53 protein-coding genes, 2 tRNA genes and 3 rRNA genes (2 of these 58 running past the window's edge) are annotated in these 54,943 nt (G+C 62.4%); 24 read left to right on the top strand and 34 right to left on the bottom strand.

Annotated features, from left to right (window positions below; translation table 11 throughout):
- Nucleotides 1-102, bottom strand: partial view of a hypothetical protein gene (locus BPHYT_RS23855; RefSeq protein WP_012426682.1) — the beginning only. The gene continues 228 nt to the left of window position 1, outside the view; the window shows 102 of its 330 coding nt (coding positions 1-102); its start codon is at nt 100-102; the stop codon falls past the left edge of the window.
- 387 nt (nt 103-489) lie between these two features.
- On the opposite strand from BPHYT_RS23855, the gene BPHYT_RS23850 reads away from it, so the two are divergent.
- Nucleotides 490-1,653, top strand: coding sequence for a metallophosphoesterase (locus BPHYT_RS23850; RefSeq protein WP_012426681.1), 1,164 nt, complete (start codon nt 490-492; stop codon nt 1,651-1,653).
- A gap of 40 nt (nt 1,654-1,693) precedes the next feature.
- Here the strand turns inward: BPHYT_RS23850 and BPHYT_RS23845 are convergent, their stop codons facing one another.
- The gene (locus BPHYT_RS23845; protein ID WP_012426680.1) at nt 1,694-2,218 is read right to left on the bottom strand and encodes a hypothetical protein; all 525 of its coding nucleotides are present in this window, start codon (nt 2,216-2,218) and stop codon (nt 1,694-1,696) included.
- A gap of 7 nt (nt 2,219-2,225) precedes the next feature.
- Nucleotides 2,226-2,396: a hypothetical protein gene (locus BPHYT_RS38770; protein WP_167315768.1), complete on the bottom strand. Its 171-nt coding sequence runs from the start codon at nt 2,394-2,396 to the stop codon at nt 2,226-2,228.
- 494 nt (nt 2,397-2,890) lie between these two features.
- On the opposite strand from BPHYT_RS38770, the gene BPHYT_RS23840 reads away from it, so the two are divergent.
- Together BPHYT_RS23840 and BPHYT_RS23835 are read left to right on the top strand one after the other, a co-directional pair.
- Nucleotides 2,891-3,598, top strand: a complete 708-nt coding sequence (locus BPHYT_RS23840; RefSeq protein ID WP_012426679.1) for an MgtC/SapB family protein — start codon at nt 2,891-2,893, stop codon at nt 3,596-3,598.
- Between the two features lie 161 nt (nt 3,599-3,759).
- On the top strand, nt 3,760-4,014 hold the full coding sequence (locus BPHYT_RS23835) for a GlsB/YeaQ/YmgE family stress response membrane protein (RefSeq protein WP_007176844.1): 255 nt from the start codon (nt 3,760-3,762) through the stop codon (nt 4,012-4,014).
- Nucleotides 4,015-4,087: 73 nt separating this feature from the next.
- Here BPHYT_RS23835 and BPHYT_RS23830 read toward each other — a convergent pair whose 3' ends face one another.
- The 3 genes from BPHYT_RS23830 to BPHYT_RS23820 form a co-directional block, all read right to left on the bottom strand.
- Nucleotides 4,088-5,602 (bottom strand): acetyl-CoA hydrolase/transferase family protein, encoded by a 1,515-nt coding sequence (locus BPHYT_RS23830; protein WP_041759569.1) that lies wholly within the window; start codon nt 5,600-5,602, stop codon nt 4,088-4,090.
- A 190-nt stretch (nt 5,603-5,792) separates the two neighbouring features.
- A complete protein-coding gene (locus tag BPHYT_RS23825) occupies nt 5,793-6,008 on the bottom strand; it encodes a hypothetical protein (RefSeq protein WP_012426677.1) in 216 nt (71 codons plus the stop codon).
- Between the two features lie 170 nt (nt 6,009-6,178).
- On the bottom strand, nt 6,179-8,347 hold the full coding sequence (locus tag BPHYT_RS23820) for an FUSC family protein (protein WP_012426676.1): 2,169 nt from the start codon (nt 8,345-8,347) through the stop codon (nt 6,179-6,181).
- A 202-nt stretch (nt 8,348-8,549) separates the two neighbouring features.
- On the opposite strand from BPHYT_RS23820, the gene BPHYT_RS23815 reads away from it, so the two are divergent.
- Nucleotides 8,550-9,545, top strand: a complete 996-nt coding sequence (locus tag BPHYT_RS23815) for a LysR family transcriptional regulator (protein ID WP_012426675.1) — start codon at nt 8,550-8,552, stop codon at nt 9,543-9,545.
- A gap of 226 nt (nt 9,546-9,771) precedes the next feature.
- Here the strand turns inward: BPHYT_RS23815 and rrf are convergent.
- The 14 genes from rrf to BPHYT_RS23740 form a co-directional block, all read right to left on the bottom strand.
- Nucleotides 9,772-9,885, bottom strand: a 5S ribosomal RNA gene (rrf, locus tag BPHYT_RS23810).
- A gap of 204 nt (nt 9,886-10,089) precedes the next feature.
- Nucleotides 10,090-12,969 (bottom strand): 23S ribosomal RNA (locus BPHYT_RS23805).
- A gap of 321 nt (nt 12,970-13,290) precedes the next feature.
- A tRNA-Ala gene (locus BPHYT_RS23800) sits at nt 13,291-13,366 on the bottom strand.
- 68 nt (nt 13,367-13,434) lie between these two features.
- Nucleotides 13,435-13,511, bottom strand: a tRNA-Ile gene (locus BPHYT_RS23795).
- A gap of 79 nt (nt 13,512-13,590) precedes the next feature.
- A 16S ribosomal RNA gene (locus BPHYT_RS23790) occupies nt 13,591-15,123 on the bottom strand.
- Together the 16S, 23S and 5S rRNA genes with 2 tRNA genes alongside form the textbook arrangement of a ribosomal RNA operon.
- A 601-nt stretch (nt 15,124-15,724) precedes the next feature.
- Nucleotides 15,725-16,285, bottom strand: coding sequence for a phosphonate degradation HD-domain oxygenase (locus BPHYT_RS23785; RefSeq protein WP_012426674.1), 561 nt, complete (start codon nt 16,283-16,285; stop codon nt 15,725-15,727).
- Between the two features lie 4 nt (nt 16,286-16,289).
- Nucleotides 16,290-17,741, bottom strand: coding sequence for a phosphonoacetaldehyde dehydrogenase (gene phnY / locus BPHYT_RS23780; protein WP_012426673.1), 1,452 nt, complete (start codon nt 17,739-17,741; stop codon nt 16,290-16,292).
- Nucleotides 17,738-19,027 carry a phosphonoacetate hydrolase gene (phnA, locus tag BPHYT_RS23775; RefSeq protein ID WP_012426672.1) on the bottom strand — a complete coding sequence of 430 codons (1,290 nt, stop codon included), beginning with the start codon at nt 19,025-19,027 and terminating at the stop codon, nt 17,738-17,740. Before phnA ends, phnY begins: the two co-directional genes overlap by 4 nt.
- A 56-nt stretch (nt 19,028-19,083) precedes the next feature.
- Nucleotides 19,084-19,818 (bottom strand): phosphonate utilization associated transcriptional regulator, encoded by a 735-nt coding sequence (locus BPHYT_RS23770; protein ID WP_012426671.1) that lies wholly within the window; start codon nt 19,816-19,818, stop codon nt 19,084-19,086.
- 82 nt (nt 19,819-19,900) lie between these two features.
- Nucleotides 19,901-20,764, bottom strand: coding sequence for a 2-aminoethylphosphonate ABC transport system, membrane component PhnV (gene phnV / locus BPHYT_RS23765; protein ID WP_012426670.1), 864 nt, complete (start codon nt 20,762-20,764; stop codon nt 19,901-19,903).
- The gene (locus BPHYT_RS23760) at nt 20,754-21,710 is read right to left on the bottom strand and encodes a 2-aminoethylphosphonate ABC transporter permease subunit (protein ID WP_012426669.1); all 957 of its coding nucleotides are present in this window, start codon (nt 21,708-21,710) and stop codon (nt 20,754-20,756) included. Before BPHYT_RS23760 ends, phnV begins: the two co-directional genes overlap by 11 nt.
- On the bottom strand, nt 21,688-22,788 hold the full coding sequence (gene phnT / locus BPHYT_RS23755; protein ID WP_012426668.1) for a 2-aminoethylphosphonate ABC transport system ATP-binding subunit PhnT: 1,101 nt from the start codon (nt 22,786-22,788) through the stop codon (nt 21,688-21,690). The genes BPHYT_RS23760 and phnT overlap by 23 nt, the downstream gene beginning before the upstream one ends.
- A 125-nt stretch (nt 22,789-22,913) precedes the next feature.
- Nucleotides 22,914-24,002, bottom strand: coding sequence for a 2-aminoethylphosphonate ABC transporter substrate-binding protein (gene phnS, locus BPHYT_RS23750; protein WP_012426667.1), 1,089 nt, complete (start codon nt 24,000-24,002; stop codon nt 22,914-22,916).
- Nucleotides 24,003-24,718: 716 nt separating this feature from the next.
- A complete protein-coding gene (locus BPHYT_RS23740) occupies nt 24,719-25,474 on the bottom strand; it encodes a DeoR/GlpR family DNA-binding transcription regulator (protein ID WP_012426666.1) in 756 nt (251 codons plus the stop codon).
- Between the two features lie 185 nt (nt 25,475-25,659).
- On the opposite strand from BPHYT_RS23740, the gene BPHYT_RS23735 reads away from it, so the two are divergent.
- Both BPHYT_RS23735 and BPHYT_RS23730 read left to right on the top strand, forming a co-directional pair.
- Entirely contained in the window at nt 25,660-27,219 is a 1,560-nt protein-coding gene (locus tag BPHYT_RS23735) for an ABC1 kinase family protein (protein WP_012426665.1), read from the top strand.
- 133 nt (nt 27,220-27,352) lie between these two features.
- The gene (locus BPHYT_RS23730; RefSeq protein WP_012426664.1) at nt 27,353-28,225 is read left to right on the top strand and encodes a DMT family transporter; all 873 of its coding nucleotides are present in this window, start codon (nt 27,353-27,355) and stop codon (nt 28,223-28,225) included.
- A gap of 261 nt (nt 28,226-28,486) precedes the next feature.
- Here BPHYT_RS23730 and BPHYT_RS23725 read toward each other — a convergent pair whose 3' ends face one another.
- Nucleotides 28,487-29,557, bottom strand: a complete 1,071-nt coding sequence (locus BPHYT_RS23725; RefSeq protein WP_012426663.1) for a L,D-transpeptidase — start codon at nt 29,555-29,557, stop codon at nt 28,487-28,489.
- A 245-nt stretch (nt 29,558-29,802) separates the two neighbouring features.
- Between BPHYT_RS23725 and nadE the strand changes: the two genes are divergently transcribed.
- Nucleotides 29,803-30,663, top strand: a complete 861-nt coding sequence (gene nadE / locus BPHYT_RS23720; protein WP_012426662.1) for an ammonia-dependent NAD(+) synthetase — start codon at nt 29,803-29,805, stop codon at nt 30,661-30,663.
- 91 nt (nt 30,664-30,754) lie between these two features.
- Here the strand turns inward: nadE and BPHYT_RS23715 are convergent, their stop codons facing one another.
- The 6 genes from BPHYT_RS23715 to BPHYT_RS23695 all read right to left on the bottom strand — a co-directional run bounded on the left by BPHYT_RS23715 (nt 30,755) and on the right by BPHYT_RS23695 (nt 36,135).
- Complete coding sequence (locus BPHYT_RS23715) at nt 30,755-31,021, bottom strand: RNA-binding protein (RefSeq protein ID WP_012426661.1); 267 nt, start codon at nt 31,019-31,021, stop codon at nt 30,755-30,757.
- A 5-nt stretch (nt 31,022-31,026) separates the two neighbouring features.
- Nucleotides 31,027-31,185, bottom strand: coding sequence for a hypothetical protein (locus BPHYT_RS38765; protein ID WP_012426660.1), 159 nt, complete (start codon nt 31,183-31,185; stop codon nt 31,027-31,029).
- Nucleotides 31,186-31,464: 279 nt separating this feature from the next.
- A complete protein-coding gene (locus tag BPHYT_RS23710; RefSeq protein WP_012426659.1) occupies nt 31,465-31,815 on the bottom strand; it encodes a hypothetical protein in 351 nt (116 codons plus the stop codon).
- 113 nt (nt 31,816-31,928) lie between these two features.
- Complete coding sequence (locus tag BPHYT_RS23705; protein WP_012426658.1) at nt 31,929-32,582, bottom strand: hypothetical protein; 654 nt, start codon at nt 32,580-32,582, stop codon at nt 31,929-31,931.
- A gap of 261 nt (nt 32,583-32,843) precedes the next feature.
- Nucleotides 32,844-34,505 carry a S10 family peptidase gene (locus BPHYT_RS23700; RefSeq protein WP_012426657.1) on the bottom strand — a complete coding sequence of 554 codons (1,662 nt, stop codon included), beginning with the start codon at nt 34,503-34,505 and terminating at the stop codon, nt 32,844-32,846.
- Between the two features lie 70 nt (nt 34,506-34,575).
- The gene (locus BPHYT_RS23695; RefSeq protein WP_012426656.1) at nt 34,576-36,135 is read right to left on the bottom strand and encodes a S53 family peptidase; all 1,560 of its coding nucleotides are present in this window, start codon (nt 36,133-36,135) and stop codon (nt 34,576-34,578) included.
- Nucleotides 36,136-36,437: 302 nt separating this feature from the next.
- Between BPHYT_RS23695 and BPHYT_RS23690 the strand changes: the two genes are divergently transcribed.
- Nucleotides 36,438-36,947: a DUF1993 domain-containing protein gene (locus tag BPHYT_RS23690; protein WP_012426655.1), complete on the top strand. Its 510-nt coding sequence runs from the start codon at nt 36,438-36,440 to the stop codon at nt 36,945-36,947.
- A gap of 96 nt (nt 36,948-37,043) precedes the next feature.
- Here the strand turns inward: BPHYT_RS23690 and BPHYT_RS23685 are convergent, their stop codons facing one another.
- Nucleotides 37,044-37,364, bottom strand: a complete 321-nt coding sequence (locus BPHYT_RS23685; protein ID WP_012426654.1) for a YnfA family protein — start codon at nt 37,362-37,364, stop codon at nt 37,044-37,046.
- 139 nt (nt 37,365-37,503) lie between these two features.
- Between BPHYT_RS23685 and BPHYT_RS23680 the strand changes: the two genes are divergently transcribed.
- Nucleotides 37,504-37,677 (top strand): DUF1289 domain-containing protein, encoded by a 174-nt coding sequence (locus BPHYT_RS23680; RefSeq protein ID WP_012426653.1) that lies wholly within the window; start codon nt 37,504-37,506, stop codon nt 37,675-37,677.
- A gap of 71 nt (nt 37,678-37,748) precedes the next feature.
- Here the strand turns inward: BPHYT_RS23680 and BPHYT_RS23675 are convergent, their stop codons facing one another.
- On the bottom strand, nt 37,749-38,402 hold the full coding sequence (locus BPHYT_RS23675) for a LysE family translocator (protein WP_012426652.1): 654 nt from the start codon (nt 38,400-38,402) through the stop codon (nt 37,749-37,751).
- Between the two features lie 153 nt (nt 38,403-38,555).
- Between BPHYT_RS23675 and BPHYT_RS23670 the strand changes: the two genes are divergently transcribed.
- The 4 genes from BPHYT_RS23670 (at nt 38,556) to BPHYT_RS23660 (ending at nt 42,154) form a co-directional block, all read left to right on the top strand.
- On the top strand, nt 38,556-39,023 hold the full coding sequence (locus tag BPHYT_RS23670; protein WP_012426651.1) for an Lrp/AsnC family transcriptional regulator: 468 nt from the start codon (nt 38,556-38,558) through the stop codon (nt 39,021-39,023).
- 64 nt (nt 39,024-39,087) lie between these two features.
- Nucleotides 39,088-39,321, top strand: coding sequence for a hypothetical protein (locus tag BPHYT_RS23665; RefSeq protein WP_012426650.1), 234 nt, complete (start codon nt 39,088-39,090; stop codon nt 39,319-39,321).
- 898 nt (nt 39,322-40,219) lie between these two features.
- Nucleotides 40,220-40,375, top strand: coding sequence for a hypothetical protein (locus BPHYT_RS38760; RefSeq protein WP_167315767.1), 156 nt, complete (start codon nt 40,220-40,222; stop codon nt 40,373-40,375).
- Nucleotides 40,376-40,495: 120 nt separating this feature from the next.
- Nucleotides 40,496-42,154, top strand: a complete 1,659-nt coding sequence (locus BPHYT_RS23660; RefSeq protein WP_012426648.1) for an NRAMP family divalent metal transporter — start codon at nt 40,496-40,498, stop codon at nt 42,152-42,154.
- Between the two features lie 60 nt (nt 42,155-42,214).
- On the opposite strand, the gene BPHYT_RS23655 is transcribed toward BPHYT_RS23660, so the two are convergent.
- Together BPHYT_RS23655 and BPHYT_RS23650 are read right to left on the bottom strand one after the other, a co-directional pair.
- Entirely contained in the window at nt 42,215-42,691 is a 477-nt protein-coding gene (locus tag BPHYT_RS23655) for an OsmC family protein (protein WP_012426647.1), read from the bottom strand.
- Between the two features lie 90 nt (nt 42,692-42,781).
- Nucleotides 42,782-43,120, bottom strand: coding sequence for a hypothetical protein (locus tag BPHYT_RS23650; protein WP_012426646.1), 339 nt, complete (start codon nt 43,118-43,120; stop codon nt 42,782-42,784).
- Between the two features lie 160 nt (nt 43,121-43,280).
- Between BPHYT_RS23650 and BPHYT_RS23645 the strand changes: the two genes are divergently transcribed.
- The 3 genes from BPHYT_RS23645 (at nt 43,281) to BPHYT_RS23635 (ending at nt 46,830) form a co-directional block, all read left to right on the top strand.
- Nucleotides 43,281-43,925 (top strand): HD domain-containing protein, encoded by a 645-nt coding sequence (locus tag BPHYT_RS23645; protein WP_012426645.1) that lies wholly within the window; start codon nt 43,281-43,283, stop codon nt 43,923-43,925.
- Between the two features lie 113 nt (nt 43,926-44,038).
- Complete coding sequence (locus BPHYT_RS23640) at nt 44,039-44,737, top strand: glycine zipper 2TM domain-containing protein (protein ID WP_012426644.1); 699 nt, start codon at nt 44,039-44,041, stop codon at nt 44,735-44,737.
- An 86-nt stretch (nt 44,738-44,823) separates the two neighbouring features.
- Nucleotides 44,824-46,830 (top strand): bifunctional DedA family/phosphatase PAP2 family protein, encoded by a 2,007-nt coding sequence (locus BPHYT_RS23635; RefSeq protein ID WP_012426643.1) that lies wholly within the window; start codon nt 44,824-44,826, stop codon nt 46,828-46,830.
- Between the two features lie 177 nt (nt 46,831-47,007).
- On the opposite strand, the gene BPHYT_RS23630 is transcribed toward BPHYT_RS23635, so the two are convergent.
- Nucleotides 47,008-47,289: a GCG_CRPN prefix-to-repeats domain-containing protein gene (locus BPHYT_RS23630; RefSeq protein WP_012426642.1), complete on the bottom strand. Its 282-nt coding sequence runs from the start codon at nt 47,287-47,289 to the stop codon at nt 47,008-47,010.
- A 285-nt stretch (nt 47,290-47,574) separates the two neighbouring features.
- On the opposite strand from BPHYT_RS23630, the gene BPHYT_RS23625 reads away from it, so the two are divergent.
- From BPHYT_RS23625 to BPHYT_RS23610, 5 genes are all read left to right on the top strand, one after another.
- Nucleotides 47,575-48,129 (top strand): hypothetical protein, encoded by a 555-nt coding sequence (locus BPHYT_RS23625; RefSeq protein WP_012426641.1) that lies wholly within the window; start codon nt 47,575-47,577, stop codon nt 48,127-48,129.
- Between the two features lie 157 nt (nt 48,130-48,286).
- Entirely contained in the window at nt 48,287-48,430 is a 144-nt protein-coding gene (locus BPHYT_RS38755; protein ID WP_012426640.1) for a hypothetical protein, read from the top strand.
- Between the two features lie 50 nt (nt 48,431-48,480).
- A complete protein-coding gene (locus BPHYT_RS23620) occupies nt 48,481-48,672 on the top strand; it encodes a hypothetical protein (protein ID WP_012426639.1) in 192 nt (63 codons plus the stop codon).
- 67 nt (nt 48,673-48,739) lie between these two features.
- Nucleotides 48,740-49,423, top strand: a complete 684-nt coding sequence (locus tag BPHYT_RS23615; RefSeq protein WP_012426638.1) for a response regulator transcription factor — start codon at nt 48,740-48,742, stop codon at nt 49,421-49,423.
- The gene (locus BPHYT_RS23610; protein WP_012426637.1) at nt 49,420-50,415 is read left to right on the top strand and encodes an alpha/beta fold hydrolase; all 996 of its coding nucleotides are present in this window, start codon (nt 49,420-49,422) and stop codon (nt 50,413-50,415) included. Before BPHYT_RS23615 ends, BPHYT_RS23610 begins: the two co-directional genes overlap by 4 nt.
- A gap of 45 nt (nt 50,416-50,460) precedes the next feature.
- On the opposite strand, the gene BPHYT_RS23605 is transcribed toward BPHYT_RS23610, so the two are convergent.
- Nucleotides 50,461-50,742, bottom strand: coding sequence for a hypothetical protein (locus BPHYT_RS23605; protein ID WP_012426636.1), 282 nt, complete (start codon nt 50,740-50,742; stop codon nt 50,461-50,463).
- Nucleotides 50,743-50,815: 73 nt separating this feature from the next.
- On the bottom strand, nt 50,816-51,094 hold the full coding sequence (locus tag BPHYT_RS23600) for a hypothetical protein (protein WP_012426635.1): 279 nt from the start codon (nt 51,092-51,094) through the stop codon (nt 50,816-50,818).
- A 250-nt stretch (nt 51,095-51,344) separates the two neighbouring features.
- On the opposite strand from BPHYT_RS23600, the gene BPHYT_RS23595 reads away from it, so the two are divergent.
- The 3 genes from BPHYT_RS23595 to BPHYT_RS23585 form a co-directional block, all read left to right on the top strand.
- Nucleotides 51,345-51,530 carry a DUF3563 family protein gene (locus tag BPHYT_RS23595; RefSeq protein ID WP_012426634.1) on the top strand — a complete coding sequence of 62 codons (186 nt, stop codon included), beginning with the start codon at nt 51,345-51,347 and terminating at the stop codon, nt 51,528-51,530.
- A gap of 395 nt (nt 51,531-51,925) precedes the next feature.
- Complete coding sequence (locus BPHYT_RS23590; protein ID WP_012426633.1) at nt 51,926-53,152, top strand: hypothetical protein; 1,227 nt, start codon at nt 51,926-51,928, stop codon at nt 53,150-53,152.
- A gap of 18 nt (nt 53,153-53,170) precedes the next feature.
- Nucleotides 53,171-54,943, top strand: partial view of an ATP-binding response regulator gene (locus BPHYT_RS23585; protein ID WP_012426632.1) — the 5' portion only. Its footprint extends 786 nt past the window's final position; the window shows 1,773 of its 2,559 coding nt (coding positions 1-1,773); it begins with the start codon at nt 53,171-53,173; its stop codon lies off the right edge, out of view.

Here is a 54,943-nt window from a genome sequence, read left to right as displayed (position 1 = left end):
GGAAATGACCACGAGCGGCAGCATGACATGGCTACCCTCGTAGCCGACGTGATGCGCATGGTGCGCGTGGCGGAGCGGGTTGCCTGATCTGAGCAGCTTCATATGCGCCTCCTGCATCGCCTTCTGCCGGCGACAGAATGAACCGCTAGCGGACTACGGGGCCCTTGCCGTGACCCTTGCCCTGACTGCGATACAAGCCGGTTCTATTTGAGAATAGTCCACGCTCGAACACAATTCAAAGCCCATTTAATTCAACCATATCGGTAACCTGGACGGCTACCTGCAGCCACGTGGGATGCTGCAGTGCAGTACCGTGCGGGCGCCGTTTAGCTTTCGACGGTTCGCTGTAGCGACCTCAATTTGGCGCGGCCGGCAGCCGGTTGCACATCTCGGTAGAATGGTTCGGCTCGTTCGCCCTAGCAATCCGCAGTCGGCGAGCCGCCGCCGCTCCTCCGTCTGTGCCGGCCCCTTCCCGCCCTGATCCTCTCTATGCGCCGCTCATCGTTTCTCGTTCGCTTCATCCTGATTGGCATTCTCCTGCATATCTACGTGGGCTTGCGTCTGATTCCAGACATGCCGATCGATATGACTGGCCGCTGGCTCTGTGCGTTGTGGCTCGTGCTGTCGATCTTTCTGATTCCGCTCGGCATGCTGGCGCGCACGATCAAACAGCAACCGCTCGGCGACCGGCTCGCATGGGTCGGCCTGCTGGCGATGGGCTTCTTCTCGTCGTTGCTGGTCCTGACTTTCGCGCGCGACCTCATGCTCGCTTCGCTTCTCACCGTCGATGCAATCTGGCCGAACACCATCGCCATCCCGCACTGGCGAACCGGCTCCGCTGCGGCAGTGCCGCTGCTCGCGCTGCTCTCCACGCTCGTCGGCCTGTTCAACGCTCGCCGCCGCGCGAAGGTGGTGACGATCGAAGTGCCGATCGACGATTTGCCCGCCGCGCTCGACGGCTTCACGATCGTGCAGATCAGCGATATTCACGTCGGTCCGACCATCAAACGACGCTATGTCGATGCAATCGTCGACGCGGTGAATCGCCTCAAGCCGGATCTGATCGCTGTTACCGGCGATGTCGTGGACGGCAGCGTGCCGCAGTTGACCAACCATACGCAGCCGCTGTCGCGGTTGAGCGCGCGCCACGGCGCTTTTCTCGTGACCGGCAATCACGAGTATTACGCCGGCGCCAACGCCTGGATCGACGAATTCCGGCGTCTGGGCTTGAACGTCCTGCTGAACGAGCACGTGATCGTCGATCACGACGGCGCGCGCGCCGTGATCGCCGGCGTGACCGATTATTCAGCCGGCCATCACGACCCGGCGCACCGCAGCGATCCAGTCGCGGCGCTGGCCGGCGCACCCGGCGACGTACTGATCAAAGTGCTGCTCGCCCACCAGCCACGCTCAGCCGAAGCCGCGGCAGCAGCCGGCTTCACGCTGCAGTTGTCTGGTCACACGCATGGCGGCCAGTTCTTCCCGTGGAATTTCTTCGTGCGCCTTCAGCAACCTTTCACCGCCGGCCTCGCGCGGCTGAACGGACTCTGGGTGTACACGAGCCGTGGCACAGGCTACTGGGGGCCGCCAAAGCGTCTGGGCGCACCTTCCGAAATCACCCGCTTGCGCCTCGTACCCGGCGAGCCCGATTAAGGCCCAAAAAGACCTGATGAACGCTTGATGAGGCCGCCCGTTACTGCATGGGCGCCACGGCCACGCTGACTTGCGGTGCGAACGCCACCACCACTTGCATGCCCGGCGTCAGCCCAGTGACCTTGGCGGGATCGCGGCTCTGGATATGAAAGACGGAACCATTCGGGCCTTTGAGCGCCATGATGCCGGACGCATGGTCGACGGACTCGACAAGGGCGTTCACATTCTGCGCCGTGTTCGACTGGGCTATCTGAGCCGCTGCCGCTTGACCGTTCGCCCCCTGCGTGACACTGATTACCGCACTGCGCATCATGCGGATGTGAACCTTGCCGCCTTGCTTGATCTGCGCGAGATTGCGCGTGTCGGTCATGGTGAACGACGCCTCACCGCCTTGTGCGTCGAGCACAGTCAACGAGTGGTTGGCCTGATCGACCGACTTCACGACACCGTCTGCCTGCAACGTGCTGCTGCCTTCAAACGGCGCCGGCAAACTTGCGGCAGACGACACGAGCGGAGCGGCAGCGATCAATGCGCCAGCGACGATGCCAAGAGCTTTAACTTTCATACATTCCTCAATTCGGATTAACGGCGGAAACGACGACGTCGTGCGGATCGCGGCGCAACACCGCTGAACGTTGCATTCGCACAACCGCAAGAAATAAAAACTTGAATTTGGGCGCCAGGGCCGCGCGACGTGTTTCGGATGATGCTGACAGTTTGTTTTCCGGGATGAACGTCGTCAATATTCGGAGTCCGTATTTATGTGGGAATAGCGCCGCCATGCGCGCGGAAACTTCCCCAAAAACGGTGTGCAATTCATTCGTCGCCTTGCCCGATCGCGACTTGACTTAACTTTGCAGAGCCGCCTAAAATCCGCCCAGTTCATTTACCCGGAATCACGATCTTGGACAGTAGCAGTAGTACCCGTCGAGCTTCGATTCGCCCGATCGCCTGATCGGCAAGATTTCCGCGCCAGTCCTGGTCTGTCGCCGTCTTGCCTTCGGGCGAGCGGTGCACGTCGTTGACACCCAGTTTTCACCAGCGAAATTGCCGGTAATGTTGCAGTGAAGCGCCGCGCGGCTCCATGCCGTGCCGACCTTGCTCGCCTGTCGGCCTCGTGAGCCTTTCGTTAGCTCGGCGCCTCGCGTGAACGCGCCCGCGCTCCATCGAGACAGACGTGCCGCTGTCACGCGTACGGTTCACACTGTGCGAATTCGCGTCTCAACCTTGCTTACCGATGACCATTGAATTCGTCTGGCGGCTTCTCGCCGCCTTCGCTTGCGGCGTCGCGATCGGCCTCGAACGGCAGATGCGTCAGCGCAATGCAGGTTTGCGCACCATCACGCTGGTCGCGAGCGGCGCATGCCTGTTCGTCACGCTCGGCGTACTGACCGGCAACGGCACAGCGGGCATCACCCAGATCGCGGCGTACGTCGTCTCCGGCGTCGGCTTTCTCGGCGGCGGCGTGATCATGCGCGACAAGGGTTCCATTCAGGGGATCAACACTGCGGCGACCTTGTGGTGCTCGGCCGCCGTGGGCGTGTTGTGCGGCGCGGGCCATTACGGGCCGGCGCTCGCCGGAACCCTGGTCGTGCTATTGACCAACACCGTGCTGCGCGAAGTCAGCCGTACGATCAACGCGACGCCGGTATCGAACGCCGACCTGGTCCGCGAATACGTGTTGACAATCGTCTGCCGGGAAGCCGACGAGATTCACATTCGTACCGCCGTCTCCAACTCCATGTATTCGACGCCGCTGTCGTTTCAAAGCCTGACTAGCGAGGACGTCGAAAACGACCCAGGACGCATTCGTGTTACGGCGACGTTGAAGATGCATCCCAAGGATCAGTCGAAGCTCGAACAGATGGCCAGCCGCATCAGCATGGAAAAGAGCGTCTCCAGCGTCAGTTGGACAGCCAGAGAAGCGGAGCCTACGCCGGAGTAAGCGTGACGTGCAAGTTCCCTTTCTGCACGCGCATCGTCTACACTTGATCTGCAATAGATTTAGACAATGTTAATTCCGCGTCCTGAATATGGACTGTCCCATAACCATCGACTAAGCTCTGTCACCGTGAATTTTTCACACTCAACTAGGGAGTCTCGATTATGGAACACGGCATCATTGCATGGCTCATCATCGGCGCGATCGCTGGCTGGCTGGCAGGCGTGCTCGTCAAGGGCGGCGGCTTCGGCCTGATCGTCGACATCATCGTCGGGATTGTCGGCGCGTTCATCGGCGGCTGGCTCGCCGGCGTGCTGCACATTTCGCTGGGCGGCGGCTGGATCGGCTCGATCATCACGGCGGTGATCGGCGCGGTCATTCTATTGTTTCTTATCCGCCTCATCCGACGAGGCACCTGAGCGCAGCATCTGATGTCTTACGGCGTCAGGGGCGAACGCCGCCTGACGCCGGCTTGAACTGACCGCCCCGCGTTTAAAGCATTGTCTCCTCAGCCGGCAACATCGAGCCGGTGTCGCGCAGCCGTGTATGCCAGGCGAAAGCCTGATCCAACTGATGCGGCGTTTGCCCGCAGCCCTTCAATGCTTGCGCGTAGTAGTCGCGCAACAGATCGCGATACAGCGGGTGCGCGCAGTTGTCGATGATCAACTTTGCGCGTTCACGCGGCGCGAGACCGCGCAAGTCGGCGAGTCCTTGCTCCGTCACGACCACGTCCACGTCGTGTTCGTTGTGATCGCAATGCGGCACCATCGGCACAATGCTGGAAATGCGGCCGCCCTTCGCCATCGACTTGGTCGCGAAGATCGCGCACGACGCGTTGCGCGCGAAATCGCCCGAGCCGCCGATGCCGTTCATCATGTGCGTGCCGCCCACGTGCGTCGAGTTCACGTTGCCGTAGATGTCGAATTCGAGCGCGGTATTCAACGCAATCAGACCGAGCCGGCGAATCACTTCAGGATGGTTGCTGACTTCTTGCGGACGCAGCACGAGTCGATCGCGATACCGTTCGAGTTCGCCGAACACCTGCGCCTGGCGCGCTGCCGACAACGTGATCGACGCGCCGGAGGCGAACGTCACCTTGCCGGCATCCATCAGGTCGAAGGTCGAATCCTGCAGCACTTCTGAATAAATTTCGAAGGCGTCGAACGGCGAATCGACGAAACCGGCCAGCACGGCATTGGCAATCGTGCCGATACCCGCCTGCAACGGCGGCAAGCGCTTCGGCATGCGACCGCGTGATACTTCGTGCTCGAAAAACTCGATCAGATGACCCGCGATCGCTTCGGTCTCGGCATCCGCGGGCAGCACCGTGGATGAACTGTCCGCCATATCGGTGATGACGATCGCTGCAATTTTCTCGCGCGGAATTTCGATAGCCTGCGTGCCGACCCGGTCTTGCGGACGGACGATCGGCAGCGGCTCGCGATTCGGCCTGCGGCCCGGAATCCAGATGTCATGCAGACCTTCGAGCGCGAGCGGCTGCGCAAGATTGATTTCGACGATGACCTTCTCGGCGAGAATCGCAAAGCTTGCCGAGTTGCCCACCGACGTGGTCGGCACGATGCCGCCGGTCTCGGTGATCGCGGTGGCTTCGATAATGGCGACGTCGAGCTTGCCGAGCTGGTTCGCGCGCAGCATCTCGACCGTTTCGGACAGGTGCTGATCGACGAACATGACTTCGCCGCGATTGATCGCGTCGCGCAGCGTCTTGTCCACCTGAAACGGCAAGCGGCGAGCCAGCACGTGCGCCTCGGTGAGCGCGCGGTCCACGTCGTGACCCAGCGATGCACCGGTCATCAACGTGATGCGCAGCGGCTTGCCTTCCTGACGCGCACGCTCGGCAAGCGCAACGGGGACCGCTTTGGCGTCGCCCGCGCGCGTGAAGCCGCTGGCGCCGACACACATGCCGTCCTTAATCAGAAGCGCCGCCTCGGCGGCTGAAGTGATTTTTGCGCGCAGTTCGGCGCAGCGAATCCGGTCTTGGTACATGAAACTGAGTCTCTCCATAGTCACCAGTCCAGACTACCGGTGCGCACGTCTGCGGTGCTTCGCTCAGTAGCCGGATTGTCGCACCCGCCGCGGCGTCATGAGGGGACGGCATCGCGGCCGGGTGATTCGTCGCGCGTGGAACGTTCGCGACAAGTCTTGCACGTACTTCAAATATGACTCGCGTTGCTGCTTAGCTGCCGAAGTAAATGTTGCAGAAGCTCACAGGTCCGACGCACTCTTCAGCTTTGCTTGCCGGTGTAGTGGTGCGGCTTTGCGGTTCGGCACTCTTCGCGCGCGACGTATTCGCCTGGGCGACCTGTTGTTCCGGGGCGGCCGGCGCCGTTTGTGCATGAGCGACGACAGCGGACAAAGAGCAGGCAATCAGGGCAATCTTCAACACATTCATTTCGTTCTCCAGGACTTACGGTGCTGCCCCGTAGGAAACCCTTTTGGGGACCGCGTGGCAGTGATAAAACTATATGTCTGCCTGCTCCGCGGATAAATGGGGCGGTCCGGAAGTGATCCTTCCATTCCGTAGAAGGATCGATGCACAGAGACCATCGTCGCGCGCATGGGTCAATGCGGATTGAACGGCGCGTCCTTGTCGAGCAACGCCGTGCGGATGAAGTGCAGGCAACTCAGGATTCGCTGCAGGTCGTGACGCTTGTCGCGATCGGGATGAACCATTTGCAGCATGTTTTGCGCAAGCCACGTGGCCGCGCGCACGGATACCAGCGCTTGCTCGAGAGCACGCGAATCGGGCCGCTCGAAAAGCCGCGCGAGGTCGTCGCGCGCAAGCTCGACGGCGCCGGTCCAGCGCGGATGGAGCGCGTGCGCGTAGCCGGCGCGCGCCGTTTCGTTGCGCAGGTCGATCACGGCGTGGCCCACTTCGAGGGTCGCGAGTGTCCAGCGCAGCGCTTCGCGACGGCGCCGGGAACGTCGCGTCAACAGCATGCGCAACTGTGAAGTCAGGTCGTGCGTGCTCGACTGAAAGCGCTGATTGAGACCCGGCAGTTCGTCCTTGCACGCGAGTACGACTTGCGCGCGCAAATCACCCATGATTTTCCCGATGAGCCAAGGCATGTCGGCAGGGAAAACCACCGCGAAAACGAGCGCTGCCAACAGCATCGACGCGGTCAGCGCCATGCCGTTGTTGATCAGCAGATCCGGCGCGTAAGTGACGACGTTGTCGGGTCCGGCGAGCAGGCAGAAGAACACTGAGAAACCGATCCCATATCCCGCCGCCAGCTTGCGCGTTGCGATGAATGCGCCGAGCGCGAGCACCGGCGCCAGCGTCGTGCACAGCAACGGAAAGCCGTCGATGTTCGGATACACATAGCACGTGAACAGGTAGCCGGTCATGGTTGCCAGCACGGCGCCGACGGCCATCTGCACAGCCATCTTCGACGGGTTCGGCGCGGTCGACGTCAGCGCGCACGCCAGCGCCGCGCCGATTACCGCGAGGCCGCCGCTCGGCCAGTCGGTCATGATCCAGAACCAGCCCGCGATTGCCATGACCACAGCCGAGCGGATAAACGTCAGCGCAACGACAAAGGTGTTGGTTTTGCTGACGTAGCGGCTTTTCGTCCGCGGCTGGCTGTCGTTACGCTTGCGCTGCGTCACGGATGCGTAGGTCAGCGAGTAGCGGATCCATTCGTCGACGAACCGGTACAGCAGTTCCGCCGCCGTATCGAAGTCCGCCAGCGATTCGACGGGCGCGGCTTCCAGCGGCCGTCTCGTTTCACGCACACGCCGTGGCAAGCTCGCCTGGAAATGCTGCAAACGGGCGGCCGTGCGCGATGCATCCACCGGGGCGTCGAGCTGAGGCGCCATGAGCGCGGCCAGTTCGTCGAAATACGGTTTGATCGCCGCGACGATCGGCGCCGAGCCGTTCACGCGCAGTCGCTTGAGAAGTTGATGCAGCGCATGCAGACGCGCACAGGCATCCATGAACTCACCGTTCAGACGGCCGAGATGCTGATTGCGTGAACGCATGGCCGGGTCTTCGAAGGCGGCGAAAGTGCGGGTCGCCTCGAAACCGACGATCTCGTCGACGAGACCCGCGAAGCGCCGCTCAAACTGGCCCCGCTTGATGCCGTGAGTCAACACATCGGCAGCGAACGCAGTAAAATTTCCATACCGAATTTGTAGCGCGCGCCGCAGTGCGAGGCTGGACCGCTGCGGCACGATCAGCGCGCTCACCGCGCTCGAAGATACGATGCCGACCGCGACTTCCGCCGCGCGCGTGAGCGCCGCGAGAAAGAGGTCGTGAGGCGCCGTCACATTCGGGATGCCGATCAGCGCAGCGGTATAACCCGCGAGCACAAAGCCGTACCATCTGAAATGCCGATACCGGACCGCTGCCGCAATGCAGGCGCTCACCCAGCCGATCATACCGAGCATGTACAACTCGGGCTGCTGGACGAACAGCGCGCCGAGCACCAGCGCGGCGAGCGTGCCCACCGCGGTCCCGAGGATCCGATAGAAACTTTTCGCCAGCACCATGCCGCTGAACGGCTGCATCAGTACGAACACCGTGGTCATTGCGATGCGCGGCTGCGGCAAATCCAGCAGCATCGCAATGCCCAGCGCCAGCAAGCCCGCCGTGACGGTTTTCAGCAGATGCAGCCAGATCAGACCCTCGCTGGCCGTCCAGTCCCGGACGGCCGGGCTCAGCATTCGCAAGACGACGTCCCACCGTCGGCGGGAATCTGCCGTCGGTTCGATCGCATGTTCGCGTTTCATCTGAAAGCTGGGCGCCCCGGTTGGTCGCTTGAGAAAGCACCGGCGAACAAGACTGCTCACACCGGCACGCAAGCCGCCGATTGTAGGAGCATGCTATGCGCGCATTAACAGGACAGGGGCGGAACGACTCTTCCAGAACGAACAACAATGCGCACCCGGGACAGGCGGACAATACGGCCTCAGCCGTGAAATAGAAGGATCGATGGATACGTTACAAAATATGCGAGTGTTCGTGCGCGTGGTCGAAGCCGGTAGTTTTACCGCCGCCGCGCAGTCGCTCAACTCAACGACCGGCGCGATGTCACGTGCGGTCTCGGAACTCGAAGCTCATTTGCGGACGCGGTTGCTCAACCGTTCGACGCGACGACTTGCGCTCACCACGGCGGGCGAGCGTTATCTGACACGATGTAAGCAGATACTGGCAGATGTTGCCACGGCGGAAGAAGAAGCCAGTTGTGCGCACGAACGCCCGAGCGGCGCGTTGCGGATGCACAGCTTTGCCAGCATCGGCCAGCACTACGTTTTGCCGGCCATTTCGCGCTATCGCGCGCTGTATCCGGAGGTAACGGTCGAGCTGACATTGTCGCAGCGCATGCCAGATCTTTTCGAAGGTAGCGCGGATGTCGCGGTGATTGGCGCTTCCACCTTGCCTGATTCGGAACTGGTGTCGCTTCCACTGGGGACGACTTTTAGCATCATGTGCGCATCGCCGGCGTATGTGCGCGCACACGGCGCGCCGCAGCAACCGGCCGATTTGGCACACCACGAATGTCTGATCCTGCACACGCCGGCGTTTCCGCCGCACGACTGGGTCCTCGACGGGCCGAATGGCAGCGAAATGATGGGGGTGAATGGGCCGGTGCACGTGAACATCGCCGAATCGCTAATTGTCGCGATTCGCGAAGGAATGGGCATTGGCATGCTACCGCTGTACGCGGCCATTTCCGGATTGCGTGACGGCACGCTAGTGCGCGTGTTGCCGGAATATACCGCACAGAAGATGAATGTTTATGCGCTGTATCCGTCGCGTAAGTTCGTCGATGCGAAGACGCGGACTTGGGTCGAGTTCCTGCGCACCCATCTGCCGAAAGTCATTGAACGCGATAAGGCGTTGCTTGCGGAAGTCAGTGCAGTGCAGACTGGCGATGGCGAGGTGCCCGTGGGCGCGAGCGGCAGTGGGGATGTAGCGATGCGGTGAGTTGCAGGTGCGGTTCGGTGCCGCCGACTGCGCGTGGGTGTAGCTGCGGCTGCTGTGCGGGGTCCGCACAATGTAAATGGCCGTCTGACGGAGTGCGGTGCAGCGATTGCTGCGTGCGGATAGCAAACTGGAGTTAGTTTAACGCGCGGGATTGTCTGAGTATTTCTGCGGTGTAAACGCAGAAACCCCACCTATGTTGGGGTGGGGTTTCTGATGCTGCAGGGGAGCCTGACGATTACCTACTTTCACACGGGTAATCCGCACTATCATCGGCGTGGAGTCGTTTCACGGTCCTGTTCGGGATGGGAAGGGGTGGGACCGACTCGCTATGGTCATCAGGCTTTGACGGGTTGCTGCCTCGCTCGGGGAGCGCTGCAGCCAATCTGGAAGAAGTAGTTTCTGGTGATGCTCACCAGGGGTGAAGCGTTGGGGTTGTGTTGATTCTGGCACAACACGATCACTGAACCTGAGTGTTCCTGCCCCCTTCGGGGGTTGACCTGAGTAAGCGCTGAAGCGCTAACTCATGTCGAAACACACCTGTTATAGGATCAAGCCTTACGGGCAATTAGTATCAGTTAGCTTAACGCATTACTGCGCTTCCACACCTGACCTATCAACGTCCTGGTCTTGAACGACCCTTCAAGGGGCTCGAAGCCCCGGGGATATCTCATCTTAAGGCGAGTTTCCCGCTTAGATGCTTTCAGCGGTTATCTCTTCCGAACATAGCTACCCGGCGATGCCACTGGCGTGACAACCGGTACACCAGAGGTTCGTCCACTCCGGTCCTCTCGTACTAGGAGCAGCCCCCTTCAAATATCCAGCGCCCACGGCAGATAGGGACCAAACTGTCTCACGACGTTTTAAACCCAGCTCACGTACCTCTTTAAATGGCGAACAGCCATACCCTTGGGACCGGCTACAGCCCCAGGATGAGATGAGCCGACATCGAGGTGCCAAACACCGCCGTCGATATGAACTCTTGGGCGGTATCAGCCTGTTATCCCCAGAGTACCTTTTATCCGTTGAGCGATGGCCCTTCCATACAGAACCACCGGATCACTATGACCTGCTTTCGCACCTGCTCGACTTGTCGGTCTCGCAGTTAAGCACGCTTATGCCATTGCACTATCAGCACGATTTCCGACCGTACCTAGCGTACCTTCGTACTCCTCCGTTACACTTTGGGAGGAGACCGCCCCAGTCAAACTGCCTACCATGCACTGTCCCCGATCCGGATTACGGACCAAGGTTAGAACCTCAAACAAACCAGGGTGGTATTTCAAGGATGGCTCCACGCAGACTGGCGTCCACGCTTCAAAGCCTCCCACCTATCCTACACAGACCGGTTCAAAGTCCAATGCAAAGCTACAGTAAAGGTTCATGGGGTCTTTCCGTCTAGCCGCGGGGAGATTGCATCATCACAAACACTTCAACTTCGCTGAGTCTCGGGAGGAGACAGTGTGGCCATCGTTACGCCATTCGTGCAGGTCGGAACTTACCCGACAAGGAATTTCGCTACCTTAGGACCGTTATAGTTACGGCCGCCGTTTACCGGGACTTCAATCAAGAGCTTGCACCCCATCATTTAATCTTCCGGCACCGGGCAGGCGTCACACCCTATACGTCCACTTTCGTGTTTGCAGAGTGCTGTGTTTTTATTAAACAGTCGCAGCCACCAGTTTATTGCAACCCCTTCACCCTTTGCGCGCAGGCGCATCAGGCTACAGGGGCGTACCTTATCCCGAAGTTACGGTACCAATTTGCCGAGTTCCTTCTCCCGAGTTCTCTCAAGCGCCTTAGAATACTCATCTCGCCCACCTGTGTCGGTTTGCGGTACGGTCCTGTTAAACTGAAGCTTAGAGGCTTTTCTTGGAACCACTTCCGATTGCTTCTTCACCGAAGTGAATGGCCTCGCACCCTTGAATTCCGCGCCCGGATTTGCCTAAGCGCCTTCTCCAATGCAAGGACCGGGACTTCCAACACCCGGACAACCTTCCGCGATCCGTCCCCCCATCGCATTTAACAATGGTGCAGGAATATTAACCTGCTTCCCATCAGCTACGCATTTCTGCCTCGCCTTAGGGGCCGACTCACCCTACGCCGATGAACGTTGCGTAGGAAACCTTGGGCTTACGGCGAGGGGGCTTTTCACCCCCTTTATCGCTACTCATGTCAGCATTCGCACTTCCGATACCTCCAGCACACTTTTCAATGCACCTTCGCAGGCTTACGGAACGCTCTCCTACCATGCACATAAATGTGCATCCGCAGCTTCGGTATATTGCTTAGCCCCGTTACATCTTCCGCGCAGGACGACTCGATCAGTGAGCTATTACGCTTTCTTTAAAGGATGGCTGCTTCTAAGCCAACCTCCTGACTGTTTTAGCCTTCCCACTTCGTTTCCCACTTAGCAATATTTGGGGACCTTAGCTGGCGGTCTGGGTTGTTTCCCTCTTGACACCGGACGTTAGCACCCGATGTCTGTCTCCCGTGATTGCACTCTTCGGTATTCGGAGTTTGCTATGGCGTAGTAATCCGCAATGGACCCCACAACCATGACAGTGCTCTACCCCCGAAGGTGATACACGAGGCACTACCTAAATAGTTTTCGGAGAGAACCAGCTATTTCCAGGTTTGTTTAGCCTTTCACCCCTATCCACAGCTCATCCCCTAACTTTTCAACGTTAGTGGGTTCGGACCTCCAGTACGTGTTACCGCACCTTCATCCTGGCCATGGATAGATCACCTGGTTTCGGGTCTACACCCAGCGACTGAATCGCCCTGTTCGGACTCGCTTTCGCTACGCCTGCCCTAATCGGTTAAGCTTGCCACTGAATGTAAGTCGCTGACCCATTATACAAAAGGTACGCCGTCACCCCTTGCGAGGCTCCGACTGTTTGTATGCATGCGGTTTCAGGATCTGTTTCACTCCCCTCCCGGGGTTCTTTTCGCCTTTCCCTCACGGTACTGGTTCACTATCGGTCGATCACGAGTATTTAGCCTTGGAGGATGGTCCCCCCATCTTCAGACAGGATTTCACGTGTCCCGCCCTACTTGTCGTACACCTAGTTCTTCCTCGCTGTTTTCGTCTACAGGGCTATCACCTGCTATGGCGGCACTTTCCAGAGCCTTCGACTAACAATGAAGATAAAGAGTACAGGCTGGTCCCATTTCGCTCGCCACTACTCTGGGAATCTCGGTTGATTTCTTTTCCTGCGGTTACTTAGATGTTTCAGTTCACCGCGTTCGCTTCTCATGACCTATGTATTCAGTCATGGATGACCCATTCGGGCCGGGTTTCCCCATTCGGATATCGGAGGATCAAAGCTCGTTTGCCAGCTCCCCTCCGCTTTTCGCAGGCTACCGCGTCCTTCATCGCCTGTGATCGCCAAGGCATCCACCACATGCACTTGTTCGCTTGACCCTATAACGGGTGTGTCTCGCACGCCCTTCACTGGGAAGGACCGTGGCTGCCACACTCGCTACAGGTTGAGTATTCGTGTTGCGCCGTATTCCAAAGCAATCTTTCGATCACCTTTTCATACATTGATACAATCACAACCCTGATTCACCTACTCGCACACCCATCTCTAAGCATGCTTTCGTGAATCTCTTTACTACTTCTTCCTGATTGTTAAAGAACGACAGCCGATATCATGGTTGCTATAACCATGTATCACTCTGACTGGCTCAATCGCCAATGCACAGCACTCTGCTTCTCACAGCAGCGCTACGCATTGAGGATTGGTGGAGGATGACGGGATCGAACCGACGACCCCCTGCTTGCAAAGCAGGTGCTCTCCCAGCTGAGCTAATCCCCCAGTCATGCACAGACCATCATCTGTTGCCACTCAGGGGTTTTGCCGGTCAGCCATCGCAGACAAGACAATGGTGGGTCTGGATGGATTCGAACCATCGACCCCCGCCTTATCAAGACGGTGCTCTAACCGACTGAGCTACAGACCCCTGAGTCTGTCTGCGTTTCTGTCTTTAATTCACAGCCGATAAGCGTGAGCGCTCAACACGATTGACACGTGAGCTCGAGAAAGGAGGTGATCCAGCCGCACCTTCCGATACGGCTACCTTGTTACGACTTCACCCCAGTCATGAATCCTACCGTGGTGACCGTCCTCCTTGCGGTTAGACTAGCCACTTCTGGTAAAACCCACTCCCATGGTGTGACGGGCGGTGTGTACAAGACCCGGGAACGTATTCACCGCGGCATGCTGATCCGCGATTACTAGCGATTCCAGCTTCACGCACTCGAGTTGCAGAGTGCGATCCGGACTACGATCGGTTTTCTGGGATTGGCTCCCCCTCGCGGGTTGGCGACCCTCTGTTCCGACCATTGTATGACGTGTGAAGCCCTACCCATAAGGGCCATGAGGACTTGACGTCATCCCCACCTTCCTCCGGTTTGTCACCGGCAGTCTCCCTAGAGTGCTCTTGCGTAGCAACTAGGGACAAGGGTTGCGCTCGTTGCGGGACTTAACCCAACATCTCACGACACGAGCTGACGACAGCCATGCAGCACCTGTGTTATGGCTCCCTTTCGGGCACTCCCACCTCTCAGCAGGATTCCATACATGTCAAGGGTAGGTAAGGTTTTTCGCGTTGCATCGAATTAATCCACATCATCCACCGCTTGTGCGGGTCCCCGTCAATTCCTTTGAGTTTTAATCTTGCGACCGTACTCCCCAGGCGGTCAACTTCACGCGTTAGCTACGTTACCAAGTCAATGAAGACCCGACAACTAGTTGACATCGTTTAGGGCGTGGACTACCAGGGTATCTAATCCTGTTTGCTCCCCACGCTTTCGTGCATGAGCGTCAGTATTGGCCCAGGGGGCTGCCTTCGCCATCGGTATTCCTCCACATCTCTACGCATTTCACTGCTACACGTGGAATTCTACCCCCCTCTGCCATACTCTAGCCCGCCAGTCACAAATGCAGTTCCCAGGTTAAGCCCGGGGATTTCACATCTGTCTTAGCGAACCGCCTGCGCACGCTTTACGCCCAGTAATTCCGATTAACGCTTGCACCCTACGTATTACCGCGGCTGCTGGCACGTAGTTAGCCGGTGCTTATTCTTCCGGTACCGTCATCCCCCCAGGGTATTAACCCAGAGGTTTTCTTTCCGGACAAAAGTGCTTTACAACCCGAAGGCCTTCTTCACACACGCGGCATTGCTGGATCAGGCTTGCGCCCATTGTCCAAAATTCCCCACTGCTGCCTCCCGTAGGAGTCTGGGCCGTGTCTCAGTCCCAGTGTGGCTGGTCGTCCTCTCAGACCAGCTACAGATCGTCGCCTTGGTAGGCCTTTACCCCACCAACTAGCTAATCTGCCATCGGCCGCCCCTGTAGCGCGAGGTCCCGAAGGATCCCCCGCTTTCATCCACAGATCGTATGCGGTATTAATCCGGCTTTCGCCGGGCTATCCCCCACTACAGGACACGTTCCGATGTATTACTCACCCGTTCGCCACTCGCCACCAGGGTTGCCCCCGTGCTGCCGTTCGACTTGCATGTGTAAGGCATGCCGCCAGCGTTCAATCTGAGCCAGGATCAAACTCTTCAGTTCAAACCTGTTACTGTTTTTCGGTTGTTTTACCAACCGGTCGCTCACTCAACGTACTGACGAATGATCTCTCCATCTTTCAATGGAAAAACCTTCCTTTCATTACTGTGTGAGACTTGATACTTTCGCTTCCAGCAAACCCCGAAGGATCCACTGCGCGTCGCGCATCAAGCGCCCACACTTATCGGCTGTTAATTTTTAAAGATCGATTCCGCATTCACTACCAAACCGGCACCGCACGCCGCTGACATCAATCATCAGCATTCCAACTACCCGGCACCGCTTCGTTCTGCGTCGCTGCATCAGCAGCAGAGAAACGAGATTATGGAGAACTTTCGCTACGCCGTCAACAGGTTTTTCCAACTTCCTGAACCTGCCCGCTTCGCTGAAAGCCTTGCCACTGCTGGCTCTCCCGCTCCCCGTGCCTCGTTGTCCGAAGCACGAAAGAGCGAGATTCTAGCGACCCGCACACCGCCTTGCAAGCGTTATTTTGATAGACATGGAATGCGCCAAAAACGGCGCGAGGACGACGAGAAAAACGGACACCCAGCGCGGGCAAAAAGAACCAAAAACCCACAATCCACTAACAGCCTCAAAAGCACAATCACACAGCCGCGTGCTTAAGCATCACTCGTTCGACAACACCTAAATAGTGATCGATATCCGGCGTAGCACGATTCTCTTCCTTGGCAAGATCGTCCCATCTACGCAGACGCAATGCGTCTTCCGCGTAGGGCTTTTGCAGGAATGCCTCAGCTTCCTCCTTACTAAAGATGCCGCCCTGCAATTCCAAGCTCCGCACCGAATCAGCGGAGAGCTGGCCGAAATACGTGTCGTCGATGGCGCACAGGCAGCGCTTGGCGTCGACGTGCAAACGGATCGGCTCCAACACCGCGTTCGGCAAAACCGGCCGCAAGAACGGCAACGCGAAATACTGATGCAGATCGTCGATGCCCCGCTCTGTCGGCGTCTCGCCCTGGAGATTGAGCAGGTGGCCGAGGTCGTGCAGAAACGCCGCGGCAACCAGTTCCTCGTCGGCGCCCGCCTCTTCCGCCAACAAACCGCTCTGCAACGCATGCTCGAGTTGCGTCACCGGCTCGCCGCTGTAAGCCAACTGGCCGTACTGCTCGAACAGGGATCGAATATCCTTCACATCCAATGCCACACGCTTACTCCCACGGTAATGAAAAGGTCTTCAGATTGGTAAAGCTCTTCATGGCTTCCTGAACGCCTTCCTTATAGCCGAGCCCGGAGTCCTTGATGCCGCCGAACGGCGTCAACTCGATCCGATAGCCGGGCACCTCCCACACGTTGACCGTCCCCACGCGCAATTCGTTGATGAAGCGCGTGATCGCATCCTGCCGGTTCGTGCACACGCCCGACGACAGCCCGAACGCCGTACCATTGCTGATGCGAATCGCGTCGTCGATGGTGTCGAAGGTGATGATCGGCGACACCGGCCCGAAGGTCTCTTCGCGCACCAATGTCATCGATGGATCGACGCCGTCCAGCACCGTCGGCGCATACAACGCGCCTTTGCGCTGATTGCCAATCCGCAGACGCGCCCCGTTCGCCACCGCCTCATTCACACGCGCCTCGAAAAGCTGCGCCGCGGCGACGTCGATCACGGTGCCCATCTGATTCGACGCATCGAACGGATCGCCGAAAGACCAGGCGCGCGTCTTTTCGACGACTAGATCGGTGAAGTCCGCGGCCACGCTCTTTTGCACCAGCATCCGCTTGACCGCGGTGCAGCGTTGCCCGGAGTTCTTATACGAGCCTTGCACGGCGAGCGTCGCCGCGCGTTCGAGATCGGCGTCGTCGAGCACGATCAGCGGATCGTTGCCGCCCAGTTCCAGCACCACGCGCCGGTATGCCGCCTTGCCCGCAATGTATTTGCCGATCGCCACGCCGCCTGTGAACGTGACGAGCTCCGCCAATGGATGCGTGATCAGCTCATCGGCGATTTCGCGCGGATCGCCGGTCAGCACCTGCAGCATTGGCGCAGGCAGACCGGCTTCGTACAGCACGTCGGCGAGATAAAGCGCCGAGAGCGGCACCTTTTCCGACGGCTTCAGCACCACGCGATTGTTCGTCGCGATGGCCGGCGCGATCTTGTGCGCGACCTGGTTCATTGGATGGTTGAACGGCGTAATCGCGACGATCACACCCGCCAGCGGCTCGCGCTGCGAAAACACGCGACGCTTCTTGCCATGCGGCGTGAGATCACAGGAAAAACTCTGGCCGTCGTCGCGCAATGCTTCGATCGACGCAAACTTCAACACGTCGGCGACGCGGCCGATCTCATAGCGCGAGTCCTGTTTCGACAACCCCGACTCGAGCGAAATCAGATCCGATGCCTCTTCGGTCCGCTCGCGCATGAGCGAAGCCGCGCGCTCCAGAATCTGCGAGCGTTCGTAACGCGTGAGCTTCGCTTCATAGGCCGCGGCGTATTCGAACGCGGCGCGCACGTCGTCGACGCTCGCCAGCGGGACCGTGCCAACACGCGTTCCCGTGTATGGATCGAACACGTCGAGCGTGCGCGAGCGCGTCACGCGCTCGCCTTTGAGCCGCAGCGCTTCCGCCCGAAAAGCCGGATGGTCCCGCAGCACGGTATTCATGATGACGACACGCGATTCAAGGCGATGTCGAAGATATCGAAGTTGCGCAGTCTCTTGCCGCTTTCGCCACCGCTGGACGGCAACGCTTCGACACGCCGGTTGAACAGCAGCGGCACTTCCTGCTCGGAAATCCCGCCATGCGAGCGCAACGGCACCGTCAGCCCGGACAGATCATGTTCCGCGCGCCGCGTGCCGAGCACCACATGCTTGGTGCTGACCACGACGATATCGCCGACGCGATCGTTCGGCAGTTCGAAGCGCTCGCAGGCCGCCGCGTTGTCGAGCACGGTATCGATCCCCTGCAAGCCGCCGATCCGCTCGATCACCTGCGCGACGCTCACATCGCGCGGCAGATAAATCGTCGCGAACGAGCCGAGCGCGCCGTGATGCACCACATACGGATCCGTGATCGGCAGAATGACACGCGCGCGGCCATGGCCGAGCCAGTCGTCGAGCACGTCCTGCAAATAGATCACGTTCGGCTCGCCCGTCTGCGGATCGTGCTTGGCGTTCATACCGTGATCGGCGGTCAGGCCGATCACCCAGCCGAGCGCGTCGAGCTTCGCGAGGTAGCCGTCCATCATCGCGTAGAAGGCGTTCGCGCCTTCGGTACCCGGCGCCCATTTGTGCTGGATGTAATCGGTGGTGGACAGATACATGAGGTCGAGCTTGCGCGTTTGCGCAAGCCGCACGCCGGCCGCGAACACGAATTCGGACAGCCCGGCGCTATACACATCGGGCACCGGCATGCCGACCAGATCGAGCACTTCGCCGATGCCGTTTTCCTCGAACGTCACCTTGTCGGCTTTTTCCGCCGAGAAGCAGATGCCTTTCAACTGCCAGCCGAGCAGCCGGCGCAATTTGTCTTTCGCGGTGACCACGGCGACCGCGGCGCCGGCTTCGGCAGCAGCGGCCAACAGCGTGCCGGCGCGCAGGTAAGCGGGATCGTTCATCATCACTTCCGCGCCCTCGCCGCCGTTCGCGTCCGGGTCCCAGAAGTAGTTGCCGCATATGCCGTGCACCGAAGGCGGCACGCCGCACACGATCGACAGATTGTTCGGGTTGGTGAACGACGGGATCACGCAGTCGCCCTTGAAGGCGGCGCCGCCCTTGAGCATCTTGCCGATGAACGGCGCGACGCCCGCCGCGACCGCGGCTTCGAGATAATCGAATTCGCAGCCGTCGACGCACACCACCACCGTCGGTTGCGAGGGCAGCCGGTAGCTGCGGCCGTTGACTTCGATCGTGCGTTCGCTTGTGCTCGTGCTTATGCTCGTATTTGCCATCGTTACCTTCCATGCGTGCCGGGCACGCGCGTTGTAGTCAGTTCGCTGCAACCATCTCAATCATTCGATGCCGCCGGCACCCGCACTACGTTCAACGGCCCCGCCGTTTCGCACGCCGCGTGAGCGCGCTGCAAGCCGCCGTTCACATGCGCATGCATCAGCGCCGCGGCATGCTCGGCGTCGCGCGAAGCCAGCGCCTTCAGGATCGCGCGATGCTCGGCGAGCGAGCGCTCCATCGCATCTGCATGCACCACCAGCGCGGCACGTCGAAACAGACTCAATTCGCACACCAGCCGCCGGTACGTTTCATACAGTTTCGAATTGCCCGACGCCGCCACCAACGCATCGTGAAACGCCACATTCGCGCGCGCATAAGCGTCGTGATCCTCGCCGTCGAGCGCCGCGCGCATCGCGTCGAGCCAGTCTCGCAACACCGCGAGCTTGCCGGCATCGATGCTCGCCGCCAGCATCCGGCACGCCGCCTCTTCGAGCACGGCGCGCACCGCGTAAATCTCATCCGCTTCCGCCAGCGACACCGTCCGCACGAACACGCCGCGATTCTTCTCGGTACGCACGAGTCCGGCCTGCTCCAGCGCGCGAAACGCCTCGCGCACCGGACCGCGCGACACCTGCAGACGCGTGGCCCAGTCGGCTTCGTTGAGTTTGTCGCCGGGCGCGAGCGCCCCGTCGATGATGTGCCGTTCGATTTCGTCGCGAACCAGCGTCGTGAGCGAATGCCTGCGCACAACCTCAATCGGATCGACAGAAGCAGTTTGCATATATTCGGTCATTTTGACAAATTTCGCCACATCGATATGTGTATGGGCTTGCGCGCCGTCATGGCACGCAAACACAACGATCAGGATTCGGGCGTCAGTCGACCCGACGGCGCGGGACGCGCGCCGCGATCAGCAGCAGCGCAGCGAGCGAGACCAACAAAAGAATTAGCGAAAGCGCGGAGGCCGGCAGGTAATAACCGCGCTCGACCTGGCCGACGACCACGATCGGCACCGTCGCGAATCCGGGTGGATACACGGTCAGCGTGGCGCCGAGTTCGCCGAGCGAGAGCGCGAAGCCGAGCGCAAGACTGGCGCGGATGGCCGGCACCAGTTGCGGCAGCACGACACGGCGCAACACCATCGAAGGCGGCGCACCGAGGCTTGCCGCGGCTTCGCGCAAAATCGTCAGCTCCGGGCGCAATGCGGCGGCGGCGCAGCGGTAGCAAAACGGCAGCACCAGCGCCAACTGCACGAACACGACGATCGCCGCCGAACTCGACAGATCGAACGGCCGCTTGTGATACGCGATCAGCACCGCGAGCCCGAGCACCACGCTCGGCACGCCGTTGGGCATCATCGCGATGGTGTCGACGATCGCGCCGAGGCCACGGCGGTCGCGCCCTTCGAGCGCCAGCGCGAGCCACAGGCCGAGAATCGTACCGAGCACCGCGACGCCCATGCCGATTTCGAGGCTGGTGGTGAGCGCGTCGAAGTCGCTCGAACCGAGGCGCTCGAACCAGCGCATGCTGAAGCCGTCGGGCAGGATCGTGCCGGACCAGTGCGCGGCCACGCTCGACAGTGCGACGACCAGCACCGGCAACACGAACAGCCAGAAGCACAGCAACGCGGCAAAGCCGAGAAACAGGCCGCCGAGCATGCGCACCACCAGGCTGCGGCGCACCGGCCGCGCTTTCTTATGCATGACCGGCAAAACGGTCGGGTCCAGTTCAACGGCCATGGCCCGCTCCTTTCACCTTGCGACGGTTGACCTGGCGGTACAACGCGTACAGCGACAAAGACATGATCAGCATCACGACCGCGCCGGCGGCGGCGGTCGGCAGATCGAGATCGACGGTGGCGGAACTGTAGATCGCCACCGGCAGCGTGATCAGATGCGCGCTGCCGAGCACGAGCAGAATGCCGAACTCGTTGAGCGTCAGCAGAAAACACAGGATCGTGCCGGCGGCGATGCCCGGCCACGCGAGCGGCAGGATCACCTTGAACGCGACCATCCAGCCGCTCGCGCCGAGGCTGCGGGCGGCTTCGATCAGACGCATGTCGAGCGTGGCGAACGAAGCGAGCGTGGGACGCACGACGAACGGCGCGTAGAACACGACCTCCGCGAGAATCACGCCGCCCACGCCGAACAGGAAATCGAGCGGCGGCGCCTGCATATGAAAGAGCCGCTGCAAGCCGATGCTGACGGAGCCTTGCGAGCCGTACAGAAAGATCAGTGTGAAGGCGACCAGAAACGACGGGAACGCCACGAACAGTTCGAGAAAGCGCGTGATCATCCGCGCGCCGGGAAACGGCTTGAAGAACAGGATCGACGCCAGCGCGACGCCGAGCAGCGACGCGAGCCCGGCGCTGGCGAACAGGATCCACAGCGTCGTGCCGATCACGCCGCTCGTTTCCGGGTTACTGAAGAACGCCGAATAAGCATGCAGGCTCAAGCCGTGAGGACCGGTCAGGCTCAGCAGCACGAGACGCACGAGCGGATAGACGACCAGCGGTCCGAGCACCACCACCAGGATGAACAGCAAATGCCATTGCGCTGCGCGTTCGCGACGCTTCACCGCGGCCGTATGCGAAGCGGCGCTGGCGCTGCGGCGCACGTCGGCTGCGGCATCGGCGGCAGCCGAGCCTAGCGGGTTCGGCGTATCAGGGGTTGATAAGGACGACATCGTCAGCCTCGTAACGCAGGGAAATACGCGCGCCCTTCTCCGGCATCATGCCGTGACCGCGCTGCATGGTGACGAGCACCGCCTCATTCGGCATGGCGTCCAGCGCGACGGAGACCGACAAAACCGCGCCGTACCATTCGACCGAGGTGATCGCGCCGTGCAACTGCCCTTCGCCGAGCGGCACGACACGCAGCGCCTCCGGACGCAGACAGGCCACGCGATCGCGCTCGTTGTAGCGTGCGTCGTCCATGCTGAAGGCGACCTGCGGCGGCAGCAGATTGGCCGCGCCCAGATAACGCGCGACGAAGCCGTCGGCCGGCGTGTCGTACAGCTGCTGCGGCGTGCCGAGTTGGGCGATGCGGCCTTCGCGCATCAACAGCGTGCGGTCGGAGAGCACCAGCGCGTCGTCCTGATCGTGCGTCACGCAGACGATCGTCAGATTCGGCAGGCGCTCATGCAGTGCCTTGAGTTCGGAACGCACCGACGCGCGTAGATTGGCGTCGAGTGCGGAAAGCGGTTCGTCGAGCAGCAGCACATCGGGCTCGATCACGAGCGCACGCGCGAGCGCCACGCGCTGCTGCATGCCGCCCGACAACTGCGCGGGCATCACGTGGCCGGCGTCGCCGAGTTGCACGAGTTTCAGCGCGTCGGCGACGCGCCGTGCGACATCTTTGGACGGCGTGCGGCGCGCGCGCAAGCCGAAGGCCACGTTCTCGAACACCGACAGATGGGGAAACAGCGCATAGCTCTGGAATAGCAGACCGAGATTGCGCTTATGCGGCGGCACGTGCGTGAGATCGTGACCGGCCACGGTCAGCGTGCCGGCCAGTCCGTCCGCTTCGATAAACCCGGCGATGAAACGCAACAACGTCGTCTTGCCGCAACCGCTGCGGCCGAGCACGGTGAGCAATTCGCCGCGCTGAATGGTCAACGACAGATCGTCGAGCACCGTGCGCGAACCGAAGCGCACCGTCAGATGATCGATCTGCACGCCGCCCGGCGTAGTCGAACGCGCGGCGTCGAGCGCGTCCGGTGCGGCGCCGAGCGCGCCGGGTTGAGCAAGACTGGCGGTATTCACCGGGTTCATCCTCCAACTGGATTAATGCTGACGCGGCGCCCCGGTTTCGCCGTGGACGCCGCCTGATTCTGCGACGTCACGCGGCCTGATGCGCCCGTGACGTCGATAACGCGACGAACGACGGGTTACTTCGGTTTGACCACTTCGATCTGCTTGCCCGACGAACCGATCACGTCGCTCTTCCAGCGCGCGGTCCAGTCGGCCTTCTTCGTCATAACCTGATTCCAGTCCACCGGAATCAGCTTCACGCCGGCGATGGCCTTCTTGACGGCTTCGCCGTTCTTGCCGGTGAGCGGCACGTCGGTACGGCCCGGAATGCCGAAGATGTCCGGCACTTTCGCCTGCACTTCCGTCGACATCAGGTAATCGATCAGCTTCTTGCCTTCCGCCTGGTTCGGACCGTTCTTGATCAGGCCGATCGCGTACGGCAACTGGAACGTGGTCGGCTGGCCGCCTTCATGTGCGAGGAAGATCGGCTTGAGCGACAGGCCGCCATTGGCCGCGTCGTCCAGATCCATTTGCAGGTCGCCGTTGGCGACCGCGATTTCGTTACGCGAGAGCAGCACGTCGAGGTAGCCCGTGCCCTTGGTGTGGAACTTGGCGCTGTTTTCGAGCTTCTTCAGATAATCGAACGCCTTGTCTTCGCCCATCAGCGACGAGGTCAGGATGATCACCGCCATGCCGTCGCCGGCCGTGGCCGGGTTCGAATAAGCGATCTTGCCGCTGAAGTCCGGGTGCAGCAGGTCGGCGAAGGTCTTCGGCTGGGTCTTGGTGACTTCCGGGTTGATCGCGAACGAGAAGTAGTTGTTCACGAAGGTCGCCCATGCGCCGTTCGGCGCCTTGGCGATCGCCGGCACGTTCTTGTAGTTGGCGCTCTGATAAGCCTGCAGCAGGCCGCTCTGGTCGGCTTGCTGGATGAACGGCGGCAGCGTGACGAGCACGTCGGCCTTCGGCTGATCCTTTTCGATGGTGGCGCGGTTCACCACTTCGCCACTACCCGCCGTGACGATGTTGACCTTCACGCCTTCCTTCTTTTCGAAGGCCGGCAGCACGTCCTTGTAGAGGTTCTCGAGGCCGTCAGCGGTGTACAGCACCACGGCGTCGGCCGCGTGCGCCTGCATGGCCGTGGCGCCGAAGGCTGCCGCGGCGACCAGCGCCGGCAGCAGTTTGCGTGCGAGGCCGGCCGTGGCGTGAAGGGAATTCGTCTTTGTCATGTCGCTTTCTCCGAAAGGCAAAAAACCAGACGGTCGGGAGATCCCGATACCTGTTGTGATTGAATTGTGACTGAGCGGCGGTAGCGCCGCGCCGCTTGCGTGTTGCCCGCATCAAGCTGTTGTGCAGATTCATGCGGATTGCAGATTGCCAACAACTTTGCTGCCTTCTTGTCGCCTCTTTCCAGCCTGACTCACAGCCCTGCTACGACACTCGCGCCGCCGGCCATGCCTGAATGGGCACGGCAAGGATCACAGGTTTCCATGACAACGCCATGACGATTCTGCCGATTTCCAAAAAATGACACAATTCGCCAATAATATCCAAATCGCTTTCGATCGCCCGGCGTGCGCGGCGCTCGTTCAGATAGCGACGAAGGCTCGCGCGATGGCGGGAACCGCGCCGGTCCTGCCACGCCTCACAGCCTGTGTGCCGAGTCACCGCGATCCTACATGGCGAAAATGACGATGTATGCGTAACGCTTCGCGGTAGCGCTGCGTCTGTGGGCTGGTTCCGATCGACGGCGCGTATTGTGCCCGGCCAAGCGGAATATTGCAGCGGATGGGGATAGTGAAACGCGGCGCGTGTGCTGCATCGACGCGATCGAGGTTGACGTTCGCACATCGCGAGCCGCGGATCGGCCGCACCTTCAAGTGGCTCGGCATTCGATGCATGTAAATGGCGCGCCCTGCCCTGACAGGCAGTCAATGAGCGGCGCTCAGGCGATCAGGATTTCCGGGCCATGCGCCGCAATCGCCTTGCCGAGCGCGCGTTCGGGCGCGAGCTCCGTCACCAGATAACGTGTCGACTCGATACCGTTGATGCGCACCGGCGTCACACGGCCGAACTTCGAATGATCGGCGACCACCACCACCATGTCCGCCGCGGCGATCATGCGGCTGCGCACCTCGGCGGCCATGCGGCTGTAGTCGGTCAGATAGCCGTCCGGCGAAATCCCGCCCGCGCCGATGAAGGCGAAGTCCGCGTGATACTGCGTCAGTTGGTGGACGGTATCGAGCCCGAAGGTGGCGTCTTCTATGTCGGACAACTCGCCGCCCAGCAGCGTGATGCGGTTGTCGTTGCGGCGGCCGAGCAGCAGCGCGATCCGCCAGTCGTTCGTGTACACGGACAAACGGTGCCGGTCGAGCAACGCCCGCGCCACCGCCTGCGTGGTGCTGCCCGAATCGATGATCAGCGACGCGCCGTCCGGCACGAACTCCGCCGCGCGCTCGCCGATGGCGCGCTTCGCGCCGGCATTGGCGGCTTCGCGTGTATCGAGGTCGGGCTCGCGCCGGTCGCTCGACAACGCGCCGCCGTGAGTCGTGACCAGCAGGCCGCGCCCGGCCAGCGCGTTCAGGTCACGGCGAATGGTCTCGCGCGACACGTTCAGTTCGCGCACCAGCTCCGCGACCGAGAGCGCGCCGGTTTTGGCGACTTGCGCCAGGATGTATTGGTGACGTTGTTCTGCGAGCATCTATAAAAGGCCGGAAGCCGGCACGCTTGGGTTTCGCCACGGTTGGAGAAGGCCGGCGTATTGTATTACGCGTGACGCGGCGATGCTCCCCTTGCCGCGCTTACCTGCTAACCTGAACGCCCTGGCCGTGCGCGAATGTCCCTCGATAGAGGTGGACGCCGCGTGGTCCGTCAACCGAACTGCCGATGCCGCCACTGTTTCGCCGTCTACTGTTGCTGTTCCACGCGCTGCGTTACGGCGCGCGCCTGATCTGGCTTGCCGCGCCGCAAGACCACAAACTGCACTGGATGATCGAGCTGATCGGCCGCTTGCATACGGCCGAACGTAGCGACAAAAGCCTGAGCGGCGTGCTGCCGGCACTCGGACCACTGGCGGCCCGGTTCGCGCAAACGCTGGCCGCACGACCCGAACTCGCGGCCGGCACCTTGCACGACGCCATCGACGCGATCGATCACATGGAAGCCCCGCTGCCGTCGCACGAGTCCGAACAGGCGCTCGCGCGCGCTTTCGGCAGGCCGCTCGCCGCGCTGTTCAGCGCGGTGGATCTGGTGCCGGTGCGCGGCGGCTTCGCCGAGCAGACGCATCTCGCGCGGCTGCTCACGCCGGTGAACGGCCATCACGAAGTGGCGATCAAACTGGTGCGCGCCGACCAGTTGCAACAGATCGGCGATGAACTCGCGCTGCTGCGCTGGGTCGCGCGCTGGCTGGAGAAGCTCTCCGGCACCGCGCGCCGCCTGCAATTGCGCACGCTGGCGCAGACCTTCACGGACGACATCCTGCGCCGCTTCGACCTGCGCGCGGAAGCCGCCAATCTCAGCCAAACCGGCCATCATTTCGACGGCGACAAGCGCATCGTCGTGCCGGACGTGATCTGGGATCTCTGCACCGCTTACACGCTGACCGTGCAGCGCGTCAGCACCTTGTCGGCGAGCGATCTGCCCGGCTTGCACGCGCGTCACATCAAACTTGCGCCGCTCGCCGCGCATATCGTCGAAGTGGTGACCGAGCAGGCCTTTGAGCACGGCTTCTTTCACGCCACGCTCGACGCGCGCCGCGTACGCGTGAGCATCGAACCGGACACGCTGGGGCGTCTCGTGCTGGCGGAATTTTCGATCATGTCGAGTCTCTCGACGGGCGAGCGCGAATTCTTCGTGCATGGCGCGACCGCGCTCTTCGACCAGGACTACGGGCGGCTCGCCGAAATGCATCGCGATGCCGGACACGTGCCGCACGACACGCGCGCCGAGGTGCTCGAAGCCGAGTTGCGCTCGCGCGCCGAAGCGCATTTCGCGGCCGAGCCGGAAGACCGTTCAGCGGGTTCGCTGTTTCATCATCTGCTGCATGCGGTGCAGCCGTTCGAGGGCGGGGTGCCCGAGCGGCTCGCGACCGCGCAGCGTTCGTTTCATCAAGCGGAAATGCTGGCGCGCGCGCTGCATCCGGGCGTCGATACATGGAATATCACGCGCGACGTACTGGCGGATATCGCGCGGCGCGACGTCGATCACCGCGGCTGGCTCAAACGGATTGGACGCGAATTGCCGCATCTCGCGCATATGCTCCCGCGCGTGCCGCAACTGGCGGTTCGCTATCTGCAACACGAGCACGATCGAGCGCGTACGCCGCAGCAGAATGCGCAACTGATGGTCGAGATCGGCCGCGAATACCGGCGCACGCGTGTGCTGCTGTGGGCGTGCGCGGTGTGCGGCGGCGTGCTCGGCGCGGGGACGGTGCTGCTGATGTGGTGATGGTGTGATGTGCGGTGGTGCGCGGTTCAAACCACACTCTGACTCTGCCAACGCGTTTGGCCAATTGCAGTTTCGAGCAAGACGCGCGTTGCGTCTCCCGGCAAGATGGCGGCTTTTCTCTTAACGCTTGCCGATGCCCGCCTCCTTTATCGCCACTGTTTTCGTCGTGTTGTGGTCGACCGGTTTCGTGGTCGCCCGCGCGATCACGCCGTACGCGGATCCCAATCTGTTCCTGCTTGCCCGCTTCGGCGGCACGGCGCTGATATTCGCGCTGGCCTCGCTGTTTGCACGCGCCACGTGGCCGCGCGGGCGCGACTTCGGCAAACATCTGGTAGCGGGTGCGCTGCTGCAAGGTGTCTATCTCGGCGCGGGTTACTGGGCCGTCGCACAAGGCTTGAGCGCCGGCGTGATGGCTTTGCTCGGCGCGCTGCAACCGCTCGCGACGGCCGCGGTCGCCGCGCCGCTCTTCGGCGAGCGGTTATCGCGGCGCGGCTGGACGGGCATGGCGCTCGGTCTCGCCGGCGTCGTGCTGGTGCTCGAACCGAAGCTGACGGCGGCCACGGCGCCGACGCCGCACGGCAGCGCGCCCACCTGGCTGGTCGTGCTGATCTCGATCGCCGCGATCGGCGCGATTACGGCGGGCACGCTGTTCCAGAAGACTTCGCTCGCCAAGGCCGATATTCGCAGCGCGAGCGCAGTGCAGAACTTCGGCGCCGCGCTCGTCGCGGGCGTGCTTGTGCTTGCGCTCGGTGAACATCGCTGGATTGCGTCCGCCACGCTGTGGGGATCGCTCGCGTGGGGAATCGTGATGCTCTCCGGCGTTAGCGTGACGTTGCTGGTGTGGATGGTCAGACGCGGCGACGCGGCGCGCGCGACTGCGCTGATGTTTCTCGCGCCGCCGCTTGCTGCCCTCGAAGGCTATGTCGGCTTCGGCGAGACGCTGCTGCCGATGCAGATTGTGGGGTTTGCGGTTGCGTTGGTGGGGGTGTTGCTGGCGCGGTCGTGATGGGTGCGTGCTCGATATGGGCGAGGCGGGGGTGGTGTGCGGCGTTGTCGCGATGCGTGGCGTGGGTGCGATGCACTGGAAAGTCGCGGTGCGCGGCGGTCGCTGTGCGCGCCTTGTTTGCTGCGTGTGGCGCGGTCGCTGTGCGCGGCACAGTCGCAGTGGGCGGCGCACAGCGATGCGTGGCGCAGCCGCAATGCAGCGCAGTCGCAATGCACAGCGCAATCGCAATGCGCGGCGCAGTCGCGACGCCCCCGCCGCGAATCAATCCGCCGTGTCCGCTCCTGCCGGCAATTTAGCGCGCGCCTTGCTGCCCGGCGCCGGCGCCCACGCTGGGCGGCTCTTGCGCGCCGAATCCACCACGGCGATGTAACGCCCAGCCCACGGCGTCACCTGTCGGTCGCTTTTCAACACCCACAGCGATTTACCCGATTCGACGAGCGCGACATACTCGGCATCGAGAATGCCATAGTGATCGATAAACGAATTGAGCGACGCGGGAATGCGCACGCAACCTTTCGAGTGACGCATGCCCAGCAGCGATTCGAGATGGTCGGGGTCGGTGGCGTGCATCTGGAAGCGCATCTGCGACACGCCGCCCTTGCCCCAGCCGCGCTCACCCTGGGCCCAGCCGAGGTCGAAGATCCGCATATCACGCTTGCCGTAGCCGCGAATATGGTTTTCGTTCTGCGTGCCTTCCGAACGGAAATCCATGTTGGCCGGCGTGTGCTCGAATACGCCGAGCGGCGTGATGAAGTGGTCGTACTCGCCCGGCAGCCCGGTCGAAACCGGCGACGCCCCGATCATCTGCCAGGCGTCGGCCGGCGCGGCGCGAAAATAGATGAAGAGCGCCTGCACGTTGGCATTGCGATCGACCAGCACGACATACTCGCCCGACAGATCGCCGAGCATGTGCGCGCCGAGCACGGCTTGCAGCCGGTTGGCATAGGCTCGCTGCTCCGCTGCCGGCACATTCAGCGTACGCGTGACGTTCTGCGCGAACACCTCCCGCAGCATGAACGCGCGACGCGGATCGACCACGCCGGCGGCATCGGGCGCGGCGACAGCCGACGCATTGACGGCAGCCACCGGACGATTCACCGGCTTTGGCGCCGACACCGCGACGGGCGCCGAAGCTGCCATCGCCGCGCCGCATGACGCCATGCATAACGCGGCGCTCAGCGCACGCGCCCACCGGCGCAAAGAAGGCAATGCGCGCGCGATGCCCCGCACGGAAAGTCGATACGACATACACGACACGTCGGGCGGACGATTGACCGACGCGAAAAACAGACGGTCCATTACAGGCTGGCCAGGCCGGTTGGTGTGGTTCATCGCGTGTTTGAGCAAACCTGATTATTATTGACTGCTCGCCGGCTCACGCGGCGCTCTCAGAACGAGGATGTTACTAAGCACACTGCGATCTGTCGATGAAGATTCGTCGAATGATTGATACCGCTGTAATAACTGGACATCTTTGCAAATCAATGCGGCGGATTCAAAGCGGTGCGAAGGTGAATTGAACCCGGGCCGGTTACGGTTCGACATGTGCGCAAGCGCGCAAGGAGCAAAGAAGAATCATGACGCAACACGATCCAGTCGCACGCCAGGCAAGCATCTCTGAAGAAATGCACATCAGCGCCGAGTTCGATGCTGAATATGAAATCGAGCGCCGGGTTGCTTTCCTCGCGAATTATCTGCGTAGCAGCGGCCTGAAAACGTATGTGCTCGGGATCAGCGGCGGCGTCGACTCGACAACTGCGGGGCGGCTCGCGCAACTCGCGGTCGAGCGATTGCGCGCCGAACATTACGACGCGCACTTCGTCGCAATACGTCTGCCTTACGGCGAACAGAAAGACGAAGCCGACGCGCAGCAGGCATTGCGTTTCATTCGCGCGGACGAAAATCTCACCATCGATATCAAACCTGCGGCCGACGCCATGCTCGCCGCGCTGGATCAAAGCGGCCTGCTCTATAAGGACGAATCGCAACAGGACTTCGTGCACGGCAATATCAAGGCGCGGCAGCGCATGATCGCGCAATACGCGGTGGCCAGTGCGCGGGCCGGGGTGGTCATCGGCACGGATCACGCGGCCGAATCGGTGATGGGCTTCTTCACGAAGTTCGGCGACGGCGGCGCCGATGTATTGCCGCTCACCGGGCTCAACAAGCGGCGTGTGCGCGCGGTGTCCAAAGCGCTGGGCGCGCCGGAAGCATTAGCGCACAAGGTGCCGACCGCCGACCTCGAAATGTTGCGGCCGCAACGACCCGACGAGGACGCCTATGGCATTCCGTACGACGCAATCGACGACTTTCTGGAGCGCAAACCCGTGAGCGATGCGGCACGCGAGACCATCTTGCGCTTCCACGAAGTCACGCGTCACAAGCGCGCGTTGCCGTACACGCCGTTCGATTGGCCGGTGCAGACAAGCGGAGATTGAGAAAGGGATGGGTGTGCGGACGACGCGCCGGCACGCCGGCTTACGTGCGCTCTTGTCGCGCAACGCATTCAGGTGAATCGATCGCGCTGGGTTACTGAGGCGCCGGCGGTTCGTCGGTGAACAGATCGGCGCTGGCTTCAAGCGTCTGGCCGCCCAACTGCTTGCCGTGAATCTGCCGCGCGATCACTTCGCCGACATAGGGCACTTCGGCGTCCAGTTCGACCGTGGCGTACGCGCCGGGCTTACCTGCGTCGACGACCTCGATGTTCTTCGCGTAATGCCCAAGTTCGTGCTTGAGGAAATCCCGCACTTCCTGCTCGCTGCACGATTGCGCGATGTTGCGCACGATCAGGTTCATGCGCTCTACCCTCTGCGCGCGTTGCGGCCAGCGCCGCGATCCGCGGACTGCACGCGCACGGGGCGCAATGCGGCACGCTGTTTCGCCTGCACGGCAGCGAGTTGGCGGATCAACGCAGCGCCGGCGGCGCCCAAAGCGGCCAATGACAGATAGAAGGCGATCATTTAATTCTCCCCTGCGAGTTTCGTCCTGTACTCAGGATAGCCACAATCGACAGTAAAAGCGATGCAACACAGTGTCGTCAAAAAACGGGCTTAAATCTTGCCGTTAATGCACTGTACCTGAATAAGCGGCGTCAAAAATAGCAAAACAGCTGTTCATTTCCCGCTACAGACCCGGCAAACGCATCGAATGCGGACACTGAGCGCGAAAACCGGGCCGCGCCGCGCATCGCCACGGCATCCTGCGAGGGACCTGCGCAAAAGGCGGACTGGTTGTCGCGATCAGTCCGCCGCTTGCACGTTGGCCGAGCTCACCCACCATGCATTCCTGCCCTGCGGCAGTTGAACCAGCACCGCGGACGGATCGTCGACGCCGTCGTCAGCGACTTCGCATACGGCCAGGCCGTCAGGCAGGCGCTTCACCTCGCCGGCCGACTGGAACAGCGCAACACGTTGCGCGCTCAACGGCCGCAGTTGGCGGTACACGTCGAAGCTGATGGCCGCGGGCACATCGCCGCGAATCTTCAGCGTGTCGGCCTGGCCGCAATGCACCGGCTCGGCGGCGAGCACGGCAGTGCTGCCGAACACGCAGCCGATAGAAAGCGCCATGGCGGCAAGACGTAAATGGATCATGATGATTCTCCGAAAACTAGATGGGGCCGCGGCCTGCGAGTTGCAAGCCGCGCGGCTGAATAGCTGTTAAATGCGCGTGAACGAAGCAGGCGCCGCACACAAGCCGACCGGCTTCACGGCGGGCTGTCGCGGCCGGCGCCGCGACCGTCGTTGCCGCCGGTCGCCACGTCGAGCCGGCTCACGTCGCAAGACGTTTGACTGAAGCCCGAATAAACCACCGACCAGTTGCCGATAATCGCGGCTTGTGCTTCGGCGAGGCTCAGTTTGCCTTCGCAGACGCAGCGCTTGAGCATGACCGCCGCGCGCGCCTTGCGGCGCTCGCCCTGGTGGCCTGCCCACGGCAGAAGATCGAGATTGGCGGGCGCGTCCGGCGAGCCGCCGAGCACGATCGGCACGCGGCGGTCGAGCGCGAAGGTGGCGCCGTTGTCCGTATCGATGCCGCGCGCGGCAAGCATGCGGTCTTTGTGCGCCATCAGTTCGTCGAACGGCGGCGCGACCGTGTCCGCGTAACCGGGACGGCAAATCGTGTCGCCGACCGATTGCTGCGTGACGCGTTCGTCGAGCATGCCGGCGTTCTGCGCGCGAGCGTCGCCCATGCGTAGCATCACCAGCGCGGTGAAGCCGAGCGCAAGCGCAAAACGTATCCTGCCGAGATGACGCGCAACGCCGCGCCGGCGCGCAAGCGCCGGCAAAGCCGTGTCGTACGTACTGCTGGTCGCGTCGCTGGAATAGCTGGCGCGACGCCTGTCTGCAATGCCTGCGTTCATTCGTCGGCGCGCCGGGAGCGGCACGCAATAGTTCAATTCGCAGACTAATTAAAACACATTCAATATGGATAAGTAAAAAAGCCTGCCTATGCGCGGTGCGTGCATAGGCCGCGCTTAGCGGATTTCGCGGGCTGAGGAGACCGGCGGCGCTACCGTCACGCTTCGCCAGTCGCAAACGCCTGATTGTCGCGATGCAAAGGCATCCCGCATTGCGCCGCGTCTGCGACGCGGCGCAATGCGATCCGATCCGTCAACCCGCAGCTACTGCGCCACACGCGCCTGCAATGCGCGGATACGAAGCAGCGCCTGCGTATTGGACACCGTCGTGTCGTACATCTTCGCGAGATCGGCCTTCAGCGCGGTGCGCGATCCGCCGTCGAGATAAACCATATGCCCCGACGGATAAAAGCGCGCCGACAGATTCTGCCGGACCTGCTGGCTGAGCAGCGGCATTTGCTGTAAATCGAGCACGGTCTGATAAAACGGCGTGACGAAATCGAAGAAGCCGTTGGCCGACAGCACCTTCAGGTCGGGATTGAGCGCCATCACGGCAGCCAGGTCCCCGGCGGTGTACAGAATGATGTTGCCCTTCGAGTCGACGCCCTTCTGCGCGCCGGTCGGATCGATGTGACTGAAGTCCCAGTACTTGAAGGCCTGGTCGTTCAGATCCGTGAACGACGAATTCGACGTGTACTTCAGTTGCTCGTTCAGATAGACGTTCCACATCGTCGTGTAGACGCCGGTCACCGCCGTCATGGTCGGGTCGTTGCCGCCGGAATTCGGGTCGATCTTGCCGGCAATGCCCGTGCCTATCGCCGTCACACGGCCGTCGTACTCGCCGAGCGCAAGACCCTTGGATTTCAGCAGGGTGGTGAGGAACAACGAATTGCCCCGGCTGTCGTACGAGGCGACATCCAGACTCCACGCGAGCAAGGTCGTTTTGTCGATGCCCGTGTATTCGCTGAGCTTTTCGACCGTTGCCGCGTCGGTGGTCGGAAACTTACGCAGCGCGGCCAGATAGTCCGTGCGCGCGAACTGCGCGACTTCTTCGGCGAACGTGCCGAGGTCGGTCGGCCGCGGCGCGATGCCGAGCTTCTTGTGATACCACGCGTCCGCGGCCGCGGTGGGCAGCGCGCCCACCGGGTTGCCGGCCTGCGTGTAATCGAGAATCGACGATTGCAGCGTGATGCCGTTCAGATCCACGCCATCTTCGTGCAAACGGTACGCCAGCACGCAACTGCGCGCCGTGCCATACGACTCGCCGAACAGGTACTTCGGCGAATTCCAGCGGTTGTTCTTGGTCAGAAAACGCTTGATGAACTGCTTGATCGAGTCCGCGTCCTGGTCGACGCCCCAGAAGTCGCGGTTCTTCTTCGGCGCGATCGCCGCCGAGTAGCCGGTGCCGACCGGGTTGATGAAGACGAGGTCGCTCTTGTCGAGCAGGCTGTCCGGGTTGTCTTCCATCGAATACGGCGCGGGTGGCGTGAAGCTCGGCATCGACGTCTTGATGCGGCGCGGCGCGAACGAGCCCAGCAGCACGAAAACGGACGACGACCCAGGCCCGCCGTTATAGAAGAACGTGACCGGCCGGGCTTCTTCCTTCTGATTGTCCTGCGTGAACGCCACGTAGAACATGCGGGCTTCCGCCTTTGAACTACTCGGGTCGACGATGACGAGGTGGCCCGCCGTCGCCGTGTAGTCGATCTTGTGCCCGCCGATGGTGACCGAGTGGTGCGTGATCGCCGCGCTTTCATCGGTTTCGGTCACGGAATCATCCGGCCCGTTGCCGTAAGCAACCGGGTCGAAGAACGGCTGATCTTTGGCCTTGTGCGGCGCGCTGGCCGGCGCGGGCGCGGGCGCGCCTGAAGCATGCGAATTGTGCGACGGCTGCGGACTAACAGAAGCTGACTCGGTATTCGTCATGATCGCTCCATGGGTTCGTTCACGTCTTTTGTGGCGCCCCGAAGGATTTCCTGCGGGGCGCGTTTGCAGACTATAGTGCGGCCGCCACCTTCTGACCATTGGGACTGCCGAGCCCCGTGCAGGCATCCCAACCCGGGGACGCCGCGAAACTGCCGTTGTTGCCTTGCGTGATGTCGTTGCACGCGCCCGTCGCCTTATACAGCTTGGGGTTGATGAAGCCGGCCGGCTGCCCTTTCGCCGCGTTGATGCGCGCGATCAGCGCGGCCCACAGCGGCGCAACCGCGCTGGTGCCGCCGACCACCGTCTGCGTGCCGTCGATCAGGACACTGTAGCCGGTCACCGGCGATGCGTCGCCCGCCACGTCCGGCACACCGCGCCCGCCGAGCGCTTTCTTGCCGCCCTTCGTCGACGTGGCGGACAAGCCTTTCTGCCACACCGGCACCGGGAAAGCCTGGCTCACGCCGCCGCCGGTCGCGCCGCCTTGCGCGCCGTCGTTCCAGACCGCCTCGTGCGAGATCGAGGTGCCCGACGCGGTGAGACTCGTGCCGCCGCAGGCCAGCACATAGGGGCTCGACGCCGGGAAGTCGACCTGATCGCCGCTGCCCGAGCCGTCGCTCGAACCGCTGTCGCCCGAGGCCGCGCAGACCGTCACGCCAAGCGTTGCCGCCGACTGCAGCACGCTGTTGAAGGCCTGCAACGACTGGCTGGTCCAGTTCGACTCCGGCCCGCCCCAACTGATCGAAATCACCGAGGGCTTGTTGGTCGTGTCGTGCACCGCGCGGCTCACCGCGTCGATAAAGCCGGCGTCGCTGTTCTGCGTGAAATACACGGCGATCTCCGCCCCGGGGGCGATCGCGCCGACAATTTCGATGTCGAGCGTGACTTCGCCGTCCGGCCCGTTCGGGTCGCCAGTGGGCTGGTTGCTGCCCTGATCGACGCCGACCGACTTTACCTTGGGCGAGGCGACGCCGAGGCTCGCGAAATAGGACTTGAGATCGCTGGCGTTATACCCGCCGCCCAGCTCGATGATGCCGACGCACTGACCGCCGCCGTCGCCTTGCGGAAAATGGTAGAGCGAGGCGAGTTGCGGCGGCGTGAACGAAACCTGATGACCGCGAGCCGCCTGGAACGGCGGCCGGATGCGAAAGTGCGGCCGCGCCTGCGGGCGGTCGTCGAGGCCGAGCACGGCCTGCACCACGCCGTGCAGATCGTCGGGCACGCTGATCGTGCCGGTGCGGCCGCGGAACTGGCCGGACGTGTGATGTTCGTAATGTTCGAGCTTGACGGCGAACGCGTCCTGGAATTGGGCAATCGTGCCGCTCAGCAGGACCGTGCGCGCAGCCGGATCTTCGCGCACCACGGTCAAACCGTGTGCGGCGGCGAAGGCCTTGACCTTGGCGATGTCGTCCGGCGCGGCGCCGTAGTCCTTCGCGAGCGTCTCGCGCGACAGCGGCTTGACACTGGGATCGCCCGCTTCGATCTTGCTCATCAACGCGTCGAACTGCGCCTGCTGCTGACGGCGCAACATGACGAATACTTCGATCCGCTCCGCCGGATCGCATTGCCCCACGACTTTCGAACCCTGTTCCACTGTTCGCTCACTGCCTGGCAGCGGGTGCTTATTGACCATGGTGTCGACTCTCCAGTTAGCGTGACGGCGGATTCCACGAGCTGGATCCACGCGCCACGCGCCTCTCACAACCTCAGCGCCTGAAGGCGGCGGCAAGTTTGCTGTTTCAACAACGTCAATCGGTCCGACCAATCCATTCAATCACAGTTCCGGCGTGCGCGGCAGTTGTCCGAATGGCTAACGCCGCGTCGCCTCGATGCGCATCTCTCGCCGCTCGCGCTATGATGCTGCAGCGGCAATCCAGCCGTTACGTTGCCTCGCGCGCCGTCCGCGCGCACGATCAAAGAATCAGAGGAAGCCTCATGCCAATTTCGATGTATCAAGCATCACTGCCCGTGTTGATCCGCGGCCTGACGAACCTGCAGGTTATTCTGGGCAAAGCGGAGGCGCATGCCGCCGCGAAACAGATCGAGCCCACCGTGTTCACCACCGGCCGGCTCGCACCGGACATGCTGCCGCTGACGCGTCAGGTCTATATCGCGAGCGACACCGCGAAGGGCTGCGCCGCGCGTCTTGCCGGCGTCGAAGCGCCGAAGTACGAAGACGTCGAGCAGACTTTTGAAGAACTGATTGCCCGCCTTCAAAAGACGATCGATTATCTGAAGGAATTCAATGCGGAACAGATCGACGGCTCGGAAGAACGCGCGATCACGCTGAAGCTGCGCTCGGGCCCGGTCGAGTTCACCGGGCAGTCGTATCTGCTCGGTTTCGTGCTGCCGAACTTCTATTTTCACGTCACGACGGCGTATGACATTCTGCGTCACAACGGCGTCGATCTCGGCAAGCTCGACTATCTCGGCGGCATCAAGTAAAGCGTGAGCCCGCGCGGACTCGAGGTTGGCGCGCAGCGCAATGAGCGCATCAACAAGAGATGCTTTGGGAGCGGCAAGATCCGCTCCCCGGCCGGCTCAAACGCGCGGCTGGAACGCGATGATCGCCATGCCGGCCAGCGTGAAGGCCACGCCGGCGGCGTCCCACAGCGTGGGCCGCACCTTGTCGACGCACCATAGCCAGGCAATCGCCACCGCCACGTACACGCCGCCGTAAGCCGCATAGACGCGGCCTGCGGCGGTGCCGTGCAAGGTCAGCAGCCAGGCGAACAGCGCGAGGCTGAGCGCGCCCGGCACCAGCAGCCAGATGGAACCGCCCTCTTTCAACCAGCGCCACGGCAAGTAGCAACCGACGACTTCGGCAACGGCGGTCACGGCATAGAGCAGAAAAGTTTTCATTGAGAGGGAAAGCGAGTGATTGTGTTGCCACGAATAAGGCGTGGCGCTCTATTGGCTTTATTAACACAATCACTTGGCGTGCGGGCACGGCGCATGCGAGAGTCTTCGCACTTACCTTAATCCCCAATTGCCAATCGTCATGAGCATTGCGTCACCCTGCATCGACATCTGCAAGTTCGACAGTAAAACCGGCTTCTGCATCGGCTGCATGCGCACGCGCGACGAATGCAAAAGCTGGAAGAAGATGAAAGACAAGCATCGCCGGAAAATCATCGAAGACCGCTCGCGGCGCGAGCACAAGCTGGGCAAGTAAGCGGCCGTTCCTGCGCGGTCTTGGCGCGGCGGTGTGAAGACGCGCTGCTGACGCGCCGTCATCAGCCAGAGTCAGTCCAGCGAAAGCCGCAACGCAAAGCCGATCAGCGCCGCCGAGAAGGTCCAACGCTGCAGCGTCTGTGCGAGCGGATGGGCGCGCATCCAGCCGGCGATCCGCGCGGCGCCGATCGCGTACAGCACGTCGAAACAGGCGCCGATCGCGAGCAGCACCAGACCGAGCTCGACCATCTGCACGGCCACCGGCCCCGCCTCCGGACGCACGAATTGCGGCAGCAGCACTGAGCAGAACAGCAGCGCTTTCGGGTTCAGCAAGTTGGTCAGCAGGCCTTTGACAAAAGCGGCCCGCAGCGGGCGTGACTCGACGCTTGCCGCAGCATCCGCGTTGGCACCCGCGGCAGTACCGCCGGGCAGCGCAAACACCGGCGAACGAAAAACCTGAATCCCCACCCACGCGAGATAAACCGCGCCGCCATAGCGCACCACTTCGTACAACCACGGCGCGCTGCGCAACAGCGCGGCCACGCCGCATGCCGAGAGCGTCACGTGCGTCGCGCGCGCGACACCGAGGCCGCCGGCAGCCGCAAAGCCGCTGCGCGCGCCGCGTCCGATACTGGTTTGCAGCACCAGCGCCATGTCCGGTCCAGGCACGGCATAGACGACGAAAAGCGCTGCGATATACACGGCCAGCAGATGTGCGGAAATCATCGAATTCTCCTGTTTTCAAGGCTCTATCTTGCTATCGTCGGCGGAGGGTTTGCTGGCGAATTGCGGAGCAGGAGACCGCACCCTTGGAGGAATGCGCTAATATTGCGGCCCACGCATGGGCTTTCCTCCAACCCGTCATCAGCATACTTAGCCATGACAACCGACCTCGATAAAACAGACCGCGCGATCCTCGCCGCGCTGCAGAAAGATGGCCGCATGTCCAACGCGCGGCTGGCCGAAACGGTCGGCCTGAGCGAAACGCCCTGCGCGCGTCGCCTCAAGCGCCTCGAAAACGACGGCTACATCGACCAGTACCGCGCGATGCTGTCGCGTTCCGCGCTCGGCTTCGGCGTGGTCGCCTTCGTCTACGTGCGCTTTGCAGTGCACGACCGGGCGGTGGCGACACGTTTCGAGCGCGAGGTGCAGGCCATTCCGCGCATCCTGGCGTGTCACAACGTATCGGGCAGCGCCGATTACATCCTGCAGGTGGTGGCCCGCGACCTCGACGACTACGGCACGTTCATGCGCGACGAGATGCGCAGCCTGCCGGGCGTGACGTCGGTAGAATCGGCGCTGTCGTTGCGCGAAGTGAAGGCCAACGGCGGCTTGCCGCTGTCCTGAACGCTAACGTGGCATAGTCACCCCTTTGAAACGGCGCCAGCCGACAGTTGAATACGGAGTTCTCATGGATCACGAACAGGCGCGAGCCGAAGAAACCGCGGCAATGCAGCGCGTCTTGACCGCGACGCAGCGCGTGCAGTCGGCGTTCGCGTCGCTGCAATCGCAATTCCCGCCGGCCGGCAGCGGCAAGCCTTCGCAGTTCGCGCTGCAAACGTTCGACGCCGCGCTGCAGGAGCTCGAAGACGCGCAAGCCGCATTCGACGAACTGCTCGGCGATCTGCTCGACGGCAATCGTTGAGACGTCTCTGAGCGTGCTTCGCGGTGCCGCGGACAGCGAAGCGCGCCCGAAAATCGACGCCATCGCCGAGGCTCACTCGCGTGTAGTCGCGAATCACCAACGCGCGCCAGGCGCCTCGTGTTTTCGTCAGTGCGGGCATGCCATCGAGGCAAGTTGCACATGCACTCGCAGCCGCAAGATTCTGCCCAAGCCGCTCTCTTCATCAGGTGGCAAAAAGCACCCTTCATTAGCCTTTCTTTCCTGTCGCATCTGAAAGACAAGACGCCTTCCGCGACCACAACGTGGTCTAACCCACGCCCTATCAAAGAATATTTGCTTCGTTTAACGAAGCATGTTGACTTCCGCTTGCGGCAGTGCCTAAAATTCGCCGTCTTCACAAACGGGGCCCATGCCTTGGACACCACCAGTAGTCGACTTTCGAACAGTTTCACTGCCTGACCGGCCCGACGCCCGCGCTCCCTTTTTCTAGCCGCCGTCTTGCCAGCAGGCAGACGGTGCGCGCCGCAGTAACTCTCTCCGTGCACCCTGATTAGCGCCATTCGCCCGCGCCGTGCTTGCGCACGTGCGTCTCGCCGAATGGCATCGCGTCGCGAGCCTCCGCTCGCGGCAGCGCTCGCTCGCGCCGATTCGATCCGTTCGAAACGCGGCGCGTCCGACCGCGTGGACAAACACGTGCGTACTGAACGCCGATAAGGAGCCACCATGGACAGTGACAGTTATCCCATACGCCGCCTGGTTGCCGTTCAATTGCCGCTCAGTCACGACCGAGCGGGCCGGCAAACAATCATTTGCCCAAGGAAAGCAAGTAGACCTGATTCGCCGCGCGCCTGATGCGCCGCGCTCCGCGTCTGCCGGCTTTCCGCAATCCGCGTCAAGCCATACGCCCGGAGAAAAAAACATGTACCTCGCTATCCTCGTACCGACACTGCAGCAAACCCACACCCACAGCGACGCCGCTCTCGCATTGCACGGCATCAAGCCGCATTGGCTCACCGTTGCCTGGCACCGCGTCAGGGCGCTCGCTTCGCGTCCTGTCTCGCGAGCCGCTTCGTAATCACACACGCTCAGCGCGTCTTCGCGTGTCCGCCGGCAGCGCCGCCCTGTTCGGCCGCGCACATCGGCGGATCCTGAAGATGCCCCGCTCAATCCAATCAAACCTACTCAGGCGGCTAGCATGTCCACTCCAATCAACGTCTCACCACCCCGCAGCGCCGTTCTCGACGACGCGCACCTCGGCGACATCAAGGGCGCGCTCGGCACCATCGCCCATCACGACACGGGGGCGCGCAACAGCTGGTGGGCCCGCGTGCGCACGCTGCTCGCGATTCTCGGGCCCGGCCTCATCGTGATGGTCGGCGATAACGATGCCGGCGCCTTCGGCACCTACACGCAAGCGGGACAGAACTACGGCACCACTTTGCTGTGGACCATGCTGCTGCTCGTACCCGTGCTGTTCGTCAATCAGGAGATGGTGCTGCGTCTTGGCGCGGTGACCGGCGTGGGTCATGCGCGGCTGATCTTCGAGCGCTTCGGCAAGTTCTGGGGTGCCTTCAGCGTCGTGGATCTGTTCATCCTGAACGCATTGACGATCTTGACCGAGTTCATCGGTATAACGTTCGTGTTGCAGTTCTTCGGCATTTCGAAAGTGGCCGGCGTCTGCATTGCCGCGGCGGTGACCATGGCCGCGGTCAGCACGGGCAATTTCCGGCGCTTCGAACGCTTCGCCGTGGTGCTGTGCCTGATGAGCCTGTTGCTGGTGCCCGTGCTGGTGTCGATTCACCCGCTGGTTAGCCAGATGGCGCACGATTTTCTGATTCCGGGCTGGCCCGCGCACTCAAAACTCAGCGACGTGATGCTGCTCGTGATCGGCATTGTCGGCACGACCGTCGCGCCGTGGCAGTTGTTCTTCCAGCAGAGCTACATCGTCGATAAACGCATCACGCCTCGCTTCATGAAGTACGAAAAGGCCGATCTCTGGATCGGGATCGTCTTCGTGATGATCGGCGCCGTGGCCATGATCTCGTTCTGCGCGGCGCTCTACGCGGGCAAGCCCGAATCCGGCCATTTCACCGACGCGGGCGGCGTGATCGCCGACCTCGAAAGCTACGCCGGCCGCACGCCCGCCGTGCTGTTCGCCGTGGCGCTGCTCGACGCGTGCATCATCGGCGCGGCGGCGGTGTCGCTGTCCACCGCCTACGCGATCGGCGACGTCTTCAAGATTCGCCACTCGCTGCATCGCGGCGTGTCGGATGCGAAGGGCTTCTATCTCGTCTACTTCGGCATCGTGGCGGCCGCGGCGACGCTGGTGCTGATTCCGGGCAGCCCGCTCGGCCTTCTGACGGAAGCGGTGCAGACGCTCGCCGGCGTGCTGCTGCCGAGCGCGACCGTGTTTCTGCTGCTGTTGTGCAACGACCGCGCGGTGCTCGGACCGTGGGTGAACTCGAAGAAGCTCAACGTCTTCACAGGCGCAGTGGTCTGGGTGCTCGTCATGCTATCCATCATTCTCACGGCTTCCGTCATGTATCCGGATATCACCGGCGAAGCGATGCTCGAAGTGCTCGCAGGCGGCACGCTGATGGCCGTGGCAGGCTATGCGGCGACCGTCGTGGTCCGCAAGCTGCGGCGGGAAACAGGGACCGCGTCGAATCACGACAGCGAGCTCAGGTGGTCGAAGGAAACGCGCGCGGCCTGGCGCATGCCGCCTCTGGACGAACTGCCGGCCCCGCAACTGACGATGTCCAAGCGGGTCTGGATGGGCGTGCTACGCGGTTATCTGATCGTGGCGGTCGCGCTGGTGATCGTGAAGGTCGTGCAGATGACGCTGCTGCATTGAAGCGATGGCGCCACGTCGCCGCACGCGCCCAGGGCGAGCGGCGAGCGGGGCGTGCCTCGTTCAATCAGTGAGTGTTTCGATGACCGGCTCGCAGAGAATCGGAAAGTTAACCGAGTTCGCGATATAGCACTTCTCATGCGCCACATGATGCAAGTGCGCGGCGAGTTCGACATCGCCGCCCGCCCGAATCACGACGCGCGGGCGCAGCACGATTTGTGAAAAACGGCCTTGCTTCGGATCGTCGAGCATGGTGCCTTCGGCGTCGTCGCGATACGCCGTCACCGTGATGCCGGCGTCGGCGCATAGATGCAGATACCAGAGTTTGTGGCAGGCGCTGGCCGACGCGACCAGCAGATCTTCGGGATTCCAGCGGTTGGCGTCGCCGAGAAAGGCCGCGTCCGATGAACCTGGAATTTCGGGCTTGTTGCCCGCCGCTATCACATGATCGCGTCCGTAATCCCGATAGCCGGAGGTGCCGCTACCGCGATTGCCGGTCCATTGCACCGATATCTTGTATTTATGCTCGCCGTACGCCATGCCCATCTCCTTGCTGTCGAATCGGATCTACTCACCGAGGCGTGCATTTTATCCGCGGCGTTCACGCAATGGACGCGTCTATCTTGCTGACTAATTCCGCGGCGCCGCCGTGCCTTTGCCCGCGAAATTGGGCACGCGCGGGTCTGGGTTCGCGTTCAGGCTCGTGCCGTTCGCCCGCATGGTATTGAGCGCGGGACCGGCCCTTAGGCCGCCCACGGTTCCCGCGCCCGGCGACATCGGGCTCATGCCGGCGGCCGTTCCAGGGCCCGTTCCCGCTGTAGCGCCCGCGTTGTTGGTCATAGCGGAAGGCGCGCCATTGACGGCAGCCGCACCGGTGGCGCCCCGCTGCGTGACCAACTGCCCATTCGCTATGGCGACGGTACCGATCATCAGTGCCGACGCCACGATACTGCCCCTTACGATCTTCATAGCCCACTCCGTTACATCGTCGAATTGCGCGACCGCGAGGTCCGATCTGCCGGCCGCTCACATAGTAAGACGACGTCCGGCCCGCTTCGTTCGCCGCCGCCGGACCGAAGCTCGACTAACGATGCGCGATAATCGACGGCTTTCTTCACAGGCCGCACCGATGACCGAAGCCGCATTCGCCCCCTTTCAGGATTTGGCCCACACCCTCCTGCCGCACGCGTACGACGACAACGGCGACGGTTCGCACGACACCTCGCATCTGCAACGCGTCTGGAAAAACGCCGCGGCCATTCAGGCGCAGGAAGGCGGCGACGCGCAGGTGCTGTTCGCGGCCACGCTGCTGCACGACTGCGTAGCGGTCGAAAAAAATTCGCCGCTGCGCGCGCAGGCGTCGCGGTTGTCGGCGGAAAAAGCGGCACGCGTGCTGACCTCGCTTGGCTGGACACAAGCGCAAGTCGACGCCACCGCGCACGCAATCGAGGCGCACAGTTTTTCCGCCAACATCACGCCGACCACGCTCGAAGCGAAAACGCTGCAGGACGCCGACCGGCTCGACGCGCTCGGCATGCTGGGCGTGGCGCGCGGCTTCTACGTCGCCGGACGCATGGGACGCGCCTTGTACGATCCGGCCGATCCGCACGCAACCCGGCGTCCATTGGATGACACGCGCTACACGCTCGATCATTTCCGCACCAAGCTGCTGAAGCTATCCGCGGGTTTTCAAACGACGGCCGGCGCACGTCTGGCCAGCAGCCGCCACGAGCGCCTGCAACGTTTCCTCGACGAATTCAGCGACGAAATCTGAACGTGTAACCGCCCGCGCTAAGTCGTACAAATCCTTACAAAGCAGCGAGCGATCCGTGTCCACCGGGCGCAGTCTGGCGGCGTTATTGCAGGCATCTACCCGCGGAGTCCGCCATGAACACGAACCTCACCTCCAGCCAACCGCAACGCAGCCGTATTCATCCGCTGGTTGCCGGCGCGGCTGTCGCCGTCATCCTGGCGAGCGCAACCGGCATCGCCGCGATGACCGGTCTGCTGCCGGTTTCGCATGCCGTCACGGAACCCGCGCCGCCGGTTACGGCAACGGCGGCGCCGGTCGCCAACGCGCCAGTCGCGGCGCCGCAACCGGCTCCGGTTCAGCAGACGGCACAGCAAGCCGCTCCCGCCCGGCCGCCGGTACATCATCCGCACCGTGCAACCCCGGCGGCCGCGCCGAACTACGCGAACAATCAGGGCTACCAGGCACCTTATGAAGCCGCGACGCCGAGGCCGGTCGCCGCCGACCCGTACGCGGGCGAAGTCGTCGCCATCAATACGGTGCAGGCTCCCGAGCCGACCACGGGGCTCGGCGCGCTGGGTGGAGCGGTGGCGGGCGGGCTGGTCGGCAATCAGATCGGCGGCGGCCGCGGCAAGATTCTCACGACGATCGCGGGCGCCGTCGGCGGCGGCCTCGCCGGTAACGGCATCGAGCACGCGGTGCGCAAGCAGACCACCTACCAGGTTCAGGTCCGCATGCAGGACGGCAGCTACCGCAACTTCAGCTATCCGACGCAACCGGCCGTGCAGATCGGCGAACGCGTTCACGTGTCCGGCGATTCGCTTAGCGCTTCGTGAACCCGCGGCCGGCGTCCAAAAAGGAATAAGACTGCTCCCTCGCGCGTTATGATCAATCGTTACGCCAGAACGGCTGATCGCGCACGATGGAGCACGCCTACATCCACCTATTGCACCAGTTAGCCGGCCATCCCGGCTGGACGCTCACGGTCATCTTCCTGGCGGCGTTTCTGGAGTCCCTCGCCGTCATCGGCACTTTCGTTCCGGGCAGCACCGCCATGTTCCTCGCCGGCGCGCTGATCGGCACGGGTTCGCTGAGCCTCGGCTGGGCGCTCGTGTGGGCGATCGCCGGCGCCATCGCCGGCGACGGCATGAGCTTCTGGATCGGCAGCCGCTACAAGGACCGGATCGTCCAGTTCTGGCCGTTCTCCAAACATCCCGAGGTGCTCGAGGCAGGCCACCGCTTCTTCCGCAAACATGGCGCGAAGAGCGTCGTGCTGGCGCGCTTCATCGGCCCCTTGCGGGCGATCGTGCCGGTGGTGGCGGGCATGCTGGGCATGCCGCCGCTGCGCTTTTACGCGATGAACGTGCTGTCGGCGCTGATCTGGGCGCCCGCCCATATCCTGCCGGGCATGATCTTCGGCGCCTCGGTGCTGCTGGCCGGCGCGGTGTCGTTCCGGCTCGTCGTGATCATCGCGCTGCTGGTGGGCATCGTCTGGCTCAGCTTTCGCGCCGCGCGCTTTCTGCTCTCCCATGCCAATGCGTGGTCGAGCGCGGCGGGTCAGCAATTGGGAAGTTGGGCCTGCCGGCATCCGGGCCCGTTCGGCCGTTTCGCGCGCAAGATGCTCGACCCCAATACACCGGACGCCGGCAGTCTCTTGCTGACGTCGCTGGCGGTGCTCGTGTCGGGCGCGCTGTTTTTCGGCGTGCTCGACGACGTCGCCAGCGGCGATCCGCTGACGCGCGTGGACGCCTCCGTCTATCACTTCCTGCAATCGGTGCGCACGCCCTGGAGCGATACCGTTCTCGCCGGTCTCTCGACGCTCGGCAGCAGCCTCACACTCGGGGTGCTGGTCGTGACGGTCACGGTTTGGATGCTGCTGGAGCGGCGCTGGCGCACCGTCGGCTACTGGCTCGCAGCAGTGTTGTTTTCCCAATTGCTGATCTACGTGCTGCAGTTCGCGATGCGCCGCGCGCCACCCAATACGTCGATGATCGGCGCCTACGTGTTTCCGAGCAATCACGTCGCCGCAACCGTCATCGTGTACGGTTTCCTGGCATTTCTGCTGGCGCGCCGGGTCGGCAGACTGGAAGGGGTGCTGGTCGCAACCGCGAGTGCGATCGTGGTGATCCTGGTCGCGCTCGCCGGGCTGTACTTCGGCAGGTACTGGGTGTCCGACGCGATCGGGGGCGCCGCGCTCGCGTACATCTGGGTGGCGATCGTTAGTTTGACAGCGATGTGGCGGCACCCGGAGACGCCCCCCGAACGCGCGTTCATGCCCGTCGTGGTGCTGGTGGTCGTGCTGGTCAGCGTGGGCGTGCAGGTCGGCTTCAACATGCCCACCCCGCCGCCGGACAGCGCATTGCGCCCGCCTCCCGTGCTGGTCTCGCAATCGCAGTGGACGCTCTCCGTGTGGAAACGCCTGCCGTGCTATCGCTCGGACATGGGCGGCGACCGCCAGGAGCCGCTCACTCTGCAGTGGGTCTCGAACCTCGATTCGATTCGCGGACAGTTGCGCGCCCAAGGCTGGGTGGAAGGCACGGACGTCTCGGCGCACAGCCTGCTCTCCCTAGCGTCGCCCAATGTGGCGGCGGTGTCGCTGCCGGTCTTGCCGAAGCTCAACAACGGCGTGCCGTCCTCGGTGGTGTTCATGCGTCCAGGCGATACGCGCGACGAACGCGACGTGCTGCGGTTCTGGCCCAGCGGTTACGCGGTGGGCAACGGCACGTCCGTCACGCCGCTGTGGGTCGGCGCTTTCGCGCACGAACGGCTGTCCCGTGCGTCGTGGCCGATCAATATTCTGCGGGTCGACAGGGAGATGACGTCGTTCGATGCGCACGAGAAATCGAGCGCGGGCCTGGGGGCGGAGCTCGTCGCCCGGGTCAGTTGCCGTGGTGTGCCGGTGTCGTTGCTCGCCTCGCCGACGGAGTGAGCGCGTTCGCTGCTCCAGTGAAGAATTCCTACTGCGCTCAATCAGTTATGCCGCTTGGCCAGGAGTTGTCCACAGGGATGTGAACAATTTCTGTGGATAAGGTGGGCACACGCGACGGGCCCTCGGCACGACCTGCCGCCGGAACCATCGCCGGCGAAAGATCAGGCTTTGCCCCGCTCATTGCCATCCGCCGTTCGGCAGGCGGCCGTGATACGGCGTGTCGCGGCAATGGCCCCACGGGCCCAGCCAGTAGCCCGGCGGGCACGCATAGGTCGAGACCGGCGGCGGTGCGTAAATCACCGGACGCGGCGCGACATAGACCGGCGGCGCGTAATGGCAATGGCCCCAGGTCCCGCGCCAGCCGTTCGGGCCACAACCGTCGGCGGCGTGAGCAGTACTCACCGTAAGAGCGGACGCGGCCATCACGGCGCCGGCCAAAGCTGTACGAAGTGTCGACATGATGATTCTCCTTCACCTTGGTTGTTGTCGATTAAGAGCCGTTTCGTGTGCTGCAGTCCATATGATCGGCTCCGACAGTTAGCTGGAAGTGAGCATGGCGACGACGCTCGAATTGCATTGACTCCCCATCGTTTCTCTTGACTCGCGCTGAAAATATAGGCAATATCTTTCCACTGTAAACATTTTGGCACCCGGCTTCGCATCGGCCGCCGTCCATAGTCTGCGTTTCGCGAAACACACGGCCGGCCGCCATCACGCGAATCAGCCGATACTCTGGAGTCCACCATGAATCTCTTGCTGAGCTTTGCCCCATTTCTGGCCTTTGCCGTGATCGAGCGCCTCGCCGGTGCGCAGACCGGACTGATGGCCGGTGCGCTCGTCGCCGCCGCGCTGCTCGCGCGCGATATCGTGAGCCCGGCTCGCCACGTCAAGCTGCTGGAAGCCGGCACCGTCCTGCTATTCGGGGCGCTGGCCGTTTATGCGCTGACCAGTGACGTGCACTGGTCGATCGCCGCAGTGCGGCTGCGTGTCGATGCAGGGCTTGCGCTGATCGTGCTGACATCGATCGCCTTGCGCCGGCCGTTCACCCTGCAATACGCACGCGAGAGCGTCGGCCGCGAGCATTGGAACAGCGCGCGCTTCATCCACGTCAACTACGTGATCAGCGCAGCCTGGGCACTCGCGTTCGGGATGCTGGTGCTGGCCGACATCGCGATGGTTTATGCGCCCGCGCTGCCTCATTCGGTGGGTGTGATGGCGACCGTGGCCGCGCTGGTCGCCGCGGTGAAGTTCACGGCGTGGTATTCCGAGCAGCACGCGGTGGCGCAGTCATCGCGCTAACAATCGTGTTTCGGAACCCTGCGCCCTGGCCATCGCAGGGTTCGGAATACCGGCTAATTTCGCGCTAATTCACGAGGATCACGATGACTCTGTACCGCACGGAAAGACCCTCCGGGATCTCCGCAGATGCGGTCCGATCATCGCGAGGATTAGCATCATGGACACGCAAACCGCCCTCTCCACCGAGCTCGATGACACAGCCGACGCAACCGCCGGCGCGTCCGCAGCAGCGCTGGAGCCGCCGCCATCGGACGAGGATCTGCTGCCGTTCTATCTGCTCGCCATGGCCGGCGCCTATTGACGGCACCGCGAACCGCCCGCATCGCGTGACGTGGCGGCCCGATCCGCCCCATGCGCCAGCGGGATGCCGGCACGCCGCAAGTCCCGGCCACCACCCAGCGCTTCGCGCGCAGCGAAGTTCTCGAACTGTTCCGCGTCCACGCTTGCGTCGGCACGCACAAGACCTCTCATCCGTTCGACCAGATCGGCACGCCGGATCATGCCGCCGCGCGTGCGTCGGTTATCATTCAAACGCTCGCTTAGCGTGGCTTGGCCAGGCGCCCGCGAGCCGCGAGTCAGGCGCAACCCGACTGTTGCCGACAGGACGATCATGAGAATTCTCCTCGTTGAAGACGACCTGCAGATCGGTCAAAGTCTGCTGCGCGCCCTCAAGGACGCCGACTACAGCGTCGACTGGGTGAGGGACGGCGTAGCCGGGCGCGACGCGATGGCCAATGCCGAATACACCGTCGTGCTGCTCGATCTGGGCTTGCCCGGCTTGAGCGGCATCGAGTTGCTGAAGTCGTCGCGCGCGGCGGGCAACGCGGTCCCGGTGCTGATCCTGACCGCCCGCGACGATCTCGATTCGCGCGTACAAGGCCTCGATGTCGGCGCCGACGACTACCTCCTGAAACCGTTCGACGTCCCCGAACTGCTCGCCCGCATCCGCGCCGTACTGCGGCGCAAAGCGGGCTACGCGTCGTCGCGTCTCGGCGACGAATCGCTCAGCCTCGATCTCGACAAGCGCACGCTGACCTGCAACGGCGCAACGACCGTACTGTCCGCACGCGAATTCGCGCTGATGCTCGCGTTTCTCGAACGCCCCGGCACGATCCTGTCGCGCGAACAACTCGAAGACCGTTTGTACGGCTGGGGCAAAGAGGTGGAAAGCAACGCGGTGGACGTGCTGATTCATTCGGTGCGCAAGAAATTCGGCCTCTCGGTGATTCGCAATGTGCGCGGGCTCGGCTGGACCGTCATGCTCGGCGAAGCCGGCAAGGGACCGGCGTCATGACGCGCCTGCGGACTCTCATCGGAGCGGGTTCGCTGGCCGCGCTGGCCGCGCTGTTCGGCGCCACGCAGCCCGCGCCCGTCGAAGCGAAAACCGTCCACTACGCGAACGAGAAGGCCTGCCCTGTCGTTGCCGATCGCCCGGACCACAAGCCGTGGATTCGCGAACAGATCGCGCATACGGTGAACGGCGACATCGCGTACTTCCGTTTCGGCCACGGCACGCCGATCGTGCTGCAAACCGGTTTTCGCGCAACGCTCGCCGAATGGGACGCGGCCTTTCTAACCGATCTCGCCAAACGCCACGAAGTGATCGTCTTCGACAACCGCGGCATCGGCCGCTCCGAGCCGGCGGCGTCGAGCTTCACGGCGCGAGACATGACGCTCGACGCGGCCGCGCTGATCGACACACTGCGGCTCTCCGACGTCACCTTCGTCGGCTGGTCGATGGGCGGCGCGATTGCCCAGCAACTCGCGCTCGATGCACCGCTCGCCGTGCGGCGCATCGTCCTCATGAGCGCGCCCGCGCCGGGATCGCTCGGCGTGCCGGTAACGCCCGACGTCGAAGCCACGCTGTCCGGCAATGCGGGCACGACCTTCATGGATGTCATGCGGGTCCTGTTTCCGCCCAACGCAGTGGACGCCGCGCAGCGGTGCTTCCGTCAGAATATGTTCCAGCCGGCCAGCTATCGGCCGCCCGCCATTTCGGCGACGGTGACCGAAGGCCAGTCCGTGCTCCTGCACGACTGGTCCAGCGACGAGGCCGCGGCAGCAGCGCTGAAAAACGTACGCCTCGCCACCCTGATCCTGACGGGCGCCGACGACCAGGTCTTGCCGAAGCAGAACTCGGAAGCGCTCGCCGGGCAGATTCCGCACGCGCAACTGCTCGTAGTGCGTTCGGCGGGCCACGCGATGATGTATCAGTATCCCCACGCGCTGGCCGCCGCGATCAACACGTTCATCGCAACATCGCGACCGCCCGGCCGCGCTGAATAAATCCGCCAGCCCCGGCCAGCGCGCTCGTCCAGGTGGACGATGCGCTCAACGCGTCGCCATTTCGGCGGAGGCCTGCATTTCGGCGCGGGCTTCCTGCATCAAGGCGATCGCCCGGCCTGCGTGGCCGCCCATGTCGTAGCCGTTGGCGCGCTGCGCGGCGCGCATCCGCCCGATGGCCTGCTGCGCGTTGAAATCCGCCGCTTCGATGTTCGGATGACGGCTCATGTAGTAGCCGTAGGCGTAGCCATCGTCGGCGACGGCACAGCCGGATACGAGTGAAAGCGCCAGCGCGGTAGCGGCGACCAAAGCCATTTGACGTTGCTTCATGACCGATGATCCTCTTGATCGTTAATCGTTAATTTGATGTTGGTTCGGGGTACTGCCGTTTCGAGCCGGCGCCTCAACGGCGCCAGTAGCCATAGCCGTAACCCCAGCCGCCGTAATAGCGCGGATAGTACGGATGCCCGTAGTACCCGATCACGACCGGCGCCGTGTACACCGGCGGCGGAGGCGGTGGCGGCGGTGCGTAGTAGACCGGCGGCGGCACGTAAGCAGGCACCACCGGAAACACGGGGCCGCCTACTCCAAGCCCGACCCCGACGAACACATGCGCCTGGGCGCAGCTCACCAGGCCGGCGCCGAGCGCGGCGGCGATTATTAGATGGCGAATGACTTTCATGTTCTGTTCCCCTTGTCGATCGGTGCGAGTCGGTTGGCTGCATCGAATGACTGCATTGTGGTCACGCAGAATGAGGGGGAAATTAGCTGCGTACCAGTCCGGAATTCGCACAGGGTCAAGGTGTGATTCGCCGCTTTCGAGCGCTCATTTCCGGCTCATTCTTCGCGCCTAAGCTGCATTCCATCGACGGGCAACGCCGGCTCCCGCAGCCGGATCGAAGCACTCGTCGCAACACGGACTGGAGAAAATCATGTTCACCGAACTTGCAAAGAAACTGAGCGCCTTGCTGATCACCACCGAGGACCATGAACGCGAGGCCTATCTGGCGTCGTCGGTCGATCTGGTCGATCTTGAACACCGCATCAACGTTGCGGAAACGCATGCGGATCCAGTCCGCTGGTATGCAGGCAGCACGCCGCATGACGGAAGAATGTGAAGCACGTCTTGCCGTCCGCGCTTTAACGCATGCTTCACTCCAACGTGTCCACGAGGCGCGGACCGACTGGCTCACCCTCATGCCATCGCGTCCGCCTAGCCGAACAACAGCGGCTAGCCGGTACTCCATGCACGTTCAAACGTTCGTCCGCACGGCCATCCAAAATTTTCCATCGGAAAGATTTCGCGCTCACTGTCCCGGTGGCTCAACACATCTTCTCGCTGGAAAAATCTACCGGACCCGCTCGCCGAAGGTGCCCATTCTCGGCAATGCGAAACAACAGACGCGCACACCGCACTAGTTTTCTCTAGAGTTGAAGGGTCGACCATCTAACACGCCAGTCGACTTTGTCGCGCTGACTGTCCAACGCGAGTTTCAATCAACGGGAAAATCAAATGAGAACTTCTGTTCACCACGAAGTAAAGACCTATTCCGACGAGCAACACGGGGTTCGTCAACTTCAAACGGGCGCCTTAAAACTTAAACACACCATCCCCCCGGACGAGATCCGGGATAATCTGCCGGCCGGTCAAGGCGGAGTCGGGTTTCTATTTCACGCTACCGATTGGGAAACACTTTCGTTTTCATTTCACAATGTGAAGCAACGAAATGCGTCATTCGAAGAAGAGCTTTGGAACACCAAGCCTTTCATTGCCTCACCGATCTATTCGGGCTCCCAGATCATCGGCGCCAATATTGCCTGCCCGGTGCCGCTGGAAATGTGGCTCGGCAGCCCGCGCGGCATCAAGCGATTCCGCGAGACGCAATTTTTCCCGGCGCTGGAGCTGGCAAGACAGGCCGGCCTGAACATGGTGGCGATGGGCGCCTCAACGCCTTACGCCTGCAACTACGGGGCACTGCCGCGCGATACCAAACCGCCGCATATCACCACGGGCCACGCCGCCACCGCCGCGATGCTGAAAGACTGGGCCATGCACTGCTGCAATGAGCTCGACCTCGAATTCGGCAAGACCAGGCTTGCTCTATTCGGCGCGGCCGGCCGGCTCGGCACGACGGTGGCCAAATACGCGCTCTATAAAGATGCACCGCGCGAGCTTGTTCTGATCGACCTGCCGGACAAGGTGAACCTGCTCACGGAGCAAGCCAGGGAGTTGATGGCATCGGACCTGCTCGGTAAAACGCGGGTCTCCGTGCACACCTTTAGCCCGAACACGCCGTTGCCGGACTTCGACGGCGCGATCCTGGCGAGCAGCACCAGCGTGCCCTACCTCACCGCGGCCGATCTCAAGCGTGCGCAGTTCTGGATCGACGACTCCCATCCGCGGGCGGCGAGCGTCGAGGCTGAACTCGCGTCACGCGGTCATACGCTATATATTGAGTGCTTCGCCCGTGGCCCTGCCGGACTCGACACCGCGTTCCCGTTCCGGCTGCCGAGCACGCGCGACTGCTATACCTGTTTCGCCGAAGGCTACTCCGCCTGGCAGGAAGGCATTGCGTCCGACTTCATCATCGGCAGCCCGCCCGTGTGGTCCGTCTCGTACACGCACAGCCTGCTGAAGAAGTACGGCTTCACGGTCGGCCCTTTCCACGGGAAAGACGGTTCGCCGATCGAGTTGGCGGATGCGCAAGTTCGCGGCAAGCAAGAATTGATGGGGTCGTAGAACGTCACTGGAGGCCTGATGTTAATGCCGCGCGAGAGCATGCGGGACGTGCTGGAACGAAGCCGGTTTGCAATACGATGGGGCGGCGCACTTGGCCTCCTGTGCCACCCCATCTACTACGTAGTCTGGACCTATGTCCTGCCACAGCCTTACGACAATCTCGCCCTTCGGCTCAGCGCGGCGCTCGTCTGCATTCCATTGATTTTCCAGGCACGCTGGCCAAAGCGGTTCAATCATTACCTGCTGATCTACTGGCATTGCTGCCTGATCTACGTCCTGCCATTCGTTTGCACATTTCTCGCGATCAGAAATTCATTCTCCACCATGTGGATGATGACCGAGGTCATGATGATCTTCATCATGGCGCTGTGCATCGACAATCCGCTTTTGCTGATGGGCTGCATCGGCATTGGCGTTTTTTCCGGGGCGCTTGCCGCGGTGATCAGTTCGCCGGTGCCGATCGTCGTGACCGCGGCCGATCAGTCGAATCTCGCCTTGCTGCCGGTTGTCGTCCTTTGCAGCATGGCGTTCAGCCATGCGATCAGTAAAGGACGCATCTTCGTCGAAAAGAACCGCGCGTTGCAGGCTCTCGCCGGTTCGATCGCGCATGAAATGCGCAACCCTCTCAGCCAGTTGCGCTATGTGCTGGATCGCGTGGAAGAAGCCCTGCCCGCTACGATGGGAGCCAACCGCCCGCTCGCCCTCACACACGACAAACACCACGACCGGCACGACAGGAACGAGAGCGCCGCTGGGCTATATCGTCATCTCGCCCAGGGGCAGTTGTCGATCGAGCGCGGCCTGCGCATTATTGCCATGACGCTGGACGAGGTCAGCGCCAAACCCATTCGCCCGGACTACCTTACGTATCTGAGCGCGACGGGCACCACGCGTAAGGCGCTGGAAGAATACGGCTTCGGCGACGAAAAGGAACGCGGCAAGGTCAGGTTGGTGGTGCGGGAAGACTTTACCTTCAAGGTCGACGAAACCGTCTATCTGTTCACGCTGTTCAATCTCATCAAGAACGCGCTGCATCACATCGCCACACACCCGGCGGCCACGCTCACACTGACGATCGAACAGCAGTCGGTCATGGTTCGCGACACGGGGCCCGGCATTGCGCCCGAGATGGTGTCGCATCTGTTCGAGCCTTTCCGTACCGCGGGCACTTCGGGCGGCACGGGACTCGGACTCGCTTACTGCCAGCGCGCGATGCGCGCCTTCGGCGGTAGCATCAGTTGCCGCTCGGAAGTCGGCAAGTTCACGGAATTCACGCTGCGATTTCCCGTCGTCCCGAAGAGCGAGATCGTAGAACACGAGCAGCGGATTTTTGAACGCGCCACGCCGGTGTTCAAAGACCGGCGCATTCTCGTGGTGGACGACGACGCCGCTCAGCGTGCGCGCGCCTGTCGTGCATTGTCGAAAGTGGGCGCGCACGTGAGCGAAGCGGAAAATGGCGCGCTTGCGTTGACCGTGCTCCGCGAGTCGGCCCCGTATGACCTCGTGTTGATGGACATCAACATGCCGGTTCTGGACGGCTACACGACTGCAGAGAGAATTCGCGCCGGTCACGACCATCCAGGCTGGAATGTCCTGATTGCCGCTTATACCGCCGAGCCTGGGAGTGTGGTGCGTGTGCTCGCCCGGCGCGCCGGCATGGACGGAATCATCAGCAAATCCTGCAGCGTGATCGAATTGATCACCACGCTGCAGGCGCTCGTCGAGAACGGCAACCGCCACCATCTGAGCCAGAAATCCGACGCGTTCTCCGGCAAATCGATCCTCGTCGCG

The organism is Paraburkholderia phytofirmans PsJN (genome assembly GCF_000020125.1).
Classification (GTDB): domain Bacteria; phylum Pseudomonadota; class Gammaproteobacteria; order Burkholderiales; family Burkholderiaceae; genus Paraburkholderia; species Paraburkholderia phytofirmans.
Note: the sequence above shows the minus strand (reverse complement) of the source record. Positions and strands in the feature narration are given on the sequence as shown.

What these genes read in the sequence shown, in the direction of transcription:
- BPHYT_RS23850 (WP_012426681.1), top strand. Translation starts at nt 490, where the DNA reads ATGCGCCGCTCATCGTTTCTCGTTCGCTTCATCCTGATTGGCATTCTC.
- BPHYT_RS23845 (WP_012426680.1), bottom strand. Translation starts at nt 2,218, where the DNA reads ATGAAAGTTAAAGCTCTTGGCATCGTCGCTGGCGCATTGATCGCTGCC.
- BPHYT_RS23840 (WP_012426679.1), top strand. Translation starts at nt 2,891, where the DNA reads ATGACCATTGAATTCGTCTGGCGGCTTCTCGCCGCCTTCGCTTGCGGC.
- BPHYT_RS23835 (WP_007176844.1), top strand. Translation starts at nt 3,760, where the DNA reads ATGGAACACGGCATCATTGCATGGCTCATCATCGGCGCGATCGCTGGC.
- BPHYT_RS23830 (WP_041759569.1), bottom strand. Translation starts at nt 5,602, where the DNA reads ATGTACCAAGACCGGATTCGCTGCGCCGAACTGCGCGCAAAAATCACT.
- BPHYT_RS23825 (WP_012426677.1), bottom strand. Translation starts at nt 6,008, where the DNA reads ATGAATGTGTTGAAGATTGCCCTGATTGCCTGCTCTTTGTCCGCTGTC.
- BPHYT_RS23820 (WP_012426676.1), bottom strand. Translation starts at nt 8,347, where the DNA reads ATGAAACGCGAACATGCGATCGAACCGACGGCAGATTCCCGCCGACGG.
- BPHYT_RS23815 (WP_012426675.1), top strand. Translation starts at nt 8,550, where the DNA reads ATGGATACGTTACAAAATATGCGAGTGTTCGTGCGCGTGGTCGAAGCC.
- phnY (WP_012426673.1), bottom strand. Translation starts at nt 17,741, where the DNA reads ATGAATACCGTGCTGCGGGACCATCCGGCTTTTCGGGCGGAAGCGCTG.
- phnA (WP_012426672.1), bottom strand. Translation starts at nt 19,027, where the DNA reads ATGGCAAATACGAGCATAAGCACGAGCACAAGCGAACGCACGATCGAA.
- BPHYT_RS23770 (WP_012426671.1), bottom strand. Translation starts at nt 19,818, where the DNA reads ATGACCGAATATATGCAAACTGCTTCTGTCGATCCGATTGAGGTTGTG.
- phnV (WP_012426670.1), bottom strand. Translation starts at nt 20,764, where the DNA reads ATGGCCGTTGAACTGGACCCGACCGTTTTGCCGGTCATGCATAAGAAA.
- BPHYT_RS23760 (WP_012426669.1), bottom strand. Translation starts at nt 21,710, where the DNA reads ATGTCGTCCTTATCAACCCCTGATACGCCGAACCCGCTAGGCTCGGCT.
- phnS (WP_012426667.1), bottom strand. Translation starts at nt 24,002, where the DNA reads ATGACAAAGACGAATTCCCTTCACGCCACGGCCGGCCTCGCACGCAAA.
- BPHYT_RS23740 (WP_012426666.1), bottom strand. Translation starts at nt 25,474, where the DNA reads ATGCTCGCAGAACAACGTCACCAATACATCCTGGCGCAAGTCGCCAAA.
- BPHYT_RS23735 (WP_012426665.1), top strand. Translation starts at nt 25,660, where the DNA reads ATGCCGCCACTGTTTCGCCGTCTACTGTTGCTGTTCCACGCGCTGCGT.
- BPHYT_RS23730 (WP_012426664.1), top strand. Translation starts at nt 27,353, where the DNA reads ATGCCCGCCTCCTTTATCGCCACTGTTTTCGTCGTGTTGTGGTCGACC.
- BPHYT_RS23725 (WP_012426663.1), bottom strand. Translation starts at nt 29,557, where the DNA reads ATGAACCACACCAACCGGCCTGGCCAGCCTGTAATGGACCGTCTGTTT.
- nadE (WP_012426662.1), top strand. Translation starts at nt 29,803, where the DNA reads ATGACGCAACACGATCCAGTCGCACGCCAGGCAAGCATCTCTGAAGAA.
- BPHYT_RS23715 (WP_012426661.1), bottom strand. Translation starts at nt 31,021, where the DNA reads ATGAACCTGATCGTGCGCAACATCGCGCAATCGTGCAGCGAGCAGGAA.
- BPHYT_RS38765 (WP_012426660.1), bottom strand. Translation starts at nt 31,185, where the DNA reads ATGATCGCCTTCTATCTGTCATTGGCCGCTTTGGGCGCCGCCGGCGCT.
- BPHYT_RS23710 (WP_012426659.1), bottom strand. Translation starts at nt 31,815, where the DNA reads ATGATCCATTTACGTCTTGCCGCCATGGCGCTTTCTATCGGCTGCGTG.
- BPHYT_RS23705 (WP_012426658.1), bottom strand. Translation starts at nt 32,582, where the DNA reads ATGAACGCAGGCATTGCAGACAGGCGTCGCGCCAGCTATTCCAGCGAC.
- BPHYT_RS23700 (WP_012426657.1), bottom strand. Translation starts at nt 34,505, where the DNA reads ATGACGAATACCGAGTCAGCTTCTGTTAGTCCGCAGCCGTCGCACAAT.
- BPHYT_RS23695 (WP_012426656.1), bottom strand. Translation starts at nt 36,135, where the DNA reads ATGGTCAATAAGCACCCGCTGCCAGGCAGTGAGCGAACAGTGGAACAG.
- BPHYT_RS23690 (WP_012426655.1), top strand. Translation starts at nt 36,438, where the DNA reads ATGCCAATTTCGATGTATCAAGCATCACTGCCCGTGTTGATCCGCGGC.
- BPHYT_RS23685 (WP_012426654.1), bottom strand. Translation starts at nt 37,364, where the DNA reads ATGAAAACTTTTCTGCTCTATGCCGTGACCGCCGTTGCCGAAGTCGTC.
- BPHYT_RS23680 (WP_012426653.1), top strand. Translation starts at nt 37,504, where the DNA reads ATGAGCATTGCGTCACCCTGCATCGACATCTGCAAGTTCGACAGTAAA.
- BPHYT_RS23675 (WP_012426652.1), bottom strand. Translation starts at nt 38,402, where the DNA reads ATGATTTCCGCACATCTGCTGGCCGTGTATATCGCAGCGCTTTTCGTC.
- BPHYT_RS23670 (WP_012426651.1), top strand. Translation starts at nt 38,556, where the DNA reads ATGACAACCGACCTCGATAAAACAGACCGCGCGATCCTCGCCGCGCTG.
- BPHYT_RS23665 (WP_012426650.1), top strand. Translation starts at nt 39,088, where the DNA reads ATGGATCACGAACAGGCGCGAGCCGAAGAAACCGCGGCAATGCAGCGC.
- BPHYT_RS38760 (WP_167315767.1), top strand. Translation starts at nt 40,220, where the DNA reads ATGTACCTCGCTATCCTCGTACCGACACTGCAGCAAACCCACACCCAC.
- BPHYT_RS23660 (WP_012426648.1), top strand. Translation starts at nt 40,496, where the DNA reads ATGTCCACTCCAATCAACGTCTCACCACCCCGCAGCGCCGTTCTCGAC.
- BPHYT_RS23655 (WP_012426647.1), bottom strand. Translation starts at nt 42,691, where the DNA reads ATGGCGTACGGCGAGCATAAATACAAGATATCGGTGCAATGGACCGGC.
- BPHYT_RS23650 (WP_012426646.1), bottom strand. Translation starts at nt 43,120, where the DNA reads ATGAAGATCGTAAGGGGCAGTATCGTGGCGTCGGCACTGATGATCGGT.
- BPHYT_RS23645 (WP_012426645.1), top strand. Translation starts at nt 43,281, where the DNA reads ATGACCGAAGCCGCATTCGCCCCCTTTCAGGATTTGGCCCACACCCTC.
- BPHYT_RS23640 (WP_012426644.1), top strand. Translation starts at nt 44,039, where the DNA reads ATGAACACGAACCTCACCTCCAGCCAACCGCAACGCAGCCGTATTCAT.
- BPHYT_RS23635 (WP_012426643.1), top strand. Translation starts at nt 44,824, where the DNA reads ATGGAGCACGCCTACATCCACCTATTGCACCAGTTAGCCGGCCATCCC.
- BPHYT_RS23630 (WP_012426642.1), bottom strand. Translation starts at nt 47,289, where the DNA reads ATGTCGACACTTCGTACAGCTTTGGCCGGCGCCGTGATGGCCGCGTCC.
- BPHYT_RS23625 (WP_012426641.1), top strand. Translation starts at nt 47,575, where the DNA reads ATGAATCTCTTGCTGAGCTTTGCCCCATTTCTGGCCTTTGCCGTGATC.
- BPHYT_RS38755 (WP_012426640.1), top strand. Translation starts at nt 48,287, where the DNA reads ATGGACACGCAAACCGCCCTCTCCACCGAGCTCGATGACACAGCCGAC.
- BPHYT_RS23620 (WP_012426639.1), top strand. Translation starts at nt 48,481, where the DNA reads ATGCGCCAGCGGGATGCCGGCACGCCGCAAGTCCCGGCCACCACCCAG.
- BPHYT_RS23615 (WP_012426638.1), top strand. Translation starts at nt 48,740, where the DNA reads ATGAGAATTCTCCTCGTTGAAGACGACCTGCAGATCGGTCAAAGTCTG.
- BPHYT_RS23610 (WP_012426637.1), top strand. Translation starts at nt 49,420, where the DNA reads ATGACGCGCCTGCGGACTCTCATCGGAGCGGGTTCGCTGGCCGCGCTG.
- BPHYT_RS23605 (WP_012426636.1), bottom strand. Translation starts at nt 50,742, where the DNA reads ATGAAGCAACGTCAAATGGCTTTGGTCGCCGCTACCGCGCTGGCGCTT.
- BPHYT_RS23600 (WP_012426635.1), bottom strand. Translation starts at nt 51,094, where the DNA reads ATGAAAGTCATTCGCCATCTAATAATCGCCGCCGCGCTCGGCGCCGGC.
- BPHYT_RS23595 (WP_012426634.1), top strand. Translation starts at nt 51,345, where the DNA reads ATGTTCACCGAACTTGCAAAGAAACTGAGCGCCTTGCTGATCACCACC.
- BPHYT_RS23590 (WP_012426633.1), top strand. Translation starts at nt 51,926, where the DNA reads ATGAGAACTTCTGTTCACCACGAAGTAAAGACCTATTCCGACGAGCAA.